Source organism: Clostridium sp. LBM24168, assembly GCF_052953915.1.
This window is the reverse complement of sequence record NZ_CP196861.1, coordinates 1960830-2018500: the sequence shown is the minus strand read 5'-3', so window position 1 is coordinate 2018500 and position 57671 is coordinate 1960830. Positions and strand designations below refer to the sequence as shown.

Here is a 57671-nt window from a genome sequence, read left to right as displayed (position 1 = left end):
ATTTTTTCTTGTCCATTAGAGGAAGCTCCAGGTCCTCAAGAAGGTAATTCATAAGATCTTCTATTGTTATTTCAGTTTCATATATATCTTCTCCTTCTTCATTTCCGGCACCTTTATTGCCTTTCCCACCAGAATTACCGGAAACCTTACCTATTTTATCTCCCTTTTTCTGTGAACCGTCACCACTTCCCACACCGGATCCATTTTCTCCATATATGAATCTATATTCTTTGATGCCTTTTATGGGAATTTTGATTTTCCTATTTTTACTTTGTCCTATAATACTTTCTTCAGATATTATATCTGCTAGATTTTCCTTTATTGACTTTTCAACCAGTTGTCTATGACGGCGTCTATCCTCCAGCGATCTGTCATGATGATCATTTGCATCAAATTCTCTGAAAATGGCCATGGGATCAATCCTTCCATAAATTGTTAGCTGCGTATTTCAGTATAACATCACAGCAATGATCACAATAACCGTTTGCTTTCATTTCTTCTACCATGGAATTATATTTTTCATCCTGGTCTTTATTTCTAACCTTTGATTTGGTTATGATTCTTGAAAGTTCTTTTACAGAGGCAGTAAGCTTTTTCTCTATAGCTTCTTTAAGTGGTTCGTAGGAAGTATAGTTAATTTTCCCGCCATTTCTTATAATGTAGAACATATAAGATGTAACATCTGTTCTGAAACCCTTGGCAGAGTTTTCTGAAATTCCCACATGTTCCTCTATGGATCTCATGAAGGTTTCATCAGGTTCCAGCTCTTCACCAGTGGAGCTGTCTTTAATCTTGTTCTTGTTTACATAAGCTTCGGCATGGTCGAGATAGTTGTCGAAAAGACTTTCCGCCTGTTCCCTGAAACTGTGTATAAAGGCTCTTGTTACCTCTTTCTCCAACAATTTGTTGTATTCTTTTCTTATTGTATCCTTTAAAAATGTCATATATCTCTTCTTATCATCATCAGCTATGTCAAGATCTTTGACTGATTTAGTGATGCTTTCCATTACACTTAATGGATTTATGCAGTTGTACTCGGAACTTGACAGTGCATTATCCAGAGCCTTGATTATAAATCTTGTGGATATTCCAGTCATTCCTTCTCTCATTCCTGCCTCTTCCTTTAATTCGGAGAAGTCTATTTTTTTGGTAGTACCTTTTTCTACTATATCTTCGCCATTGTAGATTCTTAGTTTTGTCATTGGGTCAGCTTTATTTGAAGGTGAAAGTCGTGAAAGAATGGCGAACATTGCAGCAATTTCGATGGTATGTGGTGCTATATGGGCGTTAAACTTGCTCTTGCCGAGTATTTTTTTGTATATTTTAACCTCTTCATTTAATTCCATACAGTAGGGAACCTCTATCTTTACTATCCTATCCAATATTGCCTCATTTGTATGGTCCGATTTGAATTTATTCCATTCGGATTCATTGGAATGCGCAAGTATTATGCCATCAAAATATATCATTGAACCCTTCCCGGGAGACGGTACCGATTTTTCCTGTGTAGCTGTAATTATTGTATGCAGATATTCGACGTCATTTTTAAATACTTCTATGAATTCTACAAGTCCCCTGTTTCCAACGTTAAAAGCCCCATTTAAGGAAAATATTCTCGGATCGTCTTCAGGATACATATCCATTTTCGATATGTCTATGGATCCTGTAAGTACAGATGTATCCTGGTTGTTAGGATCAACTGGGGGAACTACTCCTATACCTTTCCTTGAACGTATTGAGAAATCTGTAGTTATTACGGGGAATTTTTCATATTCTCCATTAAATTCATGTTTCAATTTATATTTGCACACAGGGCACAGGTCACCTTCGATTTCCACGCCCAGAGCTTTTTCAAAATCACCCCTCAGGTGCTTTGGTATCAGATGAAGAGGTTCTTCTCTCATTGGGCAGTTCTTGAGTGCATAAATTGGTTCTGAAGTCTCCAGTGCTCTTTTTATGGAATCTACAAGAGAGGATTTACCGGCACCCACTGGTCCTACAAGATAGAGTACCTGCCTTGATTCTTCGCCCTTCATTGCTGCGGAGTGAAAATAGTTTACAATTTTCATTATTACTTTATCTATTCCAAAGAAATCGTCCTTGAAGAAATCATATCTTCTAATAGGTTCATTCCCATATAGTTTTTTGATTCTTGGATTATCCTCTGGTTTAAGTACTTGGTAACCTTTGTTTATTATAATCTCGTACATTCTCCTATGTGACAATTTAACTATATCTGGATTATTCCTTATAATTTGCAAGTATTCAAGGAAAGTTCCTTTAAATTCTTCTTTCTTTCTTGCTTCTCTATCTTTTTGAATTATGTCTTTAAAGTCCATGTGTTACCTCCTATTTACTTCGCTTATTAAATACTACGCAAGATGAATACCTATTATGTATGATAATTGATAAATAATATGCTTTTATAGTAGTGAATTATGATAATATTAATAGTAAAGAAAATTTATTGTTTAGGAGTTTATTATGGATTATATACAAAGTTCTATGTTTGACAAAAAAGTATCCTCACCTCTTGCAGAGAGACTTAGGCCCTCCGGACTGGAGGACTATATAGGACAGAAACATATACTTGGTAAAGGGAAGATATTGAGAAATCTAATATATTCGGATAATATAAGTTCAATGATATTCTGGGGACCTCCAGGAGTTGGAAAAACCACTCTTGCCATGATAATAGCATCTATTACAAAGGCGAATTTTATTACCTTCAGTGCAACTACATCTGGAATCAAAGAAATAAAGGAAGTGATGACCAGGGCTGAGAAGGAGAGAAGAATGGGTGTACGTACAATTGTTTTTGTAGATGAAATACACAGATTCAATAAAGCACAGCAGGATGCATTTCTTCCACATGTGGAGAAGGGAAATATCATATTGATAGGGGCAACTACGGAAAATCCTTCTTTTGAAGTTAATTCAGCGCTGCTTTCAAGATGCAGGGTATTTGTACTTCATCCTCTAGATACGGAGGATATTGTTGAACTGTTGAAAAAGGCCATAAAGGATGAAAGGGGATTTGGCTATTTGGATATAGATGTCACGGATGATATATTGAATATGATAGCAATGTATTCCAATGGTGATGCAAGAACTGCACTGAATACTCTAGAACTTTCTGTAATGAGTTCGATAGATGGGAGCAGTTCTGCAACTATAACAAAAGATATAGTCAGACAATGCATAGGCAAGAAGACGCTTCTTTACGACAAAAGTGGAGAGCAGCATTACAATTTAATTTCAGCTCTTCACAAATCCATGAGGAACAGTGATCCTGATGCTGCAGTATACTGGCTTGCAAGAATGCTTGAATCTGGAGAGGATCCACTTTATATAGCTAGAAGAGTTGTTCGATTTTCTTCTGAAGATATAGGGATTGCAGACCCTAATGCAATGGAGATTGCAGTTGCGGCATATAACTCTGTAAGGTTTATAGGAATGCCCGAATGCAGTGTAAATCTTGCAGAAGCAGTAGTGTATATGTCTGCTGCACCGAAATCAAATTCTTTGTACATGGCATATAAAAAGGCAAAAAAAGATGCACTGGATACTATTTCTGAAGGTGTACCGCTGCACCTGAGAAATGCTCCAACAAAATTGATGAGTGACCTTGGATACGGGAAAGGCTACAAATATGCACATGACTTCAAGGAAAAAACTGCAAATATGCAGTGCTTACCGGATAATTTGAAAGATACCAGATATTATGTCCCATCTGATGAGGGTTTTGAAAAGCAGATTAGGGAAAGACTAGAATATATAGAAAATCTGAAGAAGAAATGTTGAGATTGAAGAAGAGGTTTTTTGGATGAAATATATTGTAATGTCCGATATTCACGGAAATTTAGAAGCGCTGACAGAGATTATGAAACTTTCAAAGGATATATTACCGGATAAATTTATTATCCTTGGAGATATTGTGGGATATATGTGCAATCCCAATGAGTGTATAGATATGGTTAGAAACTTTGATTGTGTTATGGGAAATCATGATTATGCAGTTACTCATCCTAAAATGTTGGATTGGTTCAATCCCCTGGCAGGATATGCTCTTCAGTGGACCAGAAATGCACTAGAAAATAAAAATGTAGAATTTCTTGGAAAGCTACCCTATAGAATAGATTATGATAAGTTTACTGTAGTGCACGGGGACATAACTTCTCCCGGGGGATTTAATTATATCCTGGGAAAAGGTCACTTATTAAATAGCAATTTTGATGAAATGCAGGTACCAATACTTTTTGTAGGCCATACACACTGCCCCAATGTGTTCATAAAAAATAAAAAGGGAGATATTACGTGTATCAAGGAAAAAAACGGTGAAAATATGCATCTTGACATACTAAACAATAGATATATCATAAATGTAGGCAGCGTAGGCCAGCCAAGGGATGGCAGTACGGATGGATGTTGTGTTATTTTTGACGACTGTGCTTTTGATTTGAAATACATACGCTTTGGATATGATATTGATTCTACAGTAAAAAAAATGATTAAAAATAATATGCCCGAACTTTTATATAAAAGATTATATATTGGTAGATGATAATTTATTTAATATACTGGAGTTGATGAAAATTGATACAACTTATCGGAATAAAAAGTGAATGTGATATTGAAACAAGGCAAAAATTTTCAATTATACCTTCAAAATTGGAAAACAATTTGGGGTATATAAAAAACGCTATAGGGGATGTTGTTATATTGAGTACCTGCAACAGGACAGAAGTCTATGTTGATTCCGATTTTAGAAAAGAGGACCTGATTGATCGTATGTTTGAAATATTGGAATGGGATGATGATCTTATGATCAGTACTTTCTATGTTGAAGGCAGGGATGCAGTAAAACACCTTATGGAAGTCAGCTGTGGCTTCCATTCTAGAATTCTTGGAGAGGATCAGATACTTGGACAGATAAAGTCCGCCTATGAGTCTGCACTTAAAGCTGGAGCCGTAAAAGGTAGGCTTCATAGATTGTTTCAGAGTACAATAGCTTGTGGCAAGAAATTTAAAAGTGCATGTAGGATGTACGAAATACCGGTTTCCGTTCCATCAATAGCTGTAAAAGAAGCTAGGAGCAGAAAGCTCAAGAGATATATGATAGTTGGATTTGGACAAATTGGACAGCTTGTATTGAAATATCTTATTTCTGCTTCTGTGGAAATAATATATGTGGTAGTCCGTGATTTAAATAGATTTTCATCCATGGAAAGTGAATATAAGAGAGTTAAATTCATAACTTTTAAGGAGAAAAAAAGTTATTATGAGGACGTAGACTGTATAATCAGCTGTACTTCTGCACCTCATGTCATAATAGGAAAAGATGAACTCCCTTTTAGAAATATAGTTATATTTGATCTCGCAGTACCAAGAGATGTGAATGTAAATGTCATGGAGCTGCCCAATATAAAATTGTATGATATAGATAATATAAGCAGGATAGATGAAAAGAATAAAAATATAAGAAGAAAAAAGATGATGGAATATAGATATATAACTTTTGATTATATAGATGAATTTATGAAATGGCAGTCAATAGCAGAGCTCTCACCGGAAATACAGAACATAAAAAAGCAGGGAAGTGTTATTTGCGATAGAAGGATAAATACTTTTATAAACAAAAGGCATACAAAGGACAATGAAAAGCTTGTAAAGAGGATGGTGGAAAGTACTGCCAGGTTTTATATTGACAGGGCCATAGAGGTTTTAAAAGAAGAAAAGCTGAAGGGAAAAGAAATTGAATGTATGAATATTATAAACAGGATATTCTGTAATGAAAATTACAATTGACATAGGAGGGAAATAATAATGATAAGCAATGATATATTCAAGGAATCGGAGTTTTATATGCCAGGTGGAGTAAATAGTCCAGTAAGAGCTTTTAGGGATGTCCCACTAAATCCGCCTGTAATAAAGAAGGGTAAAGGTGCTTATATATATGACGAGGACGGAAATGAATACATAGATTTTGTTTGTGCCTGGGGTCCTATGATTTTAGGACATTGTGATGATAATGTAGTGAACTCCATAAAGAGTACGAGTGAAGATGCCATATCTTTTGGAGCAACAACCAGAATTGAGCTGGAACTTGCAAAATATATATGTACAACCGTGGATAATGTTGAAATGATAAGAATGGTTAATTCAGGTACGGAGGCTACAATGAGTGCTGTAAAACTTGCGAGAGGCTATACCGGAAGAAACAGAATAATAAAGTTTGCAGGTTGCTATCATGGACATTATGATGATTTTCTTGTGGAGGCAGGCTCAGGAGTCATGACGGGAGGAACTCCTGGAAGTGCGGGAGTACCGGAAGACAGTGTGAAAAATACTATGATAGCAGAGTACAACAATATTCAGAGCGTAAAGGATATATTTGACAGATATGATGATATTGCAGCCATCATTGTAGAGCCTGTGGCAGGAAACATGGGAGTAATTCCAGGAAATAAAGATTTTTTGGAGGGATTGCGAAAATTATGTGATGAAAATGACAGCCTTCTTATATTTGATGAAGTAATGAGTGGATTTAGAGTTGCATATAAAGGGGCACAGGACATATATGGTATAAGGCCGGATATAACTACCTTTGCAAAAATAATGGGAGGAGGACTCCCCTGTGGTGCATATGGCGGGAGAAGAAACATAATGGAAAATCTTTCACCAATGGGACCCGTATATCAGGCAGGGACCATGTCTGGGAATCCAATAGTTATGGCAGCAGGACTTGCGACACTGAAAAAACTTCACGAAAATCCTGGATATTATGATTATCTTGAAGGATTGGGAAGAAAACTTCAATACGGAATAGAGCATATAGCTGAAAAAAAAGGGCTGCCTGTTGTAGTGAATAGATGTGGCTCTATGTTTACAGTGTTCTTTACTGAGAGTAAAGAAGTCAGAAATTATGAGGATGCTAAAAAATGTGATACGGCACTCTTTGCAAAATACTTTAAACACATGATTGAAAACGGAATTTATATAGCACCTTCACAGTTTGAAGCTGTATTTTTAAATGTAAAGCACAGCGAATCGGATATAGAAAAATTTCTGAATGCCTTTGATACATTTGAAGAATAGGTATTTTCACATTTTAACTTATATTTGCATAATGTATTATTAAAGTTAGTTTAGGGTAACTCTATTAAATACAGCAAACAATTATAAGTTGGGAGTGGATGCTTATGAAAGAGCTCAGTAGTATTGAAATCGGGGAATCTGCAAGAGTTGAAAATATTACTGCTGCCGGACTACTGCGAGAAAGAATGCTTGCAATAGGACTTACAAAAGGGGTAGAAGTAGAGGTAGTACGCAGAGGACCATCTGGAGATCCTACTGTATATAATATTAGGGGGGCAATGATTGCACTTAGAGAAGATGAGGCTTCTATGGTATATGTCTCCCAAAACAACTTTTTAAGTAAATTATCAATATCTGTGGAGGGTGAATAATGGGACTTACTTACCAGTCCACGGGATTTGATTCTTTGACAGAAGCATATAAAATACCAAAAAAGGACGATCAGTATATTTTTGCACTTGCAGGAAATCCAAATACAGGTAAGAGTACAGTTTTTAATGCATTGACGGGATTGAAACAGCATACGGGAAATTGGCCGGGGAAAACAGTAACCAGTGCAAGAGGAGAGTTTAAGGTAGGAGACAATGAGATTATACTTGTGGATCTACCGGGTACCTATTCACTTTTTTCTTCCTCTGTAGAAGAAGAAATAGCAAGAGACTTCATTTGTTTTGGAAATTCTGATGCAGTGATTGTTGTAACTGATGCAACATGTCTAGAGAGAAATTTGAACCTTGTATATCAAATCATGGAACTTACGGAAAAGGTGATCTTATGTATTAATCTTATAGATGAAGCAAGAAGAAAGCATATAAGTATCTACAGGAGAAGAATGGAAAATGAGCTTGGCATTCCCGTGGTACTGACGGCGGCAAGAGCCGGAACTGGAATAGCACAGCTGAAGGAAACTATATATAAGGTAAGTTCGGGAGAAATAAAACCCTCCCCAAAAAGAATAATCTACCAGGAATATATAGAAAAAATGATTTGCAGCTTTCAGTCTCTACTGGAAGGGGAAGTTGAGAAATTAAATTCACGATGGATTTCACTCAGATTGATTGATGGAGACAGCGGAATTACGGATAATATACTTGGCATGATTGGAGAAGAAGATTCTAAAATACTTATGAGTCAAATAAATAAAATAAGACTGACTTATGACAGGAACAGGGTAAGAGATGATATTGCCTGCAGAATATACCAAAATGTGGAAAAGACAAAAGATAGATGTGTTGATATCGATATAGATAAATCAAATAGGGACAGAAAAATAGATGATTATATTACATCCAGAATTTTTGGAATTCCAATAATGATAGGAATGCTTGCTGCTGTTTTGTGGATAACCATTGCAGGTGCGAATATACCTTCGGACATACTTGCGGATATACTATTTAAATTTCAGGACAAACTAACGGTATTGTTTACAAATGTAGATGCGCCAAAATGGTTATACGGAGTTCTCGTTCTTGGTTTATACAGGACAATGGCCTGGGTGGTTTCAGTTATGCTTCCTCCTATGGCCATATTTTTTCCTATGTTTACACTTCTTGAGGATCTTGGATATCTGCCGAGAGTTGCATTAAATCTTGACCATCTGTTTAAAAAGGCACGTGCACATGGAAAACAGTGCCTAAGCATGTGCATGGGACTTGGGTGTAATTCAGCGGGAGTAATAGGCTGCAGAATTATTGAATCACCAAGAGAAAGACTTATAGCAATACTTACCAACAATTTTATGCCCTGCAATGGAAGGTTCCCAACACTTATTGCCATTTCATCGGTATTTCTTGTCGCCGGATCGGGGAATGTTACCCTCAATTTTTTGCCTGCACTGTCTGTTACGGGTATAGTTGTACTTGGGGTTTCCATAACATTGCTTGTTTCATATGCATTGTCCAGGACTATATTGAAGGGATACCCATCCAGTTTCACCCTGGAACTTCCGCCTTACAGAAGACCACAGATAGGAAGGGTGATATATACTTCCATCATTGACAGGACGATATTTGTTCTGGCAAGGGCGGTGGTTGTTGCCGCCCCTGCAGGGATTATTACATGGGTGCTTGCCAATACTTATATTGGGAATTTGAGCATCTTAGGACATGCAGCGGCATTCCTTCAGCCTTTTGCACATTTGATAGGTCTTGATGGATATATACTTGTGGCATTCATATTGGGTATACCTGCCAATGAAATAGTTCTTCCCATATTGATTATGTGTTATTTGTCTACAGGTTCCATGATTGATTTCCAGAGTATAGATTCACTGAGACATATACTTGTGTCTCATGGATGGACGGGTCTTACGGCATTGAACATGTTGTTGTTTTGCCTGCTGCACTGGCCTTGCGCTACAGCACTTTTAACCATACGGAAGGAAACGGGAAACATTAAATGGACTTTGCTTTCTGCAGCAATTCCAACGGGAATTGCAGTTGTAATTTGTTTTATTACTACTTCAATTGCCAGGATACTGGGATTGTATTAATATTTGATTATTTATCATAATTATGATAAAATTATGATAAATAAGGGGTGATAATATTATGAAGATTAGACCTATATCAGATTTGAGAAATAATTTTTCAAATATTTCAGAAATAGTTCATGAGACATCGGAACCGGTTTTTTTAACTAAAAATGGATATGGAGATATGGTTGTTATGAGCATGGAAACTTATGAGCAAAAATTATTTGAAAATGATATCTATTTTAAGCTTAAAGAATCAGAGTTAGAAGCAAAATTTACGGATAGACGTCTTTCCCATGAAGAGATATTTTCTGATTTAAAATCAAATGTTATAAAGAAGACTGATAAAGATAATGTATAATTTAAGATATTTACCCATTGCACAAAAAGATTTAACAAACATTATAGAGTATGTTAGTAACAAATCTATAAAAGCAGCACTAAACTTAATATATGAATTTGATCAATCTATATCTCGTCTAAAACAGTTTCCTTATTCATGTAAGGTTTACCATATAAAACTTGAGGATGAGTATAGGTTGTTAATTGTTAAAAATTATTTAGTATTTTATGTAGTATATGACCATGATGTAGAGATACGAAGAATTATTTATGCAAAGATGGATATAACAAAAATATTAAAATAGTAGGGTACTAATTTTCCAATCTTGCACTTACTATAAGTCTGTGTGTGGCAATTCTCACAGGTGTGCAGGTAACAAGTGTCATGGTGGCATCCTTGGTGGGATTTAATACTTCCACCTGTTCGGGAAGTACAACCCTGGTATTGTATATTTTGTATTTATATTTTCCTTTAACAGTTTCTACTATTATTTCATCTCCAATTTTAAGTTCGTCGAGTCTGTTGAAATATTGACCATAGGTATAGCTCCTGTGCCCTGCCATGGCGAAATTACCCTTATGCCCCGGCAGAGCTGTATCTTTGAAATGACCCACGGCATATCTGAGCGTGTCCATATCCGTTCCTTCACCTATTGCAACTTTTAAATTTATTTTGGGGATTATTAGAAGCCCTACAGCACCGTAATCTATGGATGGGGTGGTGTTTTTCTGCAGTGTCTCAGGTGATTTCCTGTAATTTTTGATTTCTTTCTCATAATTTTTTACCATATTGTTCTGCCTGTATGCTGTCAGGTATCTGGCACCAAAAGCATATAAAAGTACTGAAATGCCTGTAAGTATAAGAACTATACCAATGATTCCCGATTTTTTCAATTGAAGCTCCTCTTTCCTAATTATAATTGTAATTGTGCAGATCTATTTTAGTAATAATACGGAAATTAGTCAAATATTTTTGCACTTACCAGATATTTATGAGAGAATAATGGTAAAATAAATTTCCAAATTTTATTTATAGGGAGCAGCGCAATTCGATGAAAAATATGTTGAGAATTATAATAGTTATGGGTATACTATCAATTTTGTCCTTTATATTATTTTCGGGTGTAATTTCCACTAAAAAGCCCATGCCTGCACAACGCGGAAGGATGGACCTTTCAAAATGGAATTTTTCAAGGAATGGTGCTGTGAATCTTGATGGACAGTGGGAGTTTTATGATGGTCAGCTTCTTACACCGGAAGATTTTATGGAAAAAAGTACTGCAAAGCCTAAACTTACTGGATATGTAAAAGTTACATCTGCAATAGTGGACAAGGATAGTTATATTCTCGTGAAACCAGAAGGCGTAAAGACTTTCAGGCTTATTGTAAAAGTAAAGCCTTCGCATAATGTATTTGGGATAAATGTGGGAAATATTAGAATGAGCAATAGATTGTACATAAACCATGAAATCATGGGATCAAGTGGAAATCCTGCTGAAAGGAACAGTGGATATTATGCCGGTATGGTTCCTTATTGTTCATATTTCAATGTTAAAGGTGATACAATTGAGATAATACTTCAATCTGCCGGTTTTGGATATCCTTTTAAGGGAACGATGTATAAAATATATTTCGGACTTCAGAAGGATATAAATTTTATTAATGTTAGCAAAGCTTCCATTGAATTGTCAGGCAGTATAGTGATGTTCTTGATTGCCTTATATATTTTAAGAGTTTATATAAAACTACAAAGAAAAAGAATATATTTGTACTATGCTATTACTTTCTTATCACTTACAGTTGATTTGCTTTTGAATGGGGAAAGAATACTAATTCAGCTGTTCCCTTTTATATCTTTTGAAATATATTGTAAGATTCAGCAGATATCAATGATTATAACCATAACATCTCTTGTTGGAATAATAATGGAAAAACATATTAAAATACTTCCAGATGCCGTATTAAAAATGGGTGGTTTCCTGGGGTTGTTTTATATAGCCATAGTATGGAATACAGATTATTCTGTTTACATGAATTTAAGCCTGTTGAAATATATATGCATAAGTATATTTATTTTATCGATTGTTCTAAGACTTTTGTTTATGTTTGGAAAAGGTATGAGGGTTATGGGAGATAATGAGGCCGGTAATTTCTTGGGGGCTATGGTATGTATATGTATTTTCTTTATAAATGATTTCCTTTATTCCATGAATATTGCACCTGATAAGTTCATAGGTCCACTATCGTTTTGTGGCTTTGTAATATTTTCATATATGATCCACAGTGATAAATTCCTGACCAATTATAAATATATGGAAAGAATGTCGGAGGAACTAATAAAGAAGGATGAGATAAAAGATGAATTTATTACCAAAACATCCTATGAATTGAAAGCTCCACTGTATGGAATGATTAATATGGCCAATATAATAGTAAAAGACAATATGAATAATTTAAAGGACGGGAATATAAAAAAAGTAATAACGATGAAGAATATGGCCTTAAAATTATCAGGAATTGTAAATGACATACTGGATGTGGTATTGATGAAAAATGGACAACTTAAAGTGAATATGTCGGTGACAGATATAAAGGTATGTGTCGATATAGTCGTGGAAAGCCATAAGTACATAATACAGGGAACAGGTATAAAAATAGTCAACAACATAAAAGAATCAATATTCGTAAAAGTTGATGAAAACAGAATAAGACAGATTTTATTTAATCTTATAACCAATGCAGTTCATAATATGTATGAAGGTATAATAAGTATAGACAGCAGAAAAAATGGAGATATGGTTTTCATATCCGTGGAGGATACAGGATTTGGAATGCCAGAAGGTAAAAAGGAACAGATTTTTGAGCCCTATGAGTCTTTGAATTTTGAAAGAATTGGTCTGGGACTTTATGTAACACGTCAGCTGGTTGAATTAATGCATGGGAAAATATACCTGGAATGGTCTGAGGTTGGAAAAGGAAGCCGCTTTGTATTTTCTCTTCCAGTTTGTGAAGGAAATGATATAGAGCATGAACAAACAAAGTTAGAGGATGCAGGTTATATTAGTAAATTCTACCCTATAAATTACTCTGAAATGGCACAAAGAAGAGATAACAAGGGCACTATATTGATAGTAGATGACGAAATATTAAATATTAAAATAGCTTTGAATGTACTTTGCAGTGAGGGCTATAATGTATTGACGGCACTGTCAGGTAAAGAGGCTCTGAAAAAAGTGGAAAAATATAAAATTGATCTCGTACTTTTGGATCTGATGATGCCAGGAATTTCAGGTATAGAGTTATGTAAAAGGATAAGAAAAAAATATTCTCCTATTGAACTTCCTGTGATCTTATCAATAGTGGGAGATGTAAATTATGAAATTTCCCAGGGATTTGAAGTAGGGGCAAATGACTTTATAACAAAACCCTTTGAGGAAAAAGAGATGTCTGCCAGAGTGACAAATTTGATACTGCTTAAAAAGTACATGGAGGATGCATTGAAAAATGAACTTGCTTTTTTGCATGCACAGATAAAGCCACATTTTTTATATAATACTATAAGTACTATAATTTCCTTCTGTTATACTGATGGAGAAAAGGCTGCAGTACTTCTTACAAATTTAAGTAAATATCTGAGACTTACCTTTGATATAGACAATAAACTTATGCTGGTACCGCTGAGACGTGAACTGGAGATGGTGGATGCCTATGTTGAAATATTAAAGGCAAGATTTGGAAACAGGGTAAATATTGAATATGATATTGGACAGGAAGTTATGAACGAGCAGATTCCATCATTGTGTATACAGCCTCTGGTGGAAAATTCAATAAGACATGGCTTTATGGAGAAAAGTGGAGTTGGAAATGTGTATGTTTCTGCAAGTAAGAAAAATGGATGTTTATATATTGAAGTAAGAGATAATGGTATAGGTATGCCGAAAGATAAAATTGAAGCATTGAAGAGTGGTAACGGAGACAGCTGTGGGATAGGCATTTTGAATGTTGTCAAGCGAATTAAAAGGCTTGGGAATGGTAATATAGATATACGCAGCGTTGAAGGAGAAGGAACAACTGTAACAATGTCCTTGTTTTGTAGGGGGAGTGAGCTGTGAAAGCTATAATTGTGGAGGATGAAAAGCCTATTTTGAAATTGATGAAAATGTTCATCAACAGAAATAAATATCTGAAGGTAATAGGCGAATTTACTGATTCAAGAGAAGCACTGGACAACATATTGAAGCTTTTGCCGGATGTTGTTTTTGTAGATGTAGAGATGCCTTATATAAATGGTATGGAACTTGCAAGACAGGTGAAAAATTTTGATGAGAATATCCAGATAGTATTTGTGACTGCCTATGAAAAATATGCCCTGCAAGCCTTTGAAGTCGATGCTGTAAACTATATTTTGAAACCAATTACGGAAGAGGATCTGAATGCAACGGTAAAAAGACTTCTGAAAAATTATAACAGGGGAAAAAGCATTTCGGAGCAGGCCAGAAAAAATGAAATACTCTGCCTTGGAGGTTTTAAAGTATATGGAAACTCTGGAAATGAGATTATGAAATGGTCAACCTCAAAAGTCCAGGAGCTCTTTGCATATTTTATATGCAACAGGGGAGACGAAACCGACAAGTGGAATCTTTGTGATATGCTCTGGCCAAATTCTCCACCCAAAAATGCGGAACACAATTTGTACAGTACAATATACAGGCTGAAGAATGTCTTAAAAAATGCTGGAATACATAATAGTATGGTCTACTATAAAAATGGAAAGTACAGTGTCGATTTTACAGAATTCGGATGTGATGCTTGGGATTTTGAAAATTTTATTGAAAGTCACCCTAAAGCTGACAGTAAAAATATAAGCAGCTATGTTGATGCTATAAATTTATATAGGGGTACGTTATTTGGAAATGAAGATTATGTCTGGGACAATGAACTGAATGAAAAACTTTTGAGATATTATTTGCTTGGAATCAAAAATATAGTGAGATACTATATGAAGGAAAAACTATACAATAAGTCGGAAGAATATCTGAAGAAGGCAATTTCAACAAGTTCTTTTGATGAGGAAACTTATGAACTTATGATGAAAAATTATTTTTATCTTGGTGACAAGGTTGCATTGGTGAAGTGTTATGATGAATTGAATGCACTGTTTAAAGATGAACTACACATAGAACCAAAGGAAACAACAAAAAAGCTCTACAAAGCTTTGCTAATGAAATTATAGAACAGGGGAGTTTAGCCCCCCTGTTTTTTGTAAATAATCTGTAAATAATTTGTGAGTAATTTGTGAGCGAAATGTCATATTATATAAATTAAAGTTAAATTATTATTACTAAATAATTAACTTTGACAAATTATATTATGAAAGGGGGTGGAAAAGTGAGAAAGAAAAGATTTTTATCAATTGCGGTATCACTTCTGTTTGTGCTGCAGATTTTCATTTCTTTTGCGCCTTTAAAAAGTGTAAAGGCGGATACTTCCACATTTCCACTTGTAACAGAAAATACTTCAACGTCACAGGGTGAGAGTGGGGGTGATACTGAAACTGCCACTGATCAAGACGGGTCAGTGACACAGGAAGGACCAGACAGTCAGAAGAATATCGAACAGGACAATACAACCAAGGGTTCAAATAATACTGCACAGCAGGGTACTGAAGAAACAAATGGAAGCTCTGAAAATGGAACACAGCAGGAAGAAACAGGCGGTCAGCAAAATGCCAACAAGGATTTTGGTTCTGATACATCTCAATCAGAAGGCAATACTACCACAGAGCCTGAACAGAACAGTACAACTCAGAACTCAGGTACGACTGCCGAACAAACTGAAACTCCAGCACAGGAAGAACCGGCTGATTCTGATCCGGCAGTCACTCCTACTGTAATAGAATTTCCATTTATAACAGGAGGCACTCTTACAGACGGCACCGGGAAAGATATCAGTGCTGAAACAGATGTGGACAAGAGTTCTGATGTCAACATCAATTATGATTTTTCAATTTCGAAAGATGTAGCTAAAGATACTTCCTACAGTATTCAGCTCACAGACCAGATCAAGCTTAAAGGTGTCAGTAGTGAATTGAAAAGTTCAATAGGTTCAATAAGTGCAGATCCGGCTTCAAACAAGGTAACTGTCACTTTTACTGCTGAAGTGAAGAGCGGTACATCAGGTAAATTGTCCATAAGCGGGCAGTTTAACAAGGACAAGATAGGAAACAGCAATCCTGTATCCGTCAATATCGGGAAAAGCTCGGTAGATGTTAATTTCAAACAGGAAGATGTACAGCAAAATCCTGCTGAAAAGCCGGGTGAGGCAGTACAGGTACCAGGTGAACAGGCGGCTGATAACTTGGTTACACCTCAAGATGTAGAACCTGTAGAGCCTAAGAATATTACAGAATCATTTCCGTTTATTACAGGTGTTAGTATAAAAGATGCCAATGGCAACGATCTGGGTAATGATGTAGACAAAACTTCAGAAATTCATGCTAATTATACCTGGAGTATTCCAAATACAGTAGCTGTTAATTCAGGTGATTATTACACCATGCAGCTGCCGGAGCAGATTCATATTGTAGCACCTATTAATCAGCCGATAACTGATAATGATGGAGCAAAAGTGGCGGATATGTATGTGGATACAAGTGGGCTTGTAATACTCACGTTCACAGATTATCCAGGTAAACATTCCAATGTAAACGGATATTTCTATGTGGATTGTCACTTTAAAGAAAGTGCAATAGGCAACTTAAACCCTGAGACTATTAACTTTACAATTCCGGGCATAGAGGCAGTTCCAGTCAGTGTGAACTTTGTACAGCCAACGGATGCATCTTTTACCAAAAGTGGGCATTACAATAAAAGTACAGATGAAATTACATGGACGATAACAGCCAACAGTGAAAAAATACAGGCAGATAATGCCACTATTACGGATACTATAAAAGGTGAGGAAGGCCAGGTATTTGTTCCCGGTTCTATTACAATCAATAATTCAGGTGTTGGTGATAACTATTATTACGATTATACTAAAGCACTGATTTTCAATCTTGGAAATATCACTGATGAGCAAACTATAACCTATAAAACTAGTGTAAAAGATTTTCTGGCTTCCCAGTTACAAGGTACCTATAATTTTAACAATACAGCTGATTTTAGCTATGATGATTATAAGGGAGCTCCACATACCAAAAACGTAAACGCTGGTACTGTTTCAGTAACAGTCACATATATCAGCAAAACTGGAAGCTATGATTCAGCCAGTAAGAGAATAAATTGGACAATTACAGTAAATGAAGATAGTAAGACAATCAACAATGCAGTAGTTACTGACGTTGTTCCTGAAGGACTTACTGTAACTCAGGGTAGTATTTCAGTTAAAAATGAAAATGATATACCTTTGACACCTGACTATTCAGGTAATATTACCTTCAATTTAGGTAATATTACAGGAAAAGTGACAATCACTTATTCAACAAATGTAGATACAAGTGTCTATAATTCCAATGGTAGTCAGACATATACAAATAATGCTACTTTTACAGGAAATGGCTTTACACTTGGAACATCAGGTCATGGTGTTGGAGTTTCATCAACTATCGTTCATAAACAAGGTTCTGGTTATGATGCTTCCAATGGTATAATTACTTGGACAATTACTGTAAATGGTAATAAGACAAATGTTGCTGCTGGTGCAGTGGTTACAGATGATATTCCTGTAGGTCAAACTTATTTATCTGGTTCTGCCAAACTTGATGGAATTTCCATAGGCGATAGTGGATATACAGCAGCACCAGGTGGAGATACGAACAAGACAGGAACTTTTGTATATACTTTTGCCGATGCGTTTTCTGACACACATACTATAACACTTCAGACACAGGTGACTGATCCAACACATTATAGGGCAAATTACAATGGTACTTACAGCAATACTGTTAATTTTACAGCTGGACCTATAAATCAAGATACTACTGGATATCAACCTGCATATAGCGAGATAATTAAAAAAACAGGTGCAGGCTATAACTATGCAACAAGAGAAGCTACATGGAAAATTATAGTAAACAAGAATGCAATGCCAATAACCAATGCAGTAGTTACCGACATTATTCCGGAAGGACAGGAGTATGTAGCCGATTCTGCCAGTATAGATGATGGAACACATGGCTCATTTAACAGTAATGGCGATGTAATAGCAAATGGAAAAGTTGTATATACTTTTACAGGTACTATTAATAAAACCTATACTATAACTTTTAGAACAAAGCTTACAAACCTGAATATTTTCAATACAAGTGGAGATAAAACATTGGAAAATACTGCAGCTATTACCGGTAATGAAATACCTTCAGATGGTGATGCAGAAAGCAAAGGAATACAGACTGTTAAAAATTCAGTAATTAGCAAGACATCCAGTTATAATAATGGAAATAACTACATTGACTGGACAGTAAAGACCAATGCTAACTGGAGTATTCCACTATCTGGTGCAACTATAACCGATACGTTGCAGAATGGGCTTTCGCTGGATACAGATACTGTAAAATTGTATAGTGCCACTGTGAATTCTGATGGAACTCTTACACAAGGATCTGAAATTCTACTTGATTCTTCTAACGTGGCATACAATCCTGATACTAGATTGTTCACATTTACTTTCACTGAGAATGCAGGTAATGAAGCTTTCATTCTGAATTTCAGGACATATACAACCAAGACAGGGAACTTTACAAATTCAGTTACATTTAGTGGAAGCAATATAAATCAAAGTTCAAGTGCTACTCAAAATGGTGTATGGTTTTCAACCGGCGGCGGCGGTGCCACAGGAGAAATAGGGAGTATTACCGTTGTAAAAGTTGGAGATGATGGTACTACACCACTTTCGGGAGCAGTATTTCAGCTTCTGGATCAGTATGGAAATGTGAAGGAGACTTCTGAAGCAACAGGAAGTGATGGTTCCGTTCTATTTGACAATCTCAAATACGATATAAACTACAGCATCAAGGAGATAACTGCCCCTATAGGATACAATTTAAGCAGTGATATTCATACTTTCCAGGTTCATAGTACTGCTGACCAGAAGAATATTACCTATAATTTTGCCGACACCATAAAGACAGGAAAGGTAACATTCACCAAAACAGGAGAAGATTCAGATTCAACTGGACTCGCAGGAGCAGAATTTACACTTTATGAGCCTGATGGTGAAACTCCGGTTAAAGATGAAAATGGCAATAATGTAACTGCAGTCAGTGGTTCGGACGGGAAAGTGGAATTTAATTATGATGTACCTTATGGTTACAAGATAAAGGAGACAAAAGCACCAACAGGATACACTGCAAGTACGCAGAGTCTAACTGCAACTGTTGATGTCAGTGGTAATGTTATACTGGATACAAGCAGTGTTGCTGATGTAAAGATAAAAAACAGTATCACATTCACTAAAAAAGATCAGTCTGGAAATCCACTTCAAGGAGCAGAATTCACGCTTTACCAGAACGATGGAGTCACACCAGTTACAGATGGAAGTGGTAATAATATAACTGCAACAAGTGATGAAGATGGAGTTGTTACCTTTAATAACGTAGCTTACGGATATAAGATAAAGGAGACAAAAGCTCCCTCCGGATATTATCTTTCTTCAAAAGTGTTGAATGCAGTTATGAAAGAAGATAATGCAACTGTTGCTCTGGATAATGTAGAATTTATAGACCAGAAAATTGTTGTAATTCCCCAGGGAACTGTTACAATACAGAAAACCGATGAAAGCGGAAATCCACTGAAAGGTGCAGAATTTGCACTGCTTGATTCAACTGGAACTCCGGTTAAAACTTCATCTACAGGTGATGACGGATTTGCCAGATTTTACAGTGTACAGCCTGGTCAATATACAGTGAAGGAAACAAAGGCACCGGAGGGATATTCAATTTCCGCAAGGGAGATTCCCGTTCAGGTACTTCAGAGCGTTGAATATGATCTTGGAAAATTTGTAGACGAAAAGTCATCTGGAAGAATTGAAATATCGAAGTCCGATTTTTCAACTCAGGAGCCTGTACCGGGAGCTGCTATTACAATATACAGGGACAATGCGCTTACTGATGTTGTAGACAGCAAGGTAACCGGAGCAGATGGAAAAGTAGTATTTGACGGCCTTCCATATGGACATTATTATTTCAAGGAGACAGGGGCGCCTGAAGGCTACAAGCTCAACACGGATGTACATGAATTTGATATATCTGAGAATGCAAAAAATGTCAAGGACAGTATTACTGACGAGAAGATATCTGACAACAGCTTTAACATTGAGTTAACAGCAGATCCGAAGTCTATTACAGGCGACGGTAAATCAACATCGACGCTTACAGCAAAAGTAGTTGATGAGGACAATAAACCTGCACCTGGTGTTACTGTTGATTTTTCAGCACCGAATGGAAGTTTCCCTGATGGCAGTTCTGCAGTCACCGATGAAAATGGTGAAGCTTCCGTAGTATTCAAGTCCGACAAAATTGAAGGAATTGAAGAAAAGAAGATACCTGTTACTGCAGTTGTCAATGATCCGGAACATGGATTGAATGCCAAGGATCAAATAGATATTACATTTGAACCTGGAAGCATAAAGGGAACAGTTGTGGACAATGAAACAGGAAATCCTATAGCTGGAGCTACGGTTGTAGTTGAGAAGGACTTTGATGGTGATGGAACAATAGACTTCACAAGTACGGTAACTACATCATCTGACGGTAAATATGAAATTGCCGTTCCCAAGGGAGATGTAGAATATGATGTTCATATAACAGTACCTGTACAGATAAATGGAAAGACAGAAGATAAAACCTTCATACAGAAATCAAATCCTGGTGAAATTGCAGGAAATTCCTATGACTCTGAAAAAACTGCAGCAGGTATTGTACTTTTGAAAAATCCTGATGGAGAAACTGCAGGATATTTCAAGGACTACGGCAATATAACCATCGATGTTCCAGAAATTGGACAGCAGGTTGATATCGGAAGTGACGGTACCTTCCAGGTAGGCGGTCTTGAAAAGGACAGGGAGTACAACTTTAATATCATATACCATTTCGATAATGGTGAAGAGATTATTATCGGAAGAATTGATGTGAAAATGGATTCTGACGGACAGATGAGGATTGATCCGGAACCTACCCTGATAGATCCATATGGTGTAGTCACTGACAGTGTTACTGGTGATAAAATACCTGATGCGGATATAAAATTGTACTATGCAGATACCGAGAGAAACAGGGAATCAGGCAAAACTCCTGATACACTTGTACAGCTTCCGGGACTGGAAGGTTTCCCTCCTGCAGACAATGCAAATCCGCAGTCCAGTGACGAAGAAGGCAACTATGCTTTCATGGTTTATCCGAATACCGATTACTATATTGTTGCTACAAAACCTGGGTATGAAACCGAAACAACAGAGACCATTTCTGTAAATGATGCTATAGTAAAGCATGACATAGAAATGGATCCTATTTCTTCAGGAGGTGCAGGCGGAGGCGGAAGTGCGAGCATCCGCGGCAAGGTGAATGTAAAGAAGACGGATAAGAGTGGGAATCCGCTTAAAGGTGCAGAGTTCACGCTGATCAATTCCAAGGGAAATTCAGTGAAGACTGTTGTGACAGATGAAAATGGACTGGCAGAGTTTACCAAGGTGAATCCAGGTAAATATACTGTCAAGGAGACCAAAGCACCTTCTGGTTATTCCATCTCAGATAAAATATTATCTGTAGAGATAAACCAGAGTAAGGTTTATGACCTTGGAACTGTACAGGATGCCAAAGAAGAAGGAAGTACACCTGTACCGCCGGTACAGCCGACACCGGAAGAACCGGAACAGCCAGGAGAGAATCCGGATGAAGGTAATAAACCGGATCAGCCAAATCAGCCGGGCCAGAAACCTGATACGAATCAGCCAGGTCAAAATTCTGGAGAAGGTGGTAATTCTACAATCGGTAATTCGGCAAATGGATCTTCGAAATCACAGAGTGTGCAGAAAAAATCTTCCATGGAAACATCATCAGTTCTTCCTAGGACGGGAAGTTTTATAGATACCACTATATTGCTTGTAGCAGGAATATTACTTATTTTTGCAGGAGTCCTATTGATGTTCATGAGAAAAAAATTATATTGACACATTTGTGATAATATGATAATTTAAATGTACAAGAAAAACTGATTTTAAACAAGTCGTATAACCGGCGGAAGTGGATGTAACCACAGGGAGTACGATTTTTAGAAAGCCGACCGCCTGGGCAATAAAAATGTCCAGACGGTCATTTTTATTTAAGTCGATAATATATGGTTTTATTAGAGTTTTAACATAAAAATTTTAAGAATAGTAAAAATATTTATAAAGGAGAGAATATTTATGAAAATTGGATGGGAAGATTTCAATAACGGTAAATGGACAGAAAGCATCGATGTGAGAAATTTTATACAAAAGAACTATGCACCTTATGCTGGAGATGAAAGCTTTTTGACATCACCTACTGAAAAAACAAAGAAGGTTTGGGAAAAATCAGAAAAGTTGATTTTGGAGGAAATTAAAAAAGGCGGAGTGCTTGATGTGGATACCAAGACCGTATCCGGCATTGACAGCTTTGAACCGGGATATATAGATAAGCCAAATGAGGTGATATATGGACTTCAGACTGATGCACCTCTCAAGAGGATGGTGAATCCCTTCGGTGGTATAAGAATGGTAAAGCAGGCTCTCGATGCTTATGGATACAAAGTCGATGATGATATGAATGGTATATTTACAAAGTATAGAAAGACACATAATGAAGCGGTTTTTGATGTGTATAATGAAGAAATGAAGACGGCAAGACATGTAGGGCTTTTAACAGGACTTCCTGATGCCTATGGACGGGGAAGGATAATAGGTGATTTTAGAAGGATAGCACTGTATGGAATTGATTATTTAATAGAAGAGAAGAAAAAAGACATGAAAAATCTAAAGGGAGATATGACTGAAGGTCTCATAAGACAGAGAGAAGAAGTTTCAGAACAGATAAAAGCCCTTAAAAAGATGAAAAATATGGCCTCACGCTATGGAATTGATATTTCAAATCCGGCATCAAATGCAAGAGAAGCTGTCCAGTTTACTTACTTTGGATATCTTGCGGGAATAAAGGAAAACAATGGTGCAGCGATGTCCCTTGGAAGGGTGTCTACATTTTTGGATATATATATAGAAAGGGACTTGAAGAAAGGTATAATAGATGAACAGAGCGCCCAGGAAATTATAGACCAGTTTATAATTAAATTGAGACTTGAAAGACATCTTAGAACTCCGGAATATAATGAGATATTTGCAGGGGATCCTAACTGGGTTACAGAAGCTATAGGCGGTATAGGAATAGATGGAAGAACTCTTGTCACAAAAAATTCCTATAGGTTTCTAAATACTCTTACAAATCTTGGGCCTGCTCCAGAGCCAAATATGACGGTACTGTGGTCACAGAATCTTCCTGAAGCATTTAAAAAGTACTGCAGCAGAATGTCAATAGAAACAGATGCAATCCAGTATGAAAATGACGATATAATGAGACCTGTTTATGGAGATGATTATGCTATAGCATGTTGTGTATCAGCCATGGCGGTGGGAAAACAGATGCAGTTTTTTGGTGCCAGATGCAATCTTGCGAAGTCCCTTCTCTATGCAATGAACGGTGGTGTTGATGAGAAAAAATTCCTGAAGGTAGTTCCTCATATAGAAAAGATGGAGGATGAAATACTAGACTATGAAAAAGTGAGGAAAAACTATTTCAAGGTAATGGAATATGTAGCCAAATTATATGTAAATAGCTTGAATCTGATTCACTATATGCATGATAAATATGCCTATGAGGCAGGACTTATGGCCCTTCACGATACGGAGGTACACAGATTTCTTGCATGTGGAATAGCAGGACTTTCTGTTGCGGCGGATTCACTTAGTGCAATAAAATATGCTAAAGTAAGGCCGGTTAGGGATGAACATGGTGTAGCTGTGGATTTTGAAGTTGAAGGTGACTTCCCTAAATATGGAAACGACGATGATAGGGTGGACGATATAGCGGTTGAAATAGTAAACAAGTTTATAAATGAACTCAGAAAGACTGAAATCTATAGAAATGCGGAACACACTCTGTCTGCACTTACGATAACTTCAAATGTAATGTACGGCAAGAAGACAGGAACTACGCCTGATGGAAGAAAGTCAGGAGAACCGCTTGCACCAGGGGCAAATCCAATGCATGGCAGGGACAAAGAAGGTGCGCTTGCATCCTTGAATTCTGTAGCTAAAATACCATACAGATCCGTATGTCAGGATGGTGTATCCAATACATTTTCCATTATTCCGGATGCTCTTGGAAAAGATGACAACAGTAGAATAAATAATCTTGCTTCAATTTTGGATGGATACTTTTATAAAGGCGCTCACCATTTGAATGTAAATGTAATGAATAGGGAGACACTTCTTGATGCAGCAGATAATCCCGAGAAGTATCCTACACTTACTATAAGGGTTTCAGGATATGCAGTTCATTTTGTAAAACTTACGAGAGAACAGCAAATGGAAGTAATACACAGGACTTTCCACGAGAGGGTATAGGTATAGTACATGGGAAAAATTCATTCAATTGAAACCATGGGTCTGGTAGATGGACCTGGCATAAGAGTGGTTGCCTTTTTTCAGGGATGCAGGTTGAGATGTGCTTTCTGTCACAATCCTGATACATGGCAATTTGATGAGGGTGAGAACATGAGTGCTGGACAACTTCTTAAAAAAGTGGAGAGATTCAGGGTATATTTTGAAAAGTCTGGCGGCGGAGTTACCTGCTCTGGCGGCGAACCACTAATGCAGCCAGAGTTCCTTCTTGAATTTCTGAAGTTGTGTAAAGAAAGCGGTATAAATACTGCCTTGGATACATCTGGCTTTGGAAAGGGAAATTATGAGGAAATTTTAAAGTATACGGATCTTGTTATTTTGGACATAAAAAATATTGATGGACAGGGTTATGAAAAATTGACAGGAAGAAATATTGAGGAATTTTATAGATTTGTCAAGGCAGTGAATAGATCTGGATCAAGACTCTGGATAAGGCATGTTATGGTTCCTGGAATAACTGACAGTTATGAGTGTATGGATAAAATAATCGACATTATTAATAAGCACGTTAATCTAGATAAGCTGGATAAGTTTGAAATTCTGCCATATCATACAATGGGAGAGGATAAATATGAGAAAATGGGTATTGAATATAGACTCAAGGGAATTAAGCCCATGAATAATGAAAAGGCACTTGAATTTCAGAAATATGTTGAAGATATAATGAACGCTAAAAAATAAAGAGCTTATTCAGGATACTTTTAATGAGTATCCTGAATAAGCTCTTTTCTTAAAATAATTCATCCCCGCTTTTATAGCCTAAACCTGGATGAAAATCAAATCTTACCACACCTACGGGAATTTTTCCATTTACTGCAGTCTTGATTTTTGATGTTCCTTCAATACCAAAACCTCCGCATAGTTCTATTGCTGAAATGCCGTTATTTATAAGATCTATGGCCTTTTTGCAAGCAGTTTTGTAGTCAGGTACTCCAACAGTAACCAGTTCCATTTTTTCAGTTTTTATAATTGATGTGTGAGTTTCAGGGTTAGCCCCTGGAGCTAGAAACATAAATGCAGCTTTCATCTTAATCACTCCTACCTCAATAAATTTTAAATTATCCTTCAACTATTAAAACAAGCATAAACCGCGCCAGATTAAAAACCTTTACATATGGAAGAATGTTTTTTCAGAATTGGTTGGTAGTACGATTTTGGGAAAAAAGTATGCCATAATGGGAATTTATATTATAAATTCCCATTATGGCATTTGATTTATGGATGTAATCATAGGGTAACAAAATCAGGTAGCAGCAGTACTATAATATAAGACAGATCTTTTGATCTGTTGAAGAATCCTTTGTTTTTATACTACATAAAAACAAAGGAGGTGTTAATTTGAGAAAAAAGAATATTGGTCATGAATCAATTCCAGTTGATTTGAAACAATGCAATTTTTTAGGTAAGGGCCATAGTGGAGAGGTTTATTTAATGCCCGATGGCAAAGTTATAAAAATATTTAACAGTTCAGACAGCTGTAAAGCTGAATTTGATATATTGAAGTCCGTAGAAGGAAGTCCTCACTTCCCAAGAGCCTATAAACTGGGGAAAAACTATATGATAAGAGAGTATGTAGGTGGCACAAATGTATATGATTATTTATTGGCTCATGGAATAAGGAAATCTTTTGTAATAGATGTAGCAAATCTTATCGATCATATGAAAATGATGGGATTTAAAAAGCTGGAAGTTAGATTCCCGCATTTGTTCATTGAGGATGACGGGACGCTTATGCTCATAGATCCAAGGAAAAGTTATGAGGAAAATATACCCTATCCAAAGTCATTTTTAAGAAAACTGAAAAAGATGGGTTTGCTTGATAAATTCATGAAAATACTAGAAAAAGAAAGACCTGATTTGAATTGGCAGTATAAGTAACAATAATTAGAGTCAAGCAAGAGCCTGTATTATATTTTATACAGGCTCTTTTTAGTTATCTCAGGCTTTTGTAGTTATCATCAACATATGACATGTATTTGAGTAGATCATGCTTTAGACCTTCTTGTTTTAAAGCATAATGTATATTGGCTTTAAGAAATCCAAGTTTGTCTCCGGCATCAAATCTATCACCTTTAAAGCAATAAGCATACATTGGTTCTGTTTTAGATAGTTTTCTCAATGCATCTGTCAGTTGAATTTCGCCGTTTTTGTCAGGTAGAGTCATATCAAGCATTTCAAATATTTGAGGGGTTATTATATATCTTCCTAGTATTGCAATATTGGAAGGAGCTTGATCAATTTCAGGTTTTTCTATCATATCCTTAACCCTGTAAAGTCCTTTTTCGATTTTTACGCCGTCTATAATGCCATACTTGAATAATATATTTTTTTCAACTGGCTGTACTCCTAGAATTGAAGTCTTGTATTTGTCGTAACAATCTATTAATTGCTTGAGACAGGGAATCCTGGAATCAACTATGTCATCTCCGAGCATAACAGCAAAAGGTTCTCCATCTACAAAACTTTTTGCCAGATTTACCGCATCGCCAAGTCCTCTGGGTTCTTTTTGCCTTATATAGTAGATATCTACCATACGTGATATATCCTGAACCAATTTTAGAAGAGAGTTTTTATTGCTGGTTTTCAACTCATTTTCGAGTTCTATTGATTTATCAAAATGATCCTCTATTGATTTCTTGTTCCTTCCTGTAATTATCAATATTTCTTCAATTCCGGATGAAACGGCTTCCTCAACTATATATTGAATTATTGGCTTATCTACTATAGGAAGCATTTCTTTAGGCTGAGCTTTTGTTGCAGGCAAAAATCTTGTACCTAAACCAGCAGCAGGAATTATGGCTTTCTTTATATTCATAATTATTCAATCCTTTCTATATAAAATCTTTATTATCAGTCAATTTATTGCCTTTAACAATGTCAATTGATATCTTTATTAGGTATATGAACAGTATTATATTTAGTAGGGAAGTTCCATCCGACAATATGCTGTGAGAGCCCGAAGTCATGTTCATGCCGCCTGATTTACCGAACAGAATGGAATATATATTGAAGTAAATTGTAATACTGTATCCTATACATAGCGTGAAAAATCTTCTGTCTTTTAAATATATGAAGCTTAGAATTGAAAGTGCCAGGGCAGGGAACAAATATCTTTCATGCATACCGGTTGAAAATGTAAATACTCCCGTAATTTGAATGAGGGCTGTAATAAATGCAAAGTCTTTATCTCCCTTTTTTGCATATATAAACCAGGAAAATAAAGTGATCGCTATAATGGCAATTATTCCCCATGTTCCATAGCTTAATATGAAAAATGTACTTGAGCTCTCTTTGTAATTTCCACCAAATAGATTAAAAAAATTGAATCCATTGACAGATGCGTAAGGGTATTCAGATATAGTTTTTGAGTATAGCTTGAAAATCCATAGAAAATTCTGATTATAAGAAAATGGAAGTATAATAGCTGCAGCTGTTATCAAAGCATAAATTATTGATTTTATAAAAACTACTGTATTTTTCCTTCTTACAAGTTCGAAGAAAAGCACTGGTAAAAATATAATTCCCTGGGGCTTCATAAGTATGGAGCATGTAAAAAATATAGATGAAAATGCAGGCCTTCCTTTACATATCATGAATATAGAGAGTACTATGAGCAATGTAAAAAATGAATCAACCTGACCCCATAGTGTCGAGTCAATGAATACAGCAGGGTTGAACATATAGAATAAGCTAAATAATAGACTGATTTCGAAGGAAAAATATTTTTTAGATATTCTGTATATTAAATAGGCTGTAAGTGTATCCGTCATTATAGAAGGAATTTTAAGCATCAATGTGTAGTAGCCACTTAATGAACTTATACTGCAAATTTTACCTATTATAAACAGTATGTAGATATAAAGTGGAGGATAATCACTTGAATTTGAATTCCCGTAAAATTGAAAAAAATTGTTTGCAGCACTGGAGGCCCAGCTTCTGAACAGGTTTATATCTCCCCTGTATCCTTCTACAATTGTCGATAATATAATTCTCAATATTAATCCTATGAAGAGTAGAGAAAAAATCAATATTTTCCTGTTGTCATTTCTTATTGTCAATTTCTTGTATTTCACAAGATATAAAAGAAGAAGGCTAATACCTATAAATGCCAAAAAATATACTGTCAGGACAGGAGAATATTTGTTGTTTGACATACCAAAATTAATATTTCTAGCATTTTGTGGCCTAGGCTGTCCTCCCTGCCTTTGAGTGGGCATATTTCTGCTTTTACCTTGAAATTGAACTGTATCATGCTGGTTTATATTGTTTCCAGCTGACTTGTAATTCTTTAGTGCATAAACACATGAGATTAAAGATAATAATATCAATAGAATTAAAATTACTTTAAGTGTATTTTTTTTCATGGAAATAATGTGCATCTATGATCTCCTTTCCTTTTACTATAAATATATTCTGATGGAAGAATCTTAAAAAATACTTAAAAAACAGTGGTAAATTTGTTAATATAATTTAAACTAATAATAGATGTACTGTATAATATAAACATATAGGAGGTTTGATCCATGGATAAAATTGCGCTGCTGACGGATTCAGCATGTGATATAGATGAGGATACTATAGCAAATTATAATATAAATATATTACCTTTTAGAATTATATATGATGATAGAGAGTATATAGATAAAATTGAAATTACTCCAGGTGAAGTTTATGAGAACATGAAAAGGGAGATACCGCGTTCATCGCTTCCATCAATGGATTGCATGGAAAATACTTATAAAAAACTTGAAGATGAAGGATATACGCACATTATAGCAGTAGTTATCTCAAGTGGACTTTCGGGGACATATAATGCGCTTAAGCTTGTGAGCCGAAGACACAAAAAGTTAATTACACATATATATGATTCAAAATCAACTTCTGTTGGTGAAGGCGTTATTTTAAAGGAATGCGGTGAACTTGTCCAAAAGGGATATAATTTTGAGCAGATTGTACATAAGATACCGGAAATTAAAAAGTGTATGCACTTCTTCTTTGTATTTGGTACGCTTGAATATGCAAAAAAAGGCGGGCGTATAGGAAAACTGTCCGGGACGATAGGTGAATTACTGGATATAAAACCTATTGTATATTTTGATGATAATCAAGGTATATGCCATTCCTATGGCAAGGTAAGGGGAATAAAACGTTCATTAAACAGAATCGTTGAAATAGGGAAAGAACTTCTTGAGCAGGGTAAATGTGATGTATATATTGTTCATGGTAACGCGGAAAAAGATGCAGAAAAAGTGAAGAATATGATTTCAAAGTTGGAAAATATCAGTAATATATATATGATAGGTCAGATAAGTCCAATAGTTGGAGTATATTCAGGTCCAGGGACTGTCGGAGTATGTTATAGGAGTTTGTAGTAGCAAATTTATATGATAAAATAAAACTATAAACAACTATATTTTAAAGTGGAGGTGCAATAGATGGGCAAGGATTTTTATAAAGCTGTGGAGGATAGACGTACTATATATTCTATAAGTAAGGAAAGTGTAATTTCTGATGAAAAGATACTGGAAGTAATCGAAAGTGCGGTAAAAAATGCCCCTTCGGCATTTAACTCACAAAGTTCAAGAGTGGTAGTGCTTTTAGGGAAATATCATGATAAGCTATGGGATATAACAAAGACGGAACTCAGTAAAATAGTTCCACCTGAAAAATTTTCACAGACTGAAGCTAAAATAAATTCTTTTAAAAGCGGATATGGAAGCATCCTATTTTTCGAAGATCAAAATGTTGTAGAAGAACTTCAGAAAAAATTTGCTCTCTACAAAGATAATTTTCCTATATGGTCTCAGCAGGGTTCAGGAATACTTCAATTTATAGTGTGGACATCACTTGAGATTGAAGGCTTTGGAGCATCTGTTCAACATTATAACCCTATTATAGACGATGAGGTAAATAAAACATATGATATCCCTTCAAATTGGAAGCTTATTGCCCAGATGCCATTTGGAAAACCGGAGGCTCCGGCAGATAAGAAGGAATTCCTTCCATTGAAAGATAGAATAAAGATATTTAAGTAGTATTTGAAAAGATGCTTTCTTGAGAAATAGAAAGTGTCTTTTTTATTCTATTATGTTAGAATAAATATAAATTACATTTTATGCTTAGGGGGGTTTTTTATGCAATACATAGACTTTCAGCCAAACTTTAAAATAAGAGGTGCTAAACTTGCATTAAAGTCTATTTCCATCTATAGAAATTTACTCAAGGATCCAGTTATAAATAAATTATATTCATTACTTGATTGCATGGATGGTTCAGATGTCAGTTTGGAGGAAGTTGTTGACCTATATAATGGATTCTTTTTTGAATTGTTACAAAGTGGGGCAAATTCGCTGGAGAGCCATATGGTAGATAAGATTATATTTGATGAAAATCCTTTCTCAAAGGAGAGGTTAAATATTGAAAAGGCTGTATCCAATGATCTTAAAAACCTTCAGCTTGCTGCTAGAATTAGCAGTACGGAGATAAAAGGTGTACTTGCACATGGTATACTGGATAATGAATGCAGGTATGTAGTGGAAGAACTGCCGGAGTGGAATAATAAGAACGCACGGGATGAGGATGCCACGGATTATATAGAATCCATAAAGGAAAAATTCTACTCAAGCGATGATTGGAGGAAATGTATTGATTATCTTAAAAAATTCCATCATGATTATGGGTATGGTATTTTTGCCAGATACAGGGCTTTTGTATGGGAACATGAATCTGGGAAGGGTAAATTTAAGAGTATAACCGATCCTGATCCAATTCAGCTTTCTGATCTTATAGGTTATAAAGAAGAACGGTCAGTCGTAGTAGAGAATACACTCCAATTTTTAAATGGATTTCCGGCAAACAACGTATTGCTTCATGGCGATAGAGGTACCGGGAAATCTTCTACAGTAAAGGCAATACTGAATAAATACTATAGTCTAGGACTGCGAATGATAGAACTTCCCAAGGCCTATCTTACGGATTTTCCGGATATAATAAGGAAATTGAGAAATAAACCTCAGAAATTTATTATATTTATAGATGATCTTGTATTCGGTGACAATGAAGAGAGTTACACTGCTCTTAAATCCGTACTTGAAGGTGGACTGGAACGCAGATCAAAGAATATATTGATATATGCAACCTCAAATAGAAGACATCTTGTAAAGGAGTATTTTAGTGACAGACTTGGATCCCAGGATCGAAACAACGAGGAAGAAATACATTCAGGAGACAGTAGGCAGGAAAAGCTATCTCTGGCAGACAGATTTGGTATAAATATAGTGTTTGTATCCCCTGATAAGAAAAAATATCTTGAAATTGTAGATGGAATCGTAAAGAAGAGAAAATTGAATATAGACAGGGAAACCCTTCACAGGGAGGCTGTCAAATGGGAGATGTGGTATAACGGACGTTCCCCGAGGACAGCAGTTCAGTTTGTAGACTGGATAGAAGGTCATAAATCAATAATGGAGAGTGAAAAAATATGATATCTGAAAAAATGAAGAAATATGTATCAAGGAGCTCTATAGTAAGGGCTATGTTCGAAGAGGGAAAAAGGTTGGCATCTATTTATGGAGAGGAAAATGTTTTTGATTTCAGCCTGGGTAATCCAAATGTCAAACCACCAGAGGACATAAAAAATTCAGTAGTTGAAATACTTGAAGATGAATCCCCGAATCTTGTTCATGGATATATGAGCAATTCCGGCTACGAGGATGTCAGAAGCATTATTGCTGAAAACCTAAATAGAAAGTACAAATTGAAATTGACTCAGAGCAATCTTATAATGACCTGTGGAGCGGCAGGAGGATTAAACATAATTTTAAAGACAATCATTAATCCTGGAGATGAAGTTATTGTTTTTTCGCCTTTTTTTGGAGAATATGAAAATTATGTAGATAATTTTGATGGAAAACTTGTAATTGTTCCTTCAAATTCCGAAACCTTCGAGCCTGATTTGAATGTACTGGAAAATAAAATAAATAATAATACAAAGGCTGTAATAATAAATTCTCCCAATAATCCAACCGGGATTATTTATTCGGAAAAACTTATAAAAGATATGGCGTATATCTTAAATAAAAAACAAGAGGAATTGGATAGCAGCATATATTTAATTTCAGATGAACCATACAGGGAAATTGCTTATGATGGTGTAAAGGTACCATACATATTGAACTACTATAGAAATTCCTTTGTAGGATATTCCTACAGCAAATCTCTTTCACTGCCTGGAGAAAGAATAGGGTATGTAGTCTGCAGCAGTGAAATGGATGATTTTGAGGATACAATGTCTGCTCTCAATGTGGCAAATAGAATTTTGGGATTTGTAAATGCTCCATCATTGTTTCAGAGAGTAATAGGGAAATGCATTGATTCAAAAGTTGATATAGACATATATAAGAAAAACAGGGATCTCCTGTACAATCATCTTGTGAAAATAGGATTTTCATGTATCAGGCCAGAAGGTGCCTTTTATCTTTTCCCTAAAGCACTTATTCCGGATGATGTGGAATTTGCAAAAGAGGCTAAGAAATTCAATCTGCTGATAGTTCCAGGTTCATCTTTCAAATGTCCTGGTTATTTTAGACTGGCTTATTGTATATCCTATGACAAGATAGAGAAATCCCTTGACAGCTTTAACAAATTAGCTGAAAGATATTTATAGAGTCAAATTATTAATAGGTAAATACCATTTTACCTGATCTCAAGGCTATTTTCCTTGACCACAGCCATTTGTTTGTGGTACTGTCGTCAAAATAATATATGGCACCTTTTGTTGGATCCGAACCATGAAGTGCATCATATGCGGCTTTTTTGGAATCCTCTGAAGGTGTTTTATTTATCCAACCATTTTCTACAGGAGTAAACTGATAATATCCATAGGACTTTTCATATATTATATCTTTTATTGTAGATGGAAATTCCGGGCTTTTTATTCTGTTTAAAACCACGGCAGCTACACCTATCTTGGCTGTATAAGGTTCGCTTTGTGCTTCAGCATTGACCAGTCTTGCCAAAAGGTCAAGGTCGCTTGTGGTATATGGAACCAGAGGCTTGGATTCATTCGATTGACTTGTACTACCAATAAAAATATGTCCTGAAGGTATATTCAATACCTGTCCAGGATAAATATAATTATTTACATTGTTGTTGGCTGCCTTCAATGTATCCACAGATATATTGTATTTTTTAGCTATTAGATAGAGGCTGTCGGAAGCTTGTACAGTATAAGTCCTGGAATCTACATTTAATATCTGATTTGGATATATAACGGTGGACTTCAGATTATTGTTCTTTATTATGGAATCTACACTGTTTTTAAACAATATACTTATTTTGAACAGGGAGTCACCTGATTTAACTTTATAGCTTGCTGCATGTACTTGTGTAAATGATATGGCTGAAAAGGCAGCAGTAAATAGAAGAATTCTTATTTTCTTAAAATTCATTGTATTTCCCCCTTATTTTGCCGGCGAGGTTAGTTGACGGGTTCGGGACGGGATATCCCTACTTAAAAAAAGATTCACCCCTGATAAAATATGATCCCCCGCATTCCATTTCTGGTAATTTAGGCTTGTCTATATGTGATATTCTAACAAATATCTGGGGAGTATATCTATATTAAATGTTTGGAATTGCTGTCATAATGATGTACTATAGTAAATTACAGAATTAAATGGAATAAAATAATATCCAGGAATATATTCCCGGATATTATTTTAATTGTGAATTGTAAACTATGAACTGTGCATTGAACCAAGTACTGCATTCATGCTGCCTGTTTTATAGCCTAATATGTCAAGAGTCACGTAAGTGAAGCCAATGCCTTTAAATTTATTTCCGATTTTGTCCATAAGTTCCAGACTGAAAAATTTGCTTCTCTCTTCTGGTGCTACTTCAATTCTTGCTATCTGCCCATGGTGTCTTACCCTTACTTGCCTGAAGCCAAGATCAAGAAGAAATTGTTCTGCATCTTCAACCATTTTCAATTTTTTGCTGTTGATTTCGTTTCCATATGGAAATCTAGAAGACAAACATGCAAAGGATGGCTTATTCCAGGTTGGCAGTCCCATATCCCTTGAGAATTTTCGAATGTCATTTTTAGTAAGTCCGGCTTTTTTTAAAGGACTGACTATTCCAAGCTCTTTTGCAGCTTCCATACCGGGTCTGTAATCCCCTGTGTCATCCAGGTTAGATCCGTCCATTACATAATCCATTTCATTTTTTTTTGCCACATTTGTAAGCTTTGAAAATAGTTCTTTTTTACAATAATAGCATCTGTTTACTGGATTCTGTGCATATCCTTTTATATCCAGCTCTTCTGATTCTATAATTATATGCTTTACACCTATAATCTTTGCATATTTTTTAGCTTCATTGAGTTCCCTCTTAGGATATGTGGAGGATGTTGCAGTTACTGCAATTACATTGTCACCTAGAACATCATGGGCAACTTTCAGGAGAAAAGTACTGTCAACTCCTCCAGAAAATGCAACGACAGCACTCCCAAGATCTTTGATATTTTTCTTTAATACATCCAATTTATTATCCATAATAACCCTCCAATTTTATGTGAAGTTTTATACTGTTGATCAACTAGTTATAATTATAACATAGATTAATCAGGTCGGCGATTTTATATAATTTTTAAATTTTAAATATATATCTGGATTGCTTTTCATAAATTTCACATAGTTATTGAAGCACTTTACGGTTTGTTTATTTATAGTATGTTCTATTTTTTCTGTTTCGGGCAGAATCATTTCATCTTTTACACCCAATAGTGCAAGAAAATTTGATATGGTGTTATGTCTGTTTATGAGGTCCCTTGCTATTTTTATTCCTTTTTTTTCAAGCATTATGACACCGTATTTTTCATATTTCAATATTTTCAATTTGGATAATTTTTGTATCATTTTGGTAACTGAGGGAGGTTGTACATTTAGTGAATCAGATAATTCATGGACTCTTGTAAAACCTGTGTTCACTGATAATCTATATATCATTTCCACGTAGTCTTCCATTGATGCTGTAAGAAGATTTTCATCTTTTTTCATGTATTCATTGAATGTAAAAAACTGGTCGTCATTCATAAATTAACTCACCTTGATTCCTAAAAGCATTAATAGATTATATGTTTGAATGACAAATATAATTACACTATTGGTTTTGCTGGAATTATGTACACAATGTATATTTGTATCCTTTAATTACATACATAAAGTTAATTGTTTGAAGCATAGAAATAAATTATAATGAATGTACTGAAATATTGATAATTTAGCAATACATTCTTTGCATTTTTAACATTTTAATATAAATTTAGGAGGGGTTTTAATTGTATGAATCAGTTATAAGACTTAGAATGAGCTGCAGTGATGCGCATTATGGTGGAAATCTTGTGGATGGAGCCAGAATACTTGCACTTTTTGGAGATGTGGCTACGGAGCTTTTAATAAAATATGATGGAGATGAAGGATTATTTAAAGCTTATGAAAATGTGGAATTTATTTCACCTGTATATGCTGGAGATTATATAGAAGTATATGGTAAAATTATAAAAACTGGAAATACTTCACGAAAAATGGAATTCGAAGCAAGAAAAGTAATATGTCCAAGAACTGATATAAATGATTCTGCAGCGGATTTTCTTGATAAAGCTATTATAGTATGCAGGGCAACAGGAACATGTGTTGTTACAAAAGACAAGCAGCGTATAAAAAGATAGAGGATTATGGGAGATGATAGTATGCAGAAGTTGATTATTACTGCAGCTATATGTGGTGCAGAGGTAACTAAAGAACAAAATTCAAACATTCCCTATTCAGTAAATGAAATTGTCAATGAGGCAGAAAGTGCGTACAGGGCGGGAGCAAGTATAATTCATCTTCATGTAAGAAAGGAGGATGGTACACCAACCCAGGATTTTAATATCTTTAAAAAGTGCATTGATGCAATCAGGTGCAAATGTAAGGATGTCATAATACAGACTTCTACAGGAGGATCGGTTGGTATGGATGATGATGAGAGATTGAATCCAGTTTACCTTAAGCCCGAAATGGCAAGCCTTGATTGTGGCACTTTGAATTTTGGGAATGATGATATATTTGTGAATAAAGAAAGTACTATAATTTATTTTGCAGAAAAGATGAATGAAATGAATGTAAAAGCAGAAATTGAGGTATTTGACAAGGGTATGATAGATACTGCCCTGAGGTTTCAAAATAAAGGATATTTTAGCTCTCACCTTCATTTCAATTTTGTTATGGGTGTGAGAGGAGGTATAGGTGCTACTTTGAGGGACCTGACTTTTATGATAGGGAGTATACCCAGCGGGGCAACTTATACTGTAACAGGCATTGGAAAATACCAGTTTCCAATGGCAGCTATTGCCATTGCTGCAGGAGGAAATGTAAGAATTGGATTTGAAGACAATATATATATTAAGAAGGATGTACTTGCAAAATCCAATGGAGAGATGGTGGAAAAAATAGTTAGAATGGCTGGAGAAATAGATAGGGACATTGCTACACCGCAGGAGGCCAGACAGATTCTTCACATTTTATAGATGAAATTTGGGAGGTAGTTGGATGATAGGTCGTAAATATGGAATTCACAGGGTCATAGAGCCAAAAGGTGTATTACCCCAGGCAGCTCTTAAAATATCAAATGATATAAATATATCAAATGATGAAATACTTATAGATGTCAGTGCTTTAAATATAGATTCCGCAAGCTTTACCCAGATAGAAATGGCTCAAAAGGGAAATATGGAAAAGATAAAGGAAAATATAATGGAAATAGTTGAAAACAGAGGGAAAATGCAAAACCCCGTTACAGGTTCGGGAGGAATGCTCATAGGAACAGTAGAAAAAATAGGTAGTGATATCCAGCCAAAGACAAACCTTGAAATTGGAGACAAGATTGCAACATTGGTTTCACTATCTCTTACACCTCTTAAAATATATAGCATTAAAAAGATATATAAGGATATAGATAGAGTTGAAATAGATGGAAAGGCAGTGCTTTTTGAAAGTGGATTGTATGTAAAACTTCCGGAGGATCTGAGTGAAAATCTGGCTCTTGCAGTACTTGACGTTGCCGGTGCTCCTGCCCAGACATCGAAGATGGTAAAAAAAGGTGATAGAGTCCTTGTATTAGGAGGTTTTGGCAAGTCGGGAATACTGTGCTGTTATGAGGCAAAAAAAAGAGCGGGATCTACAGGAAAGGTAGTTGGATTAGTAGCATTTCAGAAGGACAAGGAATATCTTATAAAAACGGGATTTTGTGATGAAGTTGTTGTTGCCGATGCAACAAATGCAATGGAAGTTTTGGAGAGAACAATTCATGCAAATGCTGGAAAAGAATTTGACATAGCAATTAATTGTGTGAATGTACAAAATACGGAGATGTCCACAATACTTCCAGTGACAGATAATGGTACTGCATATTTCTTTTCCATGGCTACAAGCTTTACAAAGGCTGCACTTGGGGCAGAAGGAGTTGGAAAAGACGTAAAGTTGTATATTGGAAATGGATATACGAGGGGACACGCAGAAATAGCTCTTGATGAGCTGAGAGAATCTGAAGTTTTAAAAAAGATTTTTGAAGAAAGATATTCCTAATTTGAAGTAAAGGGGATTTTAATATGATAACAAGTAGAAAGCAGGAGCTTTTTAAAGATGTTGAAGATTATAAGTGGAATGACTGGAAATGGCAGGTTAAAAATAGAATTGAAACAGTAGATGAGCTGAAAAAATATATTGAGCTTACACCAGAAGAGGAATACGGGGCGAAAAAGTGTCTTGAAAAGTTCAGAATGGCTATAACTCCCTATTATTTGTCTCTGATAGATACAAAAGATAAGTTTGATCCGATAAGAAAGCAGGCAATTCCTACTATAGATGAAACTTATATTTCAGATGAAGATCTCCTGGATCCGCTTCATGAAGATGGAGATTCACCTGTCCCCGGACTTACGCACAGATATCCTGACAGAGTGCTTATGCTCATAACAGATCAATGTGCAATGTACTGCAGGCACTGTACGAGAAGAAGATTTGCAGGGCACAGCGACAATTTTCTTCCCATGGCACAGATTGAGAAGTGTATAGAATATGTAGCCTCTAATCCGGCCGTAAGAGATGTACTTTTATCAGGTGGAGATGCTCTTCTCATAAGTGATGATAAACTGGAGTATATAATAAAAAAATTACGAAAAATTCCACATGTGGAGATAATAAGAATAGGTTCAAGAGTTCCTGTGGTCATGCCTCAGAGGATAACTGAAGACCTTGTAAACATGCTCAAAAAATATCATCCAATATGGCTCAATACACATTTCAATCATCCTAATGAAATTACGGAAGAATCCAGGCGGGCATGTGAAATGCTGGCAGATGCGGGTATTCCACTTGGAAACCAGTCTGTTCTGCTGAGGGGAGTAAATGACTGTGTTCATGTAATGAAAAAACTTGTAAATGAACTTGTAAAAATAAGAGTCAGACCCTATTATATTTATCAATGTGATCTTTCCATGGGACTGAGTCACTTCAGGACGTCTGTTTCAAAAGGAGTGGAGATAATAGAAGGACTTAGAGGACATACGTCTGGATACTGTGTGCCTACTTTTGTAGTTGATGCTCCCGGCGGAGGCGGCAAGATACCTATAATGCCGAATTATGTAATAAGCCAGAGCAATGACAAAGTCATAATGAGAAATTTTGAAGGAGTTATAACCACTTATCAGGAACCGGAAAATTACAGACCGGACTGTCACTGCGAAGTGTGCAGAGGAAACAAGAAAGTCCACAGAATAGGAATTTCAGGATTACTCAATGGCGAAAAGATGACCATAGAATGTGGAGACTCCGAGAGAAAAATGAGAATAAAAAAATTTACGGGGAGGATTGACGCAGAGTCTAAAAATATATAGATATGAAAAGATCCGAAGATTTTAAAAATCTTATGAACTGTCTACGGAGATACAGGAGCATATCACTTATAGGACTTGAGAAAAATACAGGGAAAACAACTACCCTGAAATTCTTACTGAATCGATTTAGACAGCAAAAAATAGGAGTTACTTCCATAGGAAGGGACGGCGAGGAAAAAGATCTTGTAACATTTACAAAAAAGCCCAGAATTTATATAAGAGAGAATACTTTAATTGCCACATCAAAGTCATGTATACTCAAAAGCGATGCAACTTTGAACATAGTTGATGAGTTGAACATGTCAACCCCGCTGGGAAATATAATATTAGGAAAAAGTGTTTATCCCGGATTCATTGAGATTGCAGGGCCCTCTACTAAAGGGCAGATGAGGCATGTCATAGAGAAGTTTATGGAATACGGATGTGAACTGTCAATTATAGACGGTGCATTGTCCAGAAAAACATTTGCCTCTCCTGAAGTTACGGAAGCATCAATATTGTGTATAGGTGCGGCTTTTTCAGGGAATGTGGAAAATCTGCTTGAAGAGACCTGCAATCTGTTGAGGTTATTTTCTATAGGAAAAGTTCAGGACAATATAGGTAGAATTTATGATGAAAATATGGTTGATTGCAGAATTGCTTTTGTATATGATAACAGGATTGAAAGAAGTAATTTGAAGACATCAATAGGCTCATCCGTAGAAATAATATCCAATTTCAAGGAGAATTTGGAATTCATATTTATAAAAGGTGTTGTAACGGATAAACTTATAATGGATATTGCAAATTCATCATTGAATTTAGGTCAGGTGACTTTTGTAGTAGAAGACAGTACTAAGCTGTTTTTAGGTAAAAACAGCTTTAACATATTTACAGCCAGGGGAGGCAGGATTAAAGTAAGAAATAGCATGAATATAATAGGAATAAGTGTGAATCCCCTGTCAACATCCGGGTATATTATGGATTATGATTTACTTTGGAAGAAAATGAAGGAGAATACGGACATACCGGTTTTTAATGTAATGGAATATGATTTGGATGTGATTGAATGAACTATATAGATAAAACCACTCTGGAGGAAATAGGGTATTACCATATACTTGACAAGCTTTCAACATCTTGTGTATATACAGGTGATATTTTGCATGATCTAAAGCCGTTGAAGAAAGAAAATAAGCTTTTATTAGAATACAGCAATATACAGCAATGTTTTTCTATTGCAAAAGATAATATTGTTATGGATAATTTTAAAAATATACTCCGCAGATTCAAGGATATAAGGAACACTTTTACAAGATGCAGTGAAGGAAATGTTCTAGATGAAGTAGAACTTTACGAAATAAAATATTTTGTGGGATTGAACTATGAGCTTGAAGAACTGTATGAAGATTGCGACCTGGATATATATGGTGTAACACTTTATGATTTTTCGGAGATCTATAAGCTGCTCAATCCTATAAAATCCAAAACTTCAAGCTTTTATATATACGATGAGTATTCTTCAAAACTTCGAGATATAAGGTATTTAAAGAAGAAACTTGATGGGGAGATGTTTCGAGAAAAAGATTCTAAAAGACAGCGAGAACTGTTTGAGAAAAGGCAAAAGCTGGTGGACCGGGAAAGTGCTGTGGAATATGAGATAAGAAGATATCTATCTTTTAATATTTCCAGGTATGTGGATGAGTTGTTGTATACAACCTTGTCACTGGGAAGGCTGGATATTGCTCTTGCCAAATCAAAACTTACATTGGATTATGATATGTGCTGTCCAAAACTGTCTGCAGCTCCAGGCATATATATGAAAAATGCCGTAAATCCGGTTATAAAAGAGCAGGTGACAAAAAGGGGAGGAAGATTTTATCCAATATCAATTGATGCCGGAGAAGGTACAACTGTAATAACTGGTGCCAATATGGGAGGAAAAACTGTGGTGCTCAGGACAATTTTACTTAATTATGTGATGTCCGTTATGGGATTTTACACATTTTCTGATTACTTTGAGTTTTCACCACTTGATTTTGTCTGTTTTTTGTCGGAGGATCTTGTACCGGCACAAAATGGATTAAGCAGTTTTGGCGGGGAAATGCTCGAATTGAAAAAAATACTGGACAGGGTCAAAAACGAAAGAGGGCTCATAATTATTGATGAATTTGCACGAGGTACGAATCCTGCAGAGGGTAGCAATATAGCAAAGGCCCTTGTAAGTTACATGAACAGATTCAATTCAATATGCATAGTTTCTACACATTATGACGGAGTATGTAATTTTGCAAAATTGCACTATCAGGTAAGAGGACTCAAAAATGTTGATTTTAAAAAGCTCCATAAATCCGGAAATAATAGTGGTGACTATTTGAAATCAATAAGTGATTCCATGGACTATACGCTGGAGAGAGTAGATAAAGATATTCCCATACCGAGGGATGCCATCAATATATGTTCTCTTATTGGCATAGATGAGGAAATTATAAATATAGCAGAGAAACTATATGACAAGGAGGGAAAGTATGAGAGATAAGCTTAACTTGAATTTTGAAATAGTAGAAAAAGCCAGAGCTTGTGCCAGAAACATATCTATGGACGTACAAAACTTTATTGACAGGCATACTACTGTTTCTGTAGAGAGAACTATATGCAGACTTATGGGAATTGACGGTGTGGACAAGAATGGAGTTCCTCTTCCAAATGTAGTAGTTGACAATATAAATGAAGGAGATAATTTATCAAGAGGTGTATCCTTTTATCTGGTGAATGCTATGCTGTCTACAGGGCTTGCAGCAGATGAGATAGCGCTGAAGGTTTCAGAGAATAAAATTGACCTCAAGGAATTTAAAAATGGGGACCGATTTGAAACCATGCAGAGGTCCGTGGAGATTGCACAAAAAAATGTCAACAAGATAAGGGAAAACAAATATGAAAGGAACAGGTTTATAGAAACTTATGGAGATAAGCAGGGGCCGTATTTGTATGTAATTGTTGCAACAGGAAATATATATGAGGATATAACCCAGGCAGTTGCGGTAGCAAAGCAGGGAGCTGATATTATAGCTGTCATAAGAACCACAGGGCAGAGCCTTCTTGATTATGTACCCTATGGAGCAACAACCGAGGGCTTTGGAGGTACTTATGCAACCCAGGAAAATTTCAGGCTCATGAGAAAGGCCCTTGACGAGGTTGGCAGCAAGCTAAATAGGTATATAAGGCTTTGTAATTACTGTTCCGGTCTCTGTATGCCAGAAATTGCAGCCCTTGGTGCCATGGAACGACTTGATGTGATGTTGAATGATGCACTTTATGGAATATTGTTTAGGGATATAAACATGAAAAGAACGCTTGTAGATCAATACTTTTCCAGAGTTATAAACGGATTTGCAGGTATAATAATAAACACGGGAGAGGACAATTATTTGACTACTGCAGATGCTTATGAAGAAGCACATACTGTACTGGCATCACAGTTTATAAATGAGCAGTTTGCACTTATGGCAGGGCTTGCGGAGGAACAGATGGGCCTTGGACACGCATTTGAAATGGATCCAGATATGGAGAATGCGTTTGTATATGAGCTTGCACAGGCACAAATGGCACGGGAGATATTCAGCAAGGCACCTTTAAAATATATGCCGCCTACAAAATATATGACAGGTAATATTTTTAAGGGACATGTACAGGACGCGCTTTTCAATATGGTGACTATAATGACGGACCAGAAAATCCATCTTCTTGGAATGCTTACGGAAGCTATCCATACTCCATTTATGTCTGACAGGGCTCTTTCCATAGAGAATGCTTCCTATGTATTCAATTCCATGAAATCTCTTGGAGAGGAAATAGAATTTAAAGATGGTGGAATAATACAGAAACGTGCCGACCTTGTACTGAGAAATGCATTTTCACTTCTACAGGATATTGAACGTGATGGACTCTTCAATACTATTGAAAAAGGTGCTTTTGCAGGAATAAAGAGGTCAAGGGAAGGAGGAAAAGGTCTGGAAGGTGTTATTGTAAAAGATGAAAGCTATTTTAATCCATTTATTGAACTGATGTTATAAAATATGGGAAGGTGATTATTATGAGTGGTGGATTATATTCCATGGAAAAAAAGGAATTTGATAAGACACTTGATTTAAAAAATGTAAGACCCTATGGAGATACCATGAATGATGGAAAGGTACAGGTAAGTTTTACGCTTCCAGTAGAGGATTCTGAGAAGTCCACAGAGGCCGCAAGACTTATTGCAGAAAAAATGGGGCTTGAAGAACCGGATATAGTATGCCATAAAAAACTTGATGAGGATTTTACATTTTATGTAGTATACGGAAGCCTGAAATATGGAGTAGACTATACGGGAATAGTTGTTAAAACCGTAGGTATAAAAACAATGTCCATGGATGAAATAAACGAGTATATAAGGGACAAGATCAAGAGAAAACTGGTTGTAGTTGGTGCTAGTACAGGTACGGATGCCCACACTGTAGGAATAGATGCCATAATGAATATGAAGGGATATGCAGGACATTATGGCCTTGAAAGATATGACATGATAGATGCCTATAACCTTGGAAGCCAGATGGAAAATGAAGAATTTGTCAAAAGAGCTGAAGAACTTAATGCAGATGTACTTCTGGTTTCACAGACGGTAACGCAGAAAAACGTTCATATAAAAAATCTTTTGAATCTGGTCGAACTTTTAGAGGCAGAAGGGTTGAGAGATAAAATAGTACTTGCGTGCGGCGGTGCAAGGATAACCCATGAACTTGCAAAGGAACTGGGATATGATGCAGGGTTCGGACCAGGAAAATTTGCAGATGATGTGGCTACTTTTTTTGTTACGGAAATGACAAAAAAATATTCTGTTTAGTTCTGAATAATCAATCCAAACAGAATATTTTTATAGGTGCCAGTTCATGCAATAATTTTACTTAAGAATGACCTGGTTCTTATATTTTTAGGATTGTTGAATATTTCTTCTGGCGGAGCTTCCTCAAGTATTTTACCGCTGTCCATAAATATGACTCTGTCAGCCACTTCCTTTGCAAATCCCATTTCATGTGTAACTACAACCATGGTCATACCCTCTTCTGCAAGTTCCTTCATTACATTTAGAACTTCTCCAACAAGTTCAGGATCCAGCGCAGAGGTAGGTTCATCAAAAAGCATTATGTCGGGATTCATGGCAAGGGCCCGTGCTATTGCCACTCTTTGTCTCTGACCACCTGAAAGTTTTGACGGATACATGTCAAGCTTGTCTATAAGTCCAACTTTTTCAATTATTCTCTTTGCCCTCTTTTCAACTTCGTTTTTATTCTCTTTTTTTACCTTCAACGGAGCCACCATTACATTTTGAAGAACTGTCATATGAGAGAATAAATTAAAATTCTGAAATACCATGCCCATCTTTTCAATTATGGATCTTGTACTCTTTTTGTTCTTGTAATTTATAGTTTGTCCTTCAATACTGACTTCGCCGGAATCCGGTATTTCAAGGCTGTTGAGACATCTTAAAAAGGTACTTTTACCGGAGCCGGAGGGTCCTATTATTACCAGAACCTCACCTTTTTTTACATTTACACTTATATTATTAAATACAACGAGATCTCCAAAAGTCTTCGTTAAATTTTTTGCTTCTATCATATACATTTTATCCACTCCCTTAAGCGTATTTGGACATTCTTTTCTCAAAAGCTGTAAACAGGCAGGTGAATACTGTTGTCATTATTAGATACATGCATGCGGCAGTGAGATACATTTCTATAGGCGCAAACTTTGCAGATGAAATTTGTTGTGCAGTTCTCATCAATTCAACCATAGCTATAGTTGAAACGAGTGATGTATCTTTTATCATTGCTATAAATTCATTTCCAAGTGCCGGCAGAATAATTCTTATTGTCTGGGGTAGTATTATTATTTTCATTGTCTGTACATACGAAAAGCCAAGAGCTTTTGCAGCCTCGGTCTGTCCCTTGTCTATACCAAGTATTCCACCTCTTATGATTTCTGCCATATAGGCTGCACTGTTCAAACTCAAGGCAATTACTGCAGCTTTAAATTCAGTAAGGGTTATACCTATTGCGGGAAGACCATAGTATATAAAGAACAGTTGAACTAGTAGAGGAGTTCCTCTTATGATCCAGGTATAAAATGAAGCTATGTATGATAACACTCGGTTAGAAGATATTTTTAAAAGTGAAATTAAAATTCCAAGTAAAGTTGCAATCACCAAGGAAATTACTGTTAACTCTATTGTCATGAGACATCCACGTAATATGACCGGCATACTGTTTATAATTATATCTATATTCATATTTTCCTCCTGGTTTTATAATGCTTGTGAAAGTATTCTAGGATGAATTTATTGGCCTGTCCCAATATTAATTGAGGCAGACCTTATTCTACTATTTAGAATTTATTATTTTGTAATATCTGTACCAAACCATTTCTCAGAAATTTTTGCAGCAGTTCCGTTTGATTTTAAAGCTTCATAGGCTTTACTGAATTCAGCTGCCAGATCCTTGTCTTCAAGTCTGAAGGCTGCTCCAAATGGTTCATCAGTGAGTTTTTCACTTAAAACGTCGAAACCTTTCTTTTGTTTTTTGTAATAATTTGCTACAACATTGTCAACTACAACTGCATCAGTTCTTCCTATTATAAGGTCATTATATGCATCAGTTATCTTGTCATATGTTTTTATCTGTTTTACACCGGGAATTTTTTTTGCAGCTTCTTCACCTGTTGTTGAAATTTGTACACCTACTACTTTTCCATTTAAATCTTTTGATGATTTAATAGCTGTATTACCCTGTTTTACAGATATTACCTGACCACCGTGAATATATGGACCGAAGAAAGCCATGGATTTTTTTCTTTCATCGGTTATGCTGACGGATGAAAGAACACCATCATATTTTTTACTCTTTAATCCCATAAATATTCCATCCCATGCAGTTGAAACAAATTCGACTTTTACACCCATCTGTTTACCTATGGCAGTTCCCATATCTATATCGAAACCTACAAGTTTGTTGCTTCCATCTCTAAACTCCATTGGTGGATAGGTATCGTCTACAGCAAGTACTACTTTTTTGTCCTTTTTAACTTTTTCAAGTGTACTTCCGCTGCTGGAAGAATTGGAACCACTGTTTTGTTTTCCACATCCTGCAAATAAAACTGTTATTACTGATACAGCAATAAGAATTGATAAAATTTTTTTCATAAAGTAGATCCCCCTTTAATTTGCTTTAAGTTAATTTTATTAATATATCATAATACATACAATATACTTATTGTACCAGATTGTTCAAAAACCCGGGACTTTTTAAAGTTCCGGGTAAATTATTGTCCTTAAATTATGCGTTAGCATTTTGAAAAGTATTAGTATGAATAAATAATTTAAGATAATTACTTATTAAATCAAAAAATAAGTGCGATAGCACTCTGGCTATCTTCTTCATATTCTGAACTGCTGCTGTAAGCAAGCATTGCTCAGAAACTTTTTTAATTCCACGGAAACGAGCATAACGCAGTCCATGGAGATTTTTGGAATCTGCAAAGCTGCGCTCAATTTTTTGTTTTCTTCTATTATATATACTTTTTCCTTTTTCTGTTTTAGTAAATTTGAAGACTTCGTCTTTATAATCTTCCCAAACATGTCGTCTTATAGTTCTAAAAACTGCTTTTTCAGAAGTTAAACACTTATTTTTGTATTTACAGTATCTACAATTATCAGGATTGCTAACATACTCTTTATAACCTTGACGATTGGTTGTCTTATATTTCAAAAGATATTTATTTTGACAAACATAACCATCAAGTTCTTTAACATATTGAAATCTATTCTTGGTAAATTTACCTTTAACGTGAGGTCCTAAACGGAAGCCTAAAACGGCTTTATAACTTTTTTGAGAAAGTGCTTTACAAATTGGATTAGTAGAATAACCAGCATCAGCAACTACATACTTTGTATGAAAATTAAACTTTTTTATCTGAGTTTCCAATCTATCGATATAAGGATCTACATCATTAATATTTCCAGGAGTTACATAAACATCAGTTATTATATTATATTTACCATCAACTGTTCTATGATCCAAATAGAAAAAACCTTTAGGTTTACCATCTCTAACCATATAGCCACTTTCGGGATCTGTAGAACTTACTTTTATTTGTTTAGATTCAGATATTTTTTCTTTTTTTTTAAGAGGATTCTTCCCATGCTCTATTCTATCTTCATTAACATCTAGTTCCAGCTGGTCGAAATAGTCTTTAGTAGATCTTGTAACTAATTCTTTAGTAAATTTATTTTTATTGGCGTTAGCCTTAAGATGAGTTGAATCTGTATATAATATTTTTCCATTTACTAATTTCTTATCTATAGCCTGAAGTACTATATTATCAAATATTTCTTGATATATATTTGTATCTTTAAATCTTTTTATCCTATTTTGACTAATAGTTGAATGACTCGGAATCTTATCTGTAAGACTGTATCCAAGGAACCATCTATAAGCTACATTAACTTCAATATCTTTAACAAGCTGACGTTCGGACCGAATACCGAATAGGTATCCAATAAAAAGTATTTTAAATAGTACAACAGGATCAACAGATGGTCTCCCATTATCAGGACAATAAAAGTCTTTCGTTAAATCTTTTATAAAAGAGAAATCAATATATTTATCTATCTTTCTAAGTATATGGTCTTTTGGTACTAAGTTTTCTATATAAACTATTTCTAACTCATTTTGTTTATTTGAATTATTTGTAAGCATTATTTACCTCCTAAGAGAGCCCTTTCGGGCAAGTTTATTATATATATTCTAAATACATATAACAAAATCCTTTTTTGAACTAAAAAAAGCCCTTTCGGACTAAAAAATTTATTAGGCTGTTGACAAAATATGTTTATCAACAGCCTGATACAATATACTTATTGTACATTTTTTTCAAGACTGTTTATATATTATGTAAATGTATACGTTTAAATTATAGATAATTATAAAGCTATATCTATAAATTTATTATATTTTTATGCATTAGATTATAAAATGTACATATTGGCTCTTGATATTTGCGGCTATAACTGCTTTGATTTTTTCTTGACTATAATATATAATCATGCTTATAAGATGAATATATAAATTCCTAAAGGAGGATTTGCATGTCTTTGCTCGTAAAAAATATCATAGAGTTAAATTTACTTGAAGGAGCAAGAATTGTAGCCGGAGAAAAGGGAATTAATAATGAAATTTCCTGGGTCAACGTGATGGAGATACTGGATGCACTTGATTCACTTCAAAAAGGAGAACTATTAGTGACCACAGGATATAGAATTGATGATGAAAATTTATACAGAGACCTGGTTGTAAAGCTTAACAGCAAAGGAATATCTGGAATTGCAATACAAACAGGGTACTATATAAATAAAATTCCGCAGTATATTAAGGAGTCAGCTGACAAGTATAATTTTCCTGTAATTGAACTTCCACCAAACCTTACTTTTTCACATATTACCCATGTGTTAATGGAAAATATAAATTTACAATTGAATTTGAACAATGATTCTGACTTCATGAGTCTGAGAAATAAATTGAGCAGAATTATAAACGATGGTTCAGGTAATTACATATATGAAATGATGGAGTCTGGATTGAAACCGAATATATATTTTTTCCTGTTATCCGTATCCTATACCGATAACAGCGAAATAGCCAATAATATAATATTAAAGAGTGTTGATAAGATAAAGTCGTATTTTACAGGAATAGAAAGTGATGTACATGTAGAACGTGCAGGAAAAAAATTTTATTCATAGTGTCTCTGGATGACGATATGCCTCTGCAGAATGTAATACTTGATATTTCAAAAATATTGACATATCTGTCAGAAGAATTCCAGATGAGTTTTCTTATGGGTGCAAGTTACCTGAAAAGTATAGATAATATTTTTTCGGCCTTTAATGAGGCACTTGCAAGTGAAGAAACTCTAAAAAAAATTGGTGCGAAAAAAGGAATTTGTTCCTTCTCTGACATAGAACTTTTCAAATTGTTTGAGATAATGCATTACAGCAACTATTCAATTAAATTTGCTTACGACACCTTAAAACCAATTATAGATTATGACATGATCCATAATGGCTCATATCTTGAAACATTAAGACTGTATCTTGCAAATGAATGCAATATAACAAGCACCTCGAGTAAACTTTTTATACACAGGCATACTCTTAAAAATAGATTGAATAAGATAAATGAATTGTGCGGTGTAGATTTCAAAAATTATTATTCCAGAATTAAATTTTCCATGGCTATCTTTATATATGATTATTTTATAATGTAAATGGGTCTTTTAAACTGGAAGTTTTTTCTGTATAATTAGTGTATTAAAGATAATAAAAGGTGGGATATTAAATGCCAGATAAGAATTTAGTTGTAGGATTTATAGGAACTGGAGTAATGGGTAACAGTATGGCTTCCAATCTTCTAAAGGGAGGTTGTAATCTTCTAGTATATAACAGAACCAGGTCAAAAGCTGATAACCTTGTTAGAAGTGGTGCCAGTTGGAAAAACACGGTAACGGATCTGGCAAAGGAAGCAGATGTTGTAATTTCAATAGTCGGTTATCCTAAAGATGTTGAAGAAATCTACTTCGGGAAATATGGAATAATAGAAAATGTAAAAAGAGGAAGCATTGTAATAGATATGACAACATCAAGACCATCTCTTGCGAAGAAAATCTACGAGGCTGCAAAAGCCAGAGGAGTATATGCATTAGATGCTCCCGTATCAGGAGGAGATGTAGGTGCAAGAGATGGGTCACTTTCCATAATGGTAGGCGGTGACAGGGATGTATTTGAAAAAGCCACCCCACTGTTTGGGCTTATGGGGAAAAATGTAGTATGGCAGGGAAAGGCCGGTTCCGGTCAGCATACAAAAATGTGTAACCAGATAGCCATAGCTGCAAATATGATGGGAGTATGTGAAGCTATGGCATATGCTAAAAAATCAGGACTTAATCCTGAGACCGTACTCAAAAGTATAGAAGTTGGAGGGGCCAGCAGCTGGTCATTGAGTAATCTTGCCCCAAGGATGATAAAAGGTGATTTTGAGCCTGGATTTTATGTAAAACATTTTGTAAAAGATATGAATATAGCTTTAAGTGAGGCAAAGGCCATGAACTTGGATACTCCTGCACTTAAACTTTCAAAATCACTATATGATAAACTTCTACAAGAGAATAAAGGTGATTGCGGAACACAGGTTCTCTATGAACTATTGAATAAATAGTGCGGTATGTTATATATAAAAGAATCTGTTAATAGGGGTGATTATGGTGTTTAAAACAATTTGCAGATCAGGTATAATCTGTGCAGTATTTTTATTTCTTTTTATTGGACAAACTGTTTATGCCGAGGACAATTATAAAGTGTGGAATGATGGGAGCACTTCTGCCGTAAATGCAAATAAAGTATGGACTGTAACTTTTAATAAAAATGTGGACATAAATACTGTGAAAGATTCAATAAAGGTATATGAAAGTGACAGTAATGACAGTATCCCTGTTAATATTTCAAGAGATACTGATGATAAATTGAAGGTATCTCCAGAACAACCCTATGAAGAAGGAAAGAAGTATGTTCTTGATATAAACAACAATTTAAAGGATACAAATGGAAATAATCTCGCCCAGCCTGTAAAATATAATTTTAAGATAATACACAAAGCGGTTGGAAACATAAATATAACAGTAATTGACAATTATACTGAATATTACAATACTGTAAAAAAGGCAGTAATGAATTATGATCCTCAACTGGTGCTTGATATAGAAAATTATAATGAAAATACCTACAATCTGGATGTAATAGATAAAATAATGAAGGATTCACCTGACCTGAGGGCATGGTATGAAAGAGCATCTGGCACTATTGAGCGGGAAAATGACAGTTCAGTGAAAATGACGATAAACTTTAAATACGATGGTACAAAAAATGAACTTATACAAAAAAATAATGAGGTGAATAGAGAAGTTAAAAGAATAGTGAGTAGTGTAACTAATTCTGGAATGAAAGACTATGAGAAGGAACTGGCACTTCATGATTATGTTGTAAACAATGCAAAATATGATGAAAGGGCTGATGTTGATATAAACAGTATGCCGGAGGATTCATATACTGCCTATGGTATTCTAGTAAAGGGTACTGGAGTTTGCCAGGGTTATGCCGATGCCATGTACAGACTCCTTAATGAGGCAGGAATAGAAAATACAATGGTAATAGGTGAGGCCAACAATGGCACGGGATGGATTGGACACGCATGGAATATAGTAAAAATACAGGGTAAATATTATCAACTGGATACTACTTGGGATGATCCTGTATCATATAATGGATCAAATATACTTTCACATTCCTACTTCAATGTGACTGACTCGAGACTTTCAAGAGATCACAGATGGGATAAAAATCAATATCCTTTATGTAGCAGTACGGATTACAATTATGCTAGAATTATGCTATCGTATAGTAAGGCTGCAGCTTAGCATAAAACTCGAGCTGTTTAAGTAGCTCGAGTTTTATTTTTAGCTGTTCTGTGACATTTTTTTTGACTTTTCTGTACACACATTTACTGCACTCATAACAGCAGCTCTGAAATTGTCTTTTTCAAGAGAATATACTGCATCAATTGTAGTTCCACCGGGAGAGCATACATTGTCTTTCAATTCTCCAGGATGAAGTCCCGTTTCAAGTACCATCTTTGCAGATCCAAGCACTGCCTGGGCAGCAAATTTATAAGCACTTTTCCTTGGAATACCATGGAGTACAGCTGCATCTGCCATTGCCTCTATAAACATATATACGTATGCAGGTGAAGATCCACTTACTCCGGTTACAGCATCCATGAGTTTCTCATCTATTATTTCAGATTTACCACAGCTGTTGAATATATCTATGATCTTACTTTTATCATTGTCATTTAGATTATCATCAAAACAAAGTGCGGTCATTGCTTCCTTGACAAGTGCAGGAGTGTTTGGCATAGCTCTTGCTATTTTTACATTGCCATTAAAAAGGGATTTTGTCCTGCTTATGGATATTCCGGCAGCAATTGTAGTGATTATTGTATGGGGGTCTATGAAATCTCTTATTTCAGCTATTACTTCCTCATATTTGTTCGGCTTTACCGCCAGTATGATTATTTCTGAATTTTTTGCTACTTCCAGGTTGTCTTTAGTTGTTGTAATATTATATTTCTGTTTTGCAGTTATAAGTTTTTGTTCTGATGGATTGCTTGCAATTATTTGCTCAGGTGCTATTGTGCCTGAATTTACAACCCCACCCATAATTGCCTGTGACATGTTTCCGCAGCCTATTAAACCAAGTTTCTTGTTCATTTGTCAACACTCCTTGAAAACTGGTGAATTTCTATGATATAATTTTTTTAAATATGTTATAACTATGATTAATTATACATCAAAATTTAAGCTAGGTGGAAATACTATTATGAAAAATAGAAAAGAATATTTAAAAAATATAAACAGAGTAGTAATTAAAGTTGGAAGTTCAACTTTAACTTATAAAAGTGGGCTTTTGAATTTATACATGATAGAACATCTTGTAAGGCAGATTGCAGATATTCACAACATGGGAATGGAGGTAGTACTTGTTACTTCCGCAGCAATAGGCGCAGGCATTGGAAAGCTTGGATTGAGTAGAAAACCGGACAGTATTCCTGAAAGTCAGGCAGCAGCTGCTGTTGGGCAGGGACTTTTGATGAATACCTATGAGAAGTTTTTTTCAGAATATGGAAAGACAATAGCACAGATACTTATTACAAAAGAGGACATGACTCAGAAACACAGACTCTCAAATGCAAAAAATACTTTTTTTGAATTATTGAGCAGAGGAGTCATACCAATAGTAAATGAAAATGATGCAGTAATTGTGGATGAAATAAAATTCGGTGACAATGACACATTGTCTGCCATGGTTTCATCTCTTATAGGTGCGGATCTTCTGATCCTGCTCTCGGATGTAGATGGATTGTACAGTGGAAATCCCCGGGAAAATCCCGAAGCCGTTTTGATAAGTGAAGTATTTGATATAACGGAGAAAATAGAAAAATGTGCAGGTGGTGCAGGCAGCAAATTCGGGACGGGTGGAATGACTACTAAAATAAAAGCTGCAAAAATTGCTACCTCGAATGGAGTATCCATGGTAATTGCAAAAGGAGAAACGAAGGATATAATTAGAAGCATTATATCTTTTGATAATGTGGGGACTCTATTTGTTGCCAGAAATGGGCAGCTATAATTTAAGGGAAAGGTGATTTTGTTATGGATATAAAACAATATGTCATTGAAAAAGCCAGACTTGCCAGAGAAGCCTCAAAAAAACTTTCTTATGAGAAAACGGAAGTAAAAAACAGGGCACTTGTAAATATGGGTGAGGCTATACTGAAAAATAAAAGTTATATAATAGACGAGAATAAAAAAGATGTGGAAAATGCCAGAAATAAGGGAATTTCAAAAGCATTGATAGATAGATTGCTGTTGAATGACAAAAGGATAGAGGATATGGCAAAAACTTTAAAAGATACTGCGGAACTTCCAGATCCTGTAGGAGAGGTAACCAGGATGTGGAAGAGACCAAATGGACTCAATATAGGAAAAATGAAGGTTCCACTTGGAGTTATAGGTATAATTTATGAAGCTAGACCTAATGTGACTGTAGATGCTGCAGCCCTTTGCATTAAATCCGGCAATTCGGTTATATTAAAGGGCGGCAGCGAGGCAATAAAATCGAATATCGCAATATATGATATAATATCCAGAGCCTGTTATGAGGCAGGGATTGAAAAAGGGGCAATACAATTTATAGACATCAAGGACAGAGAGTCCGTAAATATAATGATGAAGTTGAATGAATATATAGATGTTCTGATACCTAGGGGTGGAGCAGGACTTATAAGAAATGTAGTCAGAAATTCTACTGTTCCGGTAATAGAAACAGGACTTGGAAATTGCCATGTATATGTAGATGAATCTGCAGATTTTAAAATGGCAGAGGACATAATCGTGAATGCAAAAACACAGAGACCGGGAGTTTGTAATGCCATGGAAACACTTCTGGTTAATGAGAATATAGCGGAGAATTTTCTTCCTCATCTATGTGCTGTACTAAAAAATTTAGGAGTTGAGATAAGAGGATGTGACATTACAAGTAGAATTGTAGAAGGAATAGTTCCTGCATCTGAAGAGGACTGGGGAACAGAGTATCTCGATTTGATTCTGGCTGTAAAAGTGGTTTCAACTATAGATGAAGCTATAGATCACATATATAAATATGGTACAGGTCATTCAGAAGTTATTGTAACTAATAATTATACAAATTCGCAAAAGTTTTTGAAAGAAATAGATGCAGCGGCAGTATATGTAAATGCCTCATCCAGATTCACAGATGGAGGGCAGTTCGGCTTTGGCGGTGAGATAGGAATAAGCACTCAGAAGCTTCATGCAAGGGGACCTATGGGAGTCAATGAACTGACTACATCAAAATATATAATTTATGGAAATGGACAGATAAGAAAATAAATACGAAATATGATGGAGCTTTTTATGAGCTCCATTTCTTTTTCCTCCATATGGGATTATATGAATAATAAATCTATATTGATAAATAATAATAACTTATCATAATATTTACATTTTTATGGATTTATAATATATACTTTAAAATTTTGATAATTTATTATATAATCAGTTGTAAAAAACAAATTTATACATGTGAGATAATTTAATTATATGAATAATATTATTTATATGGAAAGATGGAGGAAATTGATGAAAAGTATCAAGACAAAGATAATTTTGACCACATCTTTAATTAGCATAGTTGGTTTGCTGGTAGTATCAATTATAACTTATTGCATAACATACAGGGCGGTAATGGATAAATCAAAAGATGTGATGATTGTGTCGTCTGACAAATATGCGGAGAAAATAAATGGTTGGCTTGATAGCCATGGAAAAACAGTAGATGAAATAACAAATTCCATAGAAAACATGAATACACTGGACAAGGGGAAGATTGTACCTTATCTTCAAAAAGAGGTAAAAAGCAATCCTGATGTTCTCGATGTCTATATAGGTACTTCAGGAAAAGCGGTGCTGAGTGGTTCGGGATGGGTACCGCCTTCTGATTATGATTGTACCCAGAGAGACTGGTATAAGGAAGCTTTTAATAAAAAAGGTCTGATATTTACGGAGCCATATGTGGATGCAGATACAAAACAGATTGTAGTAACCATAGCAAAACCTGTAGTTATCAACAATAAGACAGTAGGGGTATTGGGCTACGATATGAATGTTGGAACTATTACTGGTATACTTGAAAAGGCGAAGCCTATAGACAATAGCTATGGATTTTTAGTAGATCATAGTGGAAACTTTGTGGTACATAAATATAAAGAATTTAAGCCCACTTCAGATGAACTTAAAAAAGTAAACAAGGTTATGGACGGACGATTTTCACAGATACTTACAAAAAGCCTGGTTAAACTGAAGGATTATGATGGCCAGGAAAAATATTTTACCACATCTAAGATACCCTGCAGCAACTGGACTGTAGGCTTTGCAGTACCTGTAAGTGAAGTCACAAAATCTGTAAAAGAGCTTATAATTTGTATATTGGTAATAGTAGTGCTTGTACTTATGGCAAGCATATTCATTTCAATACATGTTGGAAAGAAAATAGGTAAGCCTATACTTGAATTATCTGATATGGCAGATGAGATGGCGCATTTTAACATGAGCTATGATGAAAACAGATATAATTATCTTACCAGATACAAAGATGAAATAGGCAGGCTTTCAAATTCCTTTAAAATCATGCAGATGGAGATTGTAGGACTTGTTAAGGAAATACGGGAAAATTCAACATATATAAATGAATCCAGTGTGGATCTTTCAAAGACGGCGGAGGATCTTTCGTTGAAATCAGAAAAAATGAATACAGCCATGGAAAACATAGCAGCAGGAGTCAAGGAAACAAGTGCATCTTCTGCAGAAGCAACGGCATCCATGCAGGAGGTGGATTCCAGTATAAATGAGCTTTCGCAGAAGTCAATGGACGGAAGCAATATAGCCAGCAAATTAAAGGACAGGTCTATTGATATACGGTCTAAAAGTAAAGCTTCAATAGAAAAAATAAGGAATGTATATGGAGAAAAGGAGAAGAAAATTATTGAATCCATTGAGAGTACAAAAATAGTAGAAAGTATAGGTGACATGGCAGATACTATTGCAAATATATCTGAACAGACAAATCTTCTTGCACTTAATGCGGCTATTGAAGCAGAAAGGGCGGGGGAACACGGAAGAGGTTTCAAGGTTGTTGCTGAGGAAATTAGGAAACTTGCAGAACAGACAAAATCCTCCGTTTCAGAGATCAAGGAAAAAATTTCCAGGGTGGAGGATGCCTTTAAGATTAGCAATGATAATAGCAAGGATATGGTGGAGTTTATAAATGAAAGTGTGATCCCACAGCTGGAGGGATTTATGGATACAGGCAACAAATATTATGAGGATTCGGACTTCATTAGTAGGATGTCCGAGGAAATAGCCTCAATGTCCGAAGAATTGAATACTATAGTTGATGAAGTAAGCAACTCTATGGACAATGTATCACAAAATATGCAGAGATCTGCTGGAAGTATGGATGATATAAAGAAAAACATAGAGGAAACATCAAATGCAGTAAATGTTATAAAATCTACCTCCAGCAGTCAGTTGGAACTTTCAAACAAACTTAGAAGGGCTGTTGAAAAGTTTACAATTTGATTTTAAAAGTCAACATGAGATATGAAGGGACGCATCAAATGCTATATAATGCGTCCTTTTCCGGTTACATGATCTATGGACATTTTTATGACGTTGGTTTTTGATACTGCTCTATCTATATATTCCATGCCCTCTTTTTTAAAAGACGTTGAGTATTTGTCCACAAGAGCATTTAGTATGTCCTTCTTTACTTTTTCGGAATTTATTATAAATGCATGCCCAAATATAATCACACTTTTGTATTTTGTAGTAAATTTACCAGGTATTATTTCTGTATTCCCAACTATGCAGAAACTT

48 protein-coding genes and 2 riboswitches (2 of these 50 cut by a window edge) are annotated in these 57671 nt (G+C 35.4%); of the genes, 33 read left to right on the top strand and 15 right to left on the bottom strand.

What is annotated here, in order from left to right; genetic code table 11:
• A protein-coding gene (gene yhbH / locus ACSVC9_RS09905; RefSeq protein ID WP_446897330.1) for a sporulation protein YhbH crosses the window boundary here: on the bottom strand, positions 1-412 show its 5' end (the start). The gene continues 767 nt to the left of window position 1, outside the view; only the first 412 of its 1179 coding nucleotides appear in the window; it begins with the start codon at positions 410-412; its stop codon lies beyond the left edge, outside the window.
• A gap of 4 nt (positions 413-416) precedes the next feature.
• The gene (locus tag ACSVC9_RS09900) at positions 417-2339 is read right to left on the bottom strand and encodes a serine protein kinase (RefSeq protein ID WP_446897329.1); all 1923 of its coding nucleotides are present in this window, start codon (positions 2337-2339) and stop codon (positions 417-419) included.
• A gap of 145 nt (positions 2340-2484) precedes the next feature.
• Between ACSVC9_RS09900 and ACSVC9_RS09895 the strand changes: the two genes are divergently transcribed.
• The 8 genes from ACSVC9_RS09895 to ACSVC9_RS09860 all read left to right on the top strand — a co-directional run bounded on the left by ACSVC9_RS09895 (position 2485) and on the right by ACSVC9_RS09860 (position 10218).
• Positions 2485-3804 carry a replication-associated recombination protein A gene (locus ACSVC9_RS09895; RefSeq protein ID WP_446897328.1) on the top strand — a complete coding sequence of 440 codons (1320 nt, stop codon included), beginning with the start codon at positions 2485-2487 and terminating at the stop codon, positions 3802-3804.
• Positions 3805-3826: 22 nt separating this feature from the next.
• Positions 3827-4564: a metallophosphoesterase family protein gene (locus tag ACSVC9_RS09890; RefSeq protein WP_446897327.1), complete on the top strand. Its 738-nt coding sequence runs from the start codon at positions 3827-3829 to the stop codon at positions 4562-4564.
• Between the two features lie 32 nt (positions 4565-4596).
• Positions 4597-5808, top strand: a complete 1212-nt coding sequence (gene hemA, locus ACSVC9_RS09885; protein ID WP_446897326.1) for a glutamyl-tRNA reductase — start codon at positions 4597-4599, stop codon at positions 5806-5808.
• Between the two features lie 18 nt (positions 5809-5826).
• Positions 5827-7098, top strand: a complete 1272-nt coding sequence (gene hemL, locus ACSVC9_RS09880; protein WP_446897325.1) for a glutamate-1-semialdehyde 2,1-aminomutase — start codon at positions 5827-5829, stop codon at positions 7096-7098.
• A 104-nt stretch (positions 7099-7202) separates the two neighbouring features.
• Positions 7203-7469 carry a FeoA family protein gene (locus ACSVC9_RS09875; protein WP_446897324.1) on the top strand — a complete coding sequence of 89 codons (267 nt, stop codon included), beginning with the start codon at positions 7203-7205 and terminating at the stop codon, positions 7467-7469.
• Complete coding sequence (gene feoB, locus ACSVC9_RS09870) at positions 7469-9589, top strand: ferrous iron transport protein B (RefSeq protein ID WP_446897323.1); 2121 nt, start codon at positions 7469-7471, stop codon at positions 9587-9589. The genes ACSVC9_RS09875 and feoB overlap by 1 nt, the downstream gene beginning before the upstream one ends.
• Positions 9590-9647: 58 nt before the next feature.
• On the top strand, positions 9648-9932 hold the full coding sequence (locus ACSVC9_RS09865; protein ID WP_446897322.1) for a type II toxin-antitoxin system Phd/YefM family antitoxin: 285 nt from the start codon (positions 9648-9650) through the stop codon (positions 9930-9932).
• Entirely contained in the window at positions 9925-10218 is a 294-nt protein-coding gene (locus ACSVC9_RS09860) for a type II toxin-antitoxin system RelE/ParE family toxin (protein ID WP_446897321.1), read from the top strand. Before ACSVC9_RS09865 ends, ACSVC9_RS09860 begins: the two co-directional genes overlap by 8 nt.
• Before the next feature lie 7 nt (positions 10219-10225).
• Here the strand turns inward: ACSVC9_RS09860 and ACSVC9_RS09855 are convergent, their stop codons facing one another.
• On the bottom strand, positions 10226-10807 hold the full coding sequence (locus tag ACSVC9_RS09855; protein ID WP_446897320.1) for a class D sortase: 582 nt from the start codon (positions 10805-10807) through the stop codon (positions 10226-10228).
• Between the two features lie 158 nt (positions 10808-10965).
• On the opposite strand from ACSVC9_RS09855, the gene ACSVC9_RS09850 reads away from it, so the two are divergent.
• The 5 genes from ACSVC9_RS09850 to pflA all read left to right on the top strand — a co-directional run bounded on the left by ACSVC9_RS09850 (position 10966) and on the right by pflA (position 25285).
• Positions 10966-14025 (top strand): ATP-binding protein, encoded by a 3060-nt coding sequence (locus ACSVC9_RS09850; protein ID WP_446897319.1) that lies wholly within the window; start codon positions 10966-10968, stop codon positions 14023-14025.
• Positions 14022-15146 (top strand): response regulator, encoded by a 1125-nt coding sequence (locus ACSVC9_RS09845; protein WP_446897318.1) that lies wholly within the window; start codon positions 14022-14024, stop codon positions 15144-15146. Before ACSVC9_RS09850 ends, ACSVC9_RS09845 begins: the two co-directional genes overlap by 4 nt.
• 155 nt (positions 15147-15301) lie before the next feature.
• Complete coding sequence (locus tag ACSVC9_RS09840) at positions 15302-22078, top strand: SpaA isopeptide-forming pilin-related protein (RefSeq protein ID WP_446897317.1); 6777 nt, start codon at positions 15302-15304, stop codon at positions 22076-22078.
• A 50-nt stretch (positions 22079-22128) separates the two neighbouring features.
• A riboswitch (ZMP/ZTP riboswitch) is annotated at positions 22129-22208 on the top strand.
• Positions 22209-22315: 107 nt separating this feature from the next.
• On the top strand, positions 22316-24547 hold the full coding sequence (gene pflB, locus ACSVC9_RS09835; protein WP_446897316.1) for a formate C-acetyltransferase: 2232 nt from the start codon (positions 22316-22318) through the stop codon (positions 24545-24547).
• 9 nt (positions 24548-24556) lie between these two features.
• On the top strand, positions 24557-25285 hold the full coding sequence (pflA, locus tag ACSVC9_RS09830; protein ID WP_446897315.1) for a pyruvate formate-lyase-activating protein: 729 nt from the start codon (positions 24557-24559) through the stop codon (positions 25283-25285).
• A 49-nt stretch (positions 25286-25334) separates the two neighbouring features.
• Here pflA and ACSVC9_RS09825 read toward each other — a convergent pair whose 3' ends face one another.
• The gene (locus ACSVC9_RS09825; RefSeq protein ID WP_446897314.1) at positions 25335-25631 is read right to left on the bottom strand and encodes a DUF6506 family protein; all 297 of its coding nucleotides are present in this window, start codon (positions 25629-25631) and stop codon (positions 25335-25337) included.
• A 311-nt stretch (positions 25632-25942) separates the two neighbouring features.
• On the opposite strand from ACSVC9_RS09825, the gene ACSVC9_RS09820 reads away from it, so the two are divergent.
• On the top strand, positions 25943-26482 hold the full coding sequence (locus ACSVC9_RS09820) for a protein kinase (RefSeq protein WP_446897313.1): 540 nt from the start codon (positions 25943-25945) through the stop codon (positions 26480-26482).
• 55 nt (positions 26483-26537) lie between these two features.
• Here ACSVC9_RS09820 and galU read toward each other — a convergent pair whose 3' ends face one another.
• Complete coding sequence (gene galU / locus ACSVC9_RS09815; RefSeq protein ID WP_446897312.1) at positions 26538-27419, bottom strand: UTP--glucose-1-phosphate uridylyltransferase GalU; 882 nt, start codon at positions 27417-27419, stop codon at positions 26538-26540.
• 16 nt (positions 27420-27435) lie between these two features.
• Entirely contained in the window at positions 27436-28968 is a 1533-nt protein-coding gene (locus ACSVC9_RS09810; protein ID WP_446897311.1) for a hypothetical protein, read from the bottom strand.
• Between the two features lie 159 nt (positions 28969-29127).
• Here ACSVC9_RS09810 and ACSVC9_RS09805 point away from each other — a divergent pair, with 159 nt between their 5' ends.
• From ACSVC9_RS09805 to ACSVC9_RS09790, 4 genes are all read left to right on the top strand, one after another.
• Positions 29128-29976, top strand: coding sequence for a DegV family protein (locus ACSVC9_RS09805; protein WP_446897310.1), 849 nt, complete (start codon positions 29128-29130; stop codon positions 29974-29976).
• Positions 29977-30039: 63 nt separating this feature from the next.
• Positions 30040-30639 (top strand): nitroreductase family protein, encoded by a 600-nt coding sequence (locus ACSVC9_RS09800; protein ID WP_446897309.1) that lies wholly within the window; start codon positions 30040-30042, stop codon positions 30637-30639.
• 99 nt (positions 30640-30738) lie between these two features.
• Complete coding sequence (locus tag ACSVC9_RS09795) at positions 30739-32088, top strand: ATP-binding protein (protein WP_446897308.1); 1350 nt, start codon at positions 30739-30741, stop codon at positions 32086-32088.
• A complete protein-coding gene (locus tag ACSVC9_RS09790; RefSeq protein WP_446897307.1) occupies positions 32085-33269 on the top strand; it encodes a pyridoxal phosphate-dependent aminotransferase in 1185 nt (394 codons plus the stop codon). The genes ACSVC9_RS09795 and ACSVC9_RS09790 overlap by 4 nt, the downstream gene beginning before the upstream one ends.
• 10 nt (positions 33270-33279) lie before the next feature.
• Here ACSVC9_RS09790 and ACSVC9_RS09785 read toward each other — a convergent pair whose 3' ends face one another.
• The 3 genes from ACSVC9_RS09785 to ACSVC9_RS09775 all read right to left on the bottom strand — a co-directional run bounded on the left by ACSVC9_RS09785 (position 33280) and on the right by ACSVC9_RS09775 (position 35697).
• Positions 33280-34053, bottom strand: a complete 774-nt coding sequence (locus ACSVC9_RS09785; RefSeq protein ID WP_446897306.1) for a cell wall hydrolase — start codon at positions 34051-34053, stop codon at positions 33280-33282.
• Positions 34054-34056: 3 nt separating this feature from the next.
• A riboswitch (cyclic di-AMP (ydaO/yuaA leader) is annotated at positions 34057-34189 on the bottom strand.
• 152 nt (positions 34190-34341) lie between these two features.
• Positions 34342-35157, bottom strand: coding sequence for an ATP-dependent sacrificial sulfur transferase LarE (gene larE / locus ACSVC9_RS09780; protein WP_446897305.1), 816 nt, complete (start codon positions 35155-35157; stop codon positions 34342-34344).
• Between the two features lie 69 nt (positions 35158-35226).
• Positions 35227-35697 (bottom strand): metal-dependent transcriptional regulator, encoded by a 471-nt coding sequence (locus tag ACSVC9_RS09775; RefSeq protein WP_446897304.1) that lies wholly within the window; start codon positions 35695-35697, stop codon positions 35227-35229.
• A 272-nt stretch (positions 35698-35969) separates the two neighbouring features.
• Between ACSVC9_RS09775 and kal the strand changes: the two genes are divergently transcribed.
• Genes kal through kamE form a run of 8 tightly spaced genes read left to right on the top strand, consistent with a single transcriptional unit; the run spans position 35970 to position 44400 of the window.
• The gene (gene kal / locus ACSVC9_RS09770) at positions 35970-36332 is read left to right on the top strand and encodes a 3-aminobutyryl-CoA ammonia lyase (RefSeq protein ID WP_446899840.1); all 363 of its coding nucleotides are present in this window, start codon (positions 35970-35972) and stop codon (positions 36330-36332) included.
• A 21-nt stretch (positions 36333-36353) separates the two neighbouring features.
• Complete coding sequence (gene kce, locus ACSVC9_RS09765; protein ID WP_446897303.1) at positions 36354-37172, top strand: 3-keto-5-aminohexanoate cleavage enzyme; 819 nt, start codon at positions 36354-36356, stop codon at positions 37170-37172.
• A gap of 22 nt (positions 37173-37194) precedes the next feature.
• Entirely contained in the window at positions 37195-38229 is a 1035-nt protein-coding gene (kdd, locus tag ACSVC9_RS09760) for an L-erythro-3,5-diaminohexanoate dehydrogenase (protein ID WP_446897302.1), read from the top strand.
• 23 nt (positions 38230-38252) lie between these two features.
• Positions 38253-39539 (top strand): lysine 2,3-aminomutase, encoded by a 1287-nt coding sequence (kamA, locus tag ACSVC9_RS09755; RefSeq protein WP_446897301.1) that lies wholly within the window; start codon positions 38253-38255, stop codon positions 39537-39539.
• A gap of 2 nt (positions 39540-39541) precedes the next feature.
• Complete coding sequence (gene kamB / locus ACSVC9_RS09750) at positions 39542-40591, top strand: lysine 5,6-aminomutase reactivase subunit KamB (protein WP_446897300.1); 1050 nt, start codon at positions 39542-39544, stop codon at positions 40589-40591.
• The gene (gene kamC, locus ACSVC9_RS09745) at positions 40588-42057 is read left to right on the top strand and encodes a lysine 5,6-aminomutase reactivase ATPase KamC (RefSeq protein WP_446897299.1); all 1470 of its coding nucleotides are present in this window, start codon (positions 40588-40590) and stop codon (positions 42055-42057) included. The genes kamB and kamC overlap by 4 nt, the downstream gene beginning before the upstream one ends.
• Positions 42047-43591 (top strand): lysine 5,6-aminomutase subunit alpha, encoded by a 1545-nt coding sequence (gene kamD, locus ACSVC9_RS09740; RefSeq protein ID WP_446897298.1) that lies wholly within the window; start codon positions 42047-42049, stop codon positions 43589-43591. Before kamC ends, kamD begins: the two co-directional genes overlap by 11 nt.
• Positions 43592-43611: 20 nt before the next feature.
• Positions 43612-44400 (top strand): lysine 5,6-aminomutase subunit beta, encoded by a 789-nt coding sequence (kamE, locus tag ACSVC9_RS09735; RefSeq protein WP_446897297.1) that lies wholly within the window; start codon positions 43612-43614, stop codon positions 44398-44400.
• 44 nt (positions 44401-44444) lie between these two features.
• Here kamE and ACSVC9_RS09730 read toward each other — a convergent pair whose 3' ends face one another.
• The 4 genes from ACSVC9_RS09730 to ACSVC9_RS09715 all read right to left on the bottom strand — a co-directional run bounded on the left by ACSVC9_RS09730 (position 44445) and on the right by ACSVC9_RS09715 (position 48307).
• Positions 44445-45179 (bottom strand): amino acid ABC transporter ATP-binding protein, encoded by a 735-nt coding sequence (locus ACSVC9_RS09730; protein ID WP_446897296.1) that lies wholly within the window; start codon positions 45177-45179, stop codon positions 44445-44447.
• A gap of 13 nt (positions 45180-45192) precedes the next feature.
• Complete coding sequence (locus ACSVC9_RS09725; protein ID WP_446897295.1) at positions 45193-45843, bottom strand: amino acid ABC transporter permease; 651 nt, start codon at positions 45841-45843, stop codon at positions 45193-45195.
• A gap of 105 nt (positions 45844-45948) precedes the next feature.
• Complete coding sequence (locus tag ACSVC9_RS09720) at positions 45949-46752, bottom strand: transporter substrate-binding domain-containing protein (RefSeq protein WP_446897294.1); 804 nt, start codon at positions 46750-46752, stop codon at positions 45949-45951.
• 133 nt (positions 46753-46885) lie between these two features.
• Positions 46886-48307: an IS1182 family transposase gene (locus ACSVC9_RS09715; protein ID WP_446897293.1), complete on the bottom strand. Its 1422-nt coding sequence runs from the start codon at positions 48305-48307 to the stop codon at positions 46886-46888.
• A gap of 389 nt (positions 48308-48696) precedes the next feature.
• On the opposite strand from ACSVC9_RS09715, the gene ACSVC9_RS09710 reads away from it, so the two are divergent.
• From ACSVC9_RS09710 to ACSVC9_RS09695, 4 genes are all read left to right on the top strand, one after another.
• Positions 48697-49350, top strand: a complete 654-nt coding sequence (locus tag ACSVC9_RS09710) for a PucR family transcriptional regulator ligand-binding domain-containing protein (protein ID WP_446897292.1) — start codon at positions 48697-48699, stop codon at positions 49348-49350.
• Entirely contained in the window at positions 49350-49874 is a 525-nt protein-coding gene (locus ACSVC9_RS09705; RefSeq protein ID WP_446897291.1) for a PucR family transcriptional regulator, read from the top strand. Before ACSVC9_RS09710 ends, ACSVC9_RS09705 begins: the two co-directional genes overlap by 1 nt.
• A gap of 71 nt (positions 49875-49945) precedes the next feature.
• Positions 49946-50821 carry an NAD(P)-dependent oxidoreductase gene (locus tag ACSVC9_RS09700; protein ID WP_446897290.1) on the top strand — a complete coding sequence of 292 codons (876 nt, stop codon included), beginning with the start codon at positions 49946-49948 and terminating at the stop codon, positions 50819-50821.
• Between the two features lie 46 nt (positions 50822-50867).
• Entirely contained in the window at positions 50868-52076 is a 1209-nt protein-coding gene (locus ACSVC9_RS09695) for a transglutaminase domain-containing protein (protein ID WP_446897289.1), read from the top strand.
• A 39-nt stretch (positions 52077-52115) separates the two neighbouring features.
• On the opposite strand, the gene proC is transcribed toward ACSVC9_RS09695, so the two are convergent.
• Complete coding sequence (gene proC / locus ACSVC9_RS09690; protein WP_446897288.1) at positions 52116-52928, bottom strand: pyrroline-5-carboxylate reductase; 813 nt, start codon at positions 52926-52928, stop codon at positions 52116-52118.
• A 109-nt stretch (positions 52929-53037) separates the two neighbouring features.
• Here proC and proB point away from each other — a divergent pair, with 109 nt between their 5' ends.
• The 3 genes from proB (at position 53038) to ACSVC9_RS09675 (ending at position 57374) form a co-directional block, all read left to right on the top strand.
• Complete coding sequence (proB, locus tag ACSVC9_RS09685; protein ID WP_446897287.1) at positions 53038-53847, top strand: glutamate 5-kinase; 810 nt, start codon at positions 53038-53040, stop codon at positions 53845-53847.
• 23 nt (positions 53848-53870) lie between these two features.
• On the top strand, positions 53871-55127 hold the full coding sequence (locus ACSVC9_RS09680; protein ID WP_446897286.1) for a glutamate-5-semialdehyde dehydrogenase: 1257 nt from the start codon (positions 53871-53873) through the stop codon (positions 55125-55127).
• Between the two features lie 249 nt (positions 55128-55376).
• Positions 55377-57374 (top strand): methyl-accepting chemotaxis protein, encoded by a 1998-nt coding sequence (locus tag ACSVC9_RS09675; protein ID WP_446897285.1) that lies wholly within the window; start codon positions 55377-55379, stop codon positions 57372-57374.
• Positions 57375-57415: 41 nt separating this feature from the next.
• Here the strand turns inward: ACSVC9_RS09675 and ACSVC9_RS09670 are convergent, their stop codons facing one another.
• Positions 57416-57671: the 3' portion of a pyridoxamine 5'-phosphate oxidase family protein gene (locus ACSVC9_RS09670; protein WP_446897284.1), read on the bottom strand. Its footprint extends 203 nt past the window's final position; 256 of the gene's 459 nt are visible here — the last part of the coding sequence; its start codon lies beyond the right edge, outside the window — the gene reads right to left on this strand; it ends in the stop codon at positions 57416-57418.

Bases quoted from the DNA above. Each gene is read 5' to 3' on its own strand.
- ACSVC9_RS09680 (WP_446897286.1), top strand. From the start codon at position 53,871: ATGGATATAAAACAATATGTCATTGAAAAAGCCAGACTTGCCAGAGAA.
- pflA (WP_446897315.1), top strand. From the start codon at position 24,557: ATGGGAAAAATTCATTCAATTGAAACCATGGGTCTGGTAGATGGACCT.
- ACSVC9_RS09895 (WP_446897328.1), top strand. From the start codon at position 2,485: ATGGATTATATACAAAGTTCTATGTTTGACAAAAAAGTATCCTCACCT.
- ACSVC9_RS09800 (WP_446897309.1), top strand. From the start codon at position 30,040: ATGGGCAAGGATTTTTATAAAGCTGTGGAGGATAGACGTACTATATAT.
- kal (WP_446899840.1), top strand. From the start codon at position 35,970: ATGAGCTGCAGTGATGCGCATTATGGTGGAAATCTTGTGGATGGAGCC.
- proC (WP_446897288.1), bottom strand. From the start codon at position 52,928: ATGAACAAGAAACTTGGTTTAATAGGCTGCGGAAACATGTCACAGGCA.
- kce (WP_446897303.1), top strand. From the start codon at position 36,354: ATGCAGAAGTTGATTATTACTGCAGCTATATGTGGTGCAGAGGTAACT.
- ACSVC9_RS09790 (WP_446897307.1), top strand. From the start codon at position 32,085: ATGATATCTGAAAAAATGAAGAAATATGTATCAAGGAGCTCTATAGTA.
- ACSVC9_RS09795 (WP_446897308.1), top strand. From the start codon at position 30,739: ATGCAATACATAGACTTTCAGCCAAACTTTAAAATAAGAGGTGCTAAA.
- ACSVC9_RS09890 (WP_446897327.1), top strand. From the start codon at position 3,827: ATGAAATATATTGTAATGTCCGATATTCACGGAAATTTAGAAGCGCTG.
- pflB (WP_446897316.1), top strand. From the start codon at position 22,316: ATGAAAATTGGATGGGAAGATTTCAATAACGGTAAATGGACAGAAAGC.
- ACSVC9_RS09810 (WP_446897311.1), bottom strand. From the start codon at position 28,968: ATGAAAAAAAATACACTTAAAGTAATTTTAATTCTATTGATATTATTA.
- feoB (WP_446897323.1), top strand. From the start codon at position 7,469: ATGGGACTTACTTACCAGTCCACGGGATTTGATTCTTTGACAGAAGCA.
- ACSVC9_RS09675 (WP_446897285.1), top strand. From the start codon at position 55,377: ATGAAAAGTATCAAGACAAAGATAATTTTGACCACATCTTTAATTAGC.
- galU (WP_446897312.1), bottom strand. From the start codon at position 27,419: ATGAATATAAAGAAAGCCATAATTCCTGCTGCTGGTTTAGGTACAAGA.
- ACSVC9_RS09785 (WP_446897306.1), bottom strand. From the start codon at position 34,053: ATGAATTTTAAGAAAATAAGAATTCTTCTATTTACTGCTGCCTTTTCA.
- ACSVC9_RS09860 (WP_446897321.1), top strand. From the start codon at position 9,925: ATGTATAATTTAAGATATTTACCCATTGCACAAAAAGATTTAACAAAC.
- kdd (WP_446897302.1), top strand. From the start codon at position 37,195: ATGATAGGTCGTAAATATGGAATTCACAGGGTCATAGAGCCAAAAGGT.
- ACSVC9_RS09865 (WP_446897322.1), top strand. From the start codon at position 9,648: ATGAAGATTAGACCTATATCAGATTTGAGAAATAATTTTTCAAATATT.
- hemL (WP_446897325.1), top strand. From the start codon at position 5,827: ATGATAAGCAATGATATATTCAAGGAATCGGAGTTTTATATGCCAGGT.
- larE (WP_446897305.1), bottom strand. From the start codon at position 35,157: ATGGATAATAAATTGGATGTATTAAAGAAAAATATCAAAGATCTTGGG.
- kamA (WP_446897301.1), top strand. From the start codon at position 38,253: ATGATAACAAGTAGAAAGCAGGAGCTTTTTAAAGATGTTGAAGATTAT.
- proB (WP_446897287.1), top strand. From the start codon at position 53,038: ATGAAAAATAGAAAAGAATATTTAAAAAATATAAACAGAGTAGTAATT.
- kamC (WP_446897299.1), top strand. From the start codon at position 40,588: ATGAACTATATAGATAAAACCACTCTGGAGGAAATAGGGTATTACCAT.
- ACSVC9_RS09710 (WP_446897292.1), top strand. From the start codon at position 48,697: ATGTCTTTGCTCGTAAAAAATATCATAGAGTTAAATTTACTTGAAGGA.
- ACSVC9_RS09900 (WP_446897329.1), bottom strand. From the start codon at position 2,339: ATGGACTTTAAAGACATAATTCAAAAAGATAGAGAAGCAAGAAAGAAA.
- ACSVC9_RS09805 (WP_446897310.1), top strand. From the start codon at position 29,128: ATGGATAAAATTGCGCTGCTGACGGATTCAGCATGTGATATAGATGAG.
- ACSVC9_RS09775 (WP_446897304.1), bottom strand. From the start codon at position 35,697: ATGAATGACGACCAGTTTTTTACATTCAATGAATACATGAAAAAAGAT.
- ACSVC9_RS09850 (WP_446897319.1), top strand. From the start codon at position 10,966: ATGAAAAATATGTTGAGAATTATAATAGTTATGGGTATACTATCAATT.
- ACSVC9_RS09720 (WP_446897294.1), bottom strand. From the start codon at position 46,752: ATGAAAAAAATTTTATCAATTCTTATTGCTGTATCAGTAATAACAGTT.
- kamB (WP_446897300.1), top strand. From the start codon at position 39,542: ATGAAAAGATCCGAAGATTTTAAAAATCTTATGAACTGTCTACGGAGA.
- ACSVC9_RS09875 (WP_446897324.1), top strand. From the start codon at position 7,203: ATGAAAGAGCTCAGTAGTATTGAAATCGGGGAATCTGCAAGAGTTGAA.
- ACSVC9_RS09730 (WP_446897296.1), bottom strand. From the start codon at position 45,179: ATGTATATGATAGAAGCAAAAAATTTAACGAAGACTTTTGGAGATCTC.
- kamE (WP_446897297.1), top strand. From the start codon at position 43,612: ATGAGTGGTGGATTATATTCCATGGAAAAAAAGGAATTTGATAAGACA.
- kamD (WP_446897298.1), top strand. From the start codon at position 42,047: ATGAGAGATAAGCTTAACTTGAATTTTGAAATAGTAGAAAAAGCCAGA.
- ACSVC9_RS09825 (WP_446897314.1), bottom strand. From the start codon at position 25,631: ATGAAAGCTGCATTTATGTTTCTAGCTCCAGGGGCTAACCCTGAAACT.
- ACSVC9_RS09715 (WP_446897293.1), bottom strand. From the start codon at position 48,307: ATGCTTACAAATAATTCAAATAAACAAAATGAGTTAGAAATAGTTTAT.
- ACSVC9_RS09700 (WP_446897290.1), top strand. From the start codon at position 49,946: ATGCCAGATAAGAATTTAGTTGTAGGATTTATAGGAACTGGAGTAATG.
- ACSVC9_RS09725 (WP_446897295.1), bottom strand. From the start codon at position 45,843: ATGAATATAGATATAATTATAAACAGTATGCCGGTCATATTACGTGGA.